Genomic DNA, 49,049 nt, shown 5'->3' on the forward strand with positions numbered 1-49,049 from the left:
TCCGGCGGCCGCAACCGCGTGCTGGAGGCGCAGCCGACCGCCGCGGACGCATGACATCGCCCTGACGCGACGTGAAGTCGCGCGGCGGCCGGCCAGGCCGGATGACCGCGCCGTGGACAGTCCTCCCGCGTTCGGCTAGCGTTACGTCTGCTGCACATGCGGCGCGGCGCCGGCCCGCGCAGGCCGCCGTGCGCGTTCCGGCCACCCCAGCTCCGACATGACCGCCCCGCTCCCTACCCGGCTGCCGCCGCTCCTGCGCAACGCGCTCCGCCCGCTGCTCGACCCGTACCGCCGCTACCGGCACGCGAAGCTGATCCATGCGGCACGCGTCTCGCTTGCGATTCTCGTGTCGATCGCGCTGTCCACCGGCCTGAACGTGCCGCACGGCGAATGGTCGACGATTACCGTGCTGATCGTCGTCGGCGGGCTGCAGCACCACGGCAACATCCGCAAGAAGGCGGCCGAGCGCGCGCTCGGCACGTCGATCGGCGCGCTCGCGGGGCTCGGGCTGATCCTGCTCTATTCGTTCTTGCACGCGCCGCTCGCGATCTACCTGCTGATGGCGCTCGCGTGCGGCTTCTGCGCGTATCACGCGATCGGCAAGGCCGGCTATATCGCGCTGCTGTCGGCAATCACGATGGTGATCGTCGCCGGGCACGGCGACAACGAGATCGTCGATGGCCTGTGGCGCGCGGTGAACGTGCTGACCGGCATCGCGATCGCGCTGGCGTTCTCGTTCGCGCTGCCGCTCTATGCGACCTACTCGTGGCGCTACAAGCTCGCCGACGCGCTGCGCGCGTGCGCGGCCGTGCATGCGCGGCTCGCGGGCGACCGCCACGTGAGCGACGACGCGCACCTGAAGGAAATGGCCGCGCTGAGCGCGCTGCTGGTGCAGTTGCGCTCGCTGATGCCGTCGGTGTCGAAGGAATGCGAGACGTCGATGACGCAGCTCGAGGCGATCCAGCGCAGCCTGCGCCTGTGCATCGGCTATCTGGAGATCCTGTCGAGCGCGGTGCCGGCCCGCGACGACGTCGCGGCGCGCGAATACATGCGCGTCGACATGAAGGCCGTGAACCGGCGCATCCGCGACACGCTGGTCGGCGCGAGCCGCGCGCTCAAGTTCGGCACGCCGAGCCGGCTCGCGCCGCGCCGCCGGCCGGCCGACCCGCCGCACGACGCACCGCCGCCGCAGCTGTCCGGCTACGTGTCGATCACGGCCAAACTGGCCGGGGAAGTCGACCAGTTGCGCGAGAAGCTGCTCGATACCGCGCAGTCGTGGAATATCTGAGGCTCGCGGGAATCCGGGCTTCGCGCACCAATTTTTCATTTGCCTTTCTTTGCAGCAAACCGGCATCCTGACGGGGACAGCCCCGCCCTTCGACCGATCCGGCCCCGGAAACACGGCGCTCGGCCGGGCGCGTCGATGCCTGTTTCTGCCGCGATTTCGCCCCGGCTTGCACGGTGTTCTCCGCCCGGTTAACCGCCCGTCAGGCCCGCCGCGACAGGCCCGACGACGGTTCCGCACCAAAATCAACCCTTGCCCCAACCTCCCGGACAGCCGATACTCGCATATTCCGCGAAATACGATCCCACCGGCTTCAATCCACGGTTATTCCTATGAGCACGATTCTCGAAAGCCTCCCGACCGGCCAGAAGGTCGGTATCGCCTTCTCCGGCGGCCTGGACACCAGCGCAGCGCTGCACTGGATGAAACTCAAGGGCGCCGTCCCGTACGCATACACGGCGAACCTCGGCCAGCCCGACGAAGACGATTACGACGCGATCCCGAAACGCGCGATCGAATACGGCGCAGCCGGCGCCCGCCTGATCGACTGCCGCGCGCAGCTCGTCGCCGAAGGCATCGCAGCGCTGCAAAGCGGCGCGTTCCACATCACGACGGCCGGCGTCACGTACTTCAATACCACGCCGATCGGCCGCGCCGTGACGGGCACGATGCTCGTCGCCGCGATGAAGGAAGACGGCGTCAACATCTGGGGCGACGGCAGCACGTACAAGGGCAACGACATCGAGCGCTTCTACCGCTACGGCCTGCTCGTGAACCCGGATCTGAAGATCTACAAGCCGTGGCTCGACCAGACGTTCATCGACGAGCTCGGCGGCCGTGCCGAAATGTCCGAATTCATGAACCAGGCCGGTTTCGCGTACAAGATGTCGGCCGAGAAGGCCTACTCGACCGATTCGAACCTGCTCGGCGCGACGCACGAAGCGAAGGATCTGGAAAGCCTCGAAAGCGGCATCAAGATCGTGAACCCGATCATGGGCGTCGCGTTCTGGCGCGACGACGTGAAGATCGCCGCAGAAGAAGTGACGGTGCGCTTCGAAGCCGGCCAGCCGGTCGCGCTGAATGGCGTCGAGTTCAGCGACCCGGTCGAGCTGCTGCTCGAAGCGAACCGCATCGGCGGCCGCCACGGCCTCGGCATGAGCGACCAGATCGAGAACCGCATCATCGAGGCGAAGAGCCGCGGCATCTATGAAGCCCCGGGCCTCGCGCTGCTGTACATCGCGTACGAGCGTCTCGTCACCGGCATCCACAACGAAGACACGATCGAGCAGTACCGCGAGAACGGCCGCCGCCTCGGTCGCCTGCTGTACCAGGGCCGCTGGTTCGACCCGCAGGCGATCATGCTGCGTGAAACCGCGCAGCGCTGGGTTGCGCGTGCGATCACCGGCGAAGTGAAGATCGAACTGCGCCGCGGCAACGACTACTCGATCCTGAGCACGAAGTCGCCGAACCTCACGTACCAGCCGGAACGCCTGTCGATGGAGAAGGTTGCCTCGACGTTCTCGCCGCGCGACCGAATCGGCCAGCTGACCATGCGCAACCTCGACATCACCGATACGCGCGACAAGCTGCGCGTGTATTCGCAAGTCGGCCTGCTGACGCCGGGTGAAACGTCGGCGCTGCCGCAGATCAAGGGCGACGACAAGTAAGTCGCTTCGCTCGACGCCGTGCCGCATCGTCGAATGCGGCACGGCCGGGCAGGCTGCGTGCGTTGTGCATCACCACGCGCGCAGTCTGCCGCTTCTTCTCTCCCCCGCCTTTCCGCCTTTCCGCCTTTCCGCCTTTCCGCCTTTCCGCCTTTCCGCCTTTCCGCCTTTCCGCCTTTCCCGCTTCCGCCAATCGCATCGCCCCGCGTGACGGACCAACGGTACTGCACGGCCGCGCCAGTCATGGCAAGCTGCGAGTCTTCCGATTCCCGCGCCGACTCATGACCGCCCTTACCGTCATCCACCTGAACGGCCCCATCAACAGCGGCAAGACGACGATCGGTCTCGCGCTCGCCCGCGTGCTGCCCGATGCGCGCTTCATCGACGGCGACGATCACGATGCGCCCGACGACGCACCGTTCGACGTGCAGTGGGCCATCGCGCTCGAACGTCTCGTCACGCAGATCGCCAACGCTCGCGAGCGTCATCTGGTCATCGCCTATCCGATCGGCGAAACCGAGTTCGAGCGGCTGCGCGCCGCCTGCGATGCGCGTGATGCGCGATTGTTCGTCGTGACGCTCGCGCCGCCCGAAGCGGTCGCCTCGTCGAATCGCGGCTCGCGTGCGCTGACGGACTGGGAGCGCCAACGTGTTGCCGACATGTATCGCGAAGGGTATGCGTCGCGTGCGTTCAGCGATTGCCTGATCGATACGTCGACCGCATCGGCGGGACGCGTGCGCGAACGACATTGCGCGACGCGTCGCGGCGACCGGCGCCTAGCGGTACGCGTGGCCGCGTGAAGCACGCCCCGCGTGCGTTGCACGACTGCCGTCGACGAACCCTTGTGCGGTCGAACACCGCCCAGCCACCGACCTTCAACCCGACGCCTTCCCCTGAACGGAGCCCCGATGTCGATTGACTACCTGATCTACGAAGACACGATTCGTCGACCCGACACGAAACCGGTATTCGACGCGATCGTCGCGCAGATCGAGGCCGGCACCGCGCGGGTTCGCAAGCTGAGCCGCGCTGAAGGCTTCAAGGTCGACGGACAGGGTGTGCTCGGCGAGGCCGTGCTCGAATATTTCCTGGCCCGCCAGAACGCCGAGGGCTTCGACGCCGATGCCGCGCAGGCCTTCACCGACAAGATGCGCAAGCTGCTCGGCTGGACGTCGATCAGCTACACGCTGACGTCGAGCTGGTACGAGCCGACCGTGCGCGATCCGTTTCTCCACGACGAAGCGGGCGGCGGCTGGCTCTCCGTGCAGCGTTGGGTCTTGAAACCGGACGCCGATCTCGCCCGCGTGAATCCGGCATGGCTGCGTTTCGCGTGCTGGATCGCGGTGGGCTTCATGAAGTACGGGATGAGCTTCGACTCGGTCAATGCGAACGCGATCTTCGACCAGGTGACCGCGCTCGGCTCCGACCTGCCCGCGCGCCTGAAGGCGCACGGCTCCGGCCAGTTGCCGGCCGATCTCGTGCGGCACCGGGACGATACGGTTTCCTGCGTCGCGAACGACGCATTCGGCACGATCAGGATCACGCTGAAGGACGATGCGGAAAACAGCTACCGCACGGCGCTGACGCTGCTGTGCCGGCTGCTCGAAGCGGATTTCCCGCGCTCGTACGCCATCGAGTTCCGCAGCCCGGCCAGCCAATACCTGCCGGTCAAGGGGCTGCCGAAGAAAGGCGTTCACGCGTTGTTCGCGAGTGCGGCCGGCCATCCTGCGCTGTGGCCGCTGATCGAGCACTATGCGCGATCGGCGATGCGCGAATACGAGTGGTACACCAACTTCGACGGCGAAGACGCGGCGATGCCCGGCACGTTCGCCGTGTTCGCGCTCGCGCTGGCCGACGATCGCTACCTGCCGCTCGCGCTCGACTATCTGCATCGGTGCGACGGCGAACACCAGTCGATCCAGGCGAAATTCCTGCACGCATACATCGCCGCGCACGGATTCACGCCGAACGCGATCGCGCTGCTGGTGGCGTGCGCGGACAACATCCAGCACCTCGAACCGATCAAGGCTTACGCGTCGGCGATCGCCAACCACGACAGCCTCGCCGCACTCGCCGATGCGCGCGGAGCGGCCTCGCAGCAAGCGCCTTCGGCGATCGGCCAGCTGAAGGCCAGCCTCGACGGCGATCGCCGCGTGTCTGAACATGTGTGGAAGGCGGTCGTGCATGCGATCTGGGGCGAAGCCGCGAACCGTCATCCCGACAAGCTGATTGCCGGCGCACCGGACGAACTCCGGGCGTTGTACGAGGCGGTGCTGGCATAGCGCGCCGTTCTGGCGATCTCATGGCGATAATCGCCAGAATATCGGCACTCGCTCATATGACTGGCGAGCCGCCACGCCGACCAATCGCCATCAAACCGAAGTCACGCAACCGCCTCGGACACGTCGACAACCCGCGTATCGAGCCGGTCCGGCCCGGGCCATCTCGCTGCGAGGCCCGTAACCAGCCCCGCCTGCCCGCGAGCGGCCGCATCGAACCGCTCCGCGATCCAGTCGTCGAACGCTGCCTGCATGCCGGCCCGCGCACACGAGTGTAGCCGCATCCGCGGAGCCCGCACGCAGTTGCCTCGTTCGACACGCTACACCAACGAAGCGCATCGTCAATGATGGTGCTGCACGCCCGACACGACCTGCCCGCGTGCCCCCTTGCGGCTCAGCATCAGCGTGACAACTGCCGACACCGCGAGCGTGCCCGCCACCACATAGAGCCCCGCGGCATACCCGCCCGTCACGTGCTTCAGCCAGCCGATCGCGAACGGCCCGACGAACCCGCCGAGATTGCCGATCGAGTTGATCATCGCGATGCCCGCTGCCGCGCCGGCGCCCGACAGGAATGCGCTCGGCATCGCCCACAGCGGCGCCTTCGCCGCGCTGATCCCGATGTTGACGACGACCAGCGCGAGCACGGTCAGCAGCGCGGTGCTCGCCTGCCCCGCGAACACGAAGCCGATGCATGCAAGCACGCACGGAATCACGACGTGCCACGTACGCTCGCCGGTACGATCCGAATGCCGCGCCCACCCGATCATCGCGACGACGGCCGCGATGCTCGGGATCCCGGTGAGCAAGCCCGTCTGCAGCGCCGTGAAGCCGAACTGCTTGACCATCAGCGGCGCCCACAGGCCGAGCGTGTACAGCCCCGCCGACGTACCGAAGTAGATCAGCGCAAGCGCCAGCACGCGTGGATCGCGCAGCGCCTGCCACGCGCCGGCCGTATGCCCGGCATGCGTGTGGCGCGCATCGGCTTCGGCTTTCAGCTTCGCGATCAGCCAGTCGCGCTCGTCCGCGCGCAGCCACGCGGCCTGCGACGGCGAATCGATCAGGCACTTGAGCACGACGAAGCCGAGCACGACCGCCGGCAGCGCTTCGATGACGTACAGCATCTGCCAGTCCGCGAGCCCGAACATCGGTGGCATCTGCATGATCGCGCCCGACAGCGGCGAACCGATTGCGGTCGAGATCGGCGCGGCCGCCATGAACCACGCGGCCGCCACCGCACGCTGCTTCGCGGGAAACCACAGGCTCAGGTACAGGATGATGCCGGGGAAGAATCCGGCTTCGGCCATGCCGAGCAGGAAGCGCAGCACGTAGAAGCTCGCCGGCCCGGCCGCGAATGCGGACACGGCCGACACGATGCCCCACGTGATCATCACGCGCGCGATCCAGATGCGCGCGCCGACGCGATGAAGAATCAGGTTGGACGGCACTTCGAACAGGAAGTAGCCGATGAAGAACAGGCCGCCGCCGAACCCGAACGCGGTCGGCGACAGGCCGATCGCCTTGTTCATCGTCATCGCGGCGAAGCCGACGTTGACGCGATCGAGAAAGCTGACGAAGTAAAGCAGCATCACGAACGGAATGATGCGCCACATCAGTTTCCGCGCGACGCGGGTTTCCAGATCCGCTTGCATGTGTCTCCTCCTTCGAGGTCGAGCCGTGCTCTGTCTGTGAATGCTCGCCGGCGCCACCGCGAAGCGGGCGGGCCGACGCCCGGCTCGCGTCGGATGCGCGAGTCTCGGGGCAGGAAAATCCGGGGGATGATGAACGGGCGACGGCCGGTTACCGGTTGCGCAAGCGCGCCGCCGCTAGCCGCTACGTCGCGGCCGGCATGCCCATTGCCGCCCTCGTCATCAGGCTGCGACCGCCGCGTTAGCGACGCGCTCGCAGACGGCCGCAGTCACCTGCGCAGTCGTCGCACTGCCGCCGAGATCGCGCGTGTGCAGCGACGGGTCGGCCGTCACCGCCTCGATCGCCTGCATCACGCGCGCGGCGGCTTCCGTTTCGCCAAGGTGCTCGAGCAGCATCGCGACCGACCAGAACGTGCCGACCGGATTCGCGAGCCCCTTGCCCATGATGTCGAACGCAGAACCGTGGATCGGTTCGAACATCGACGGATAGCGGCGCTCGGGATCGATGTTGCCGGTCGGCGCGATGCCGAGGCTGCCGGCGAGCGCGGCGGCGAGATCGCTGAGGATGTCCGCATGCAGGTTGGTCGCGACGATCGTGTCGAGCGACGCCGGCCGGTTGACCATGCGCGCGGTCGCCGCATCGACGAGTTCCTTGTCCCACGTCACGTCGGGGAATTCCTGCGCGACCTGCTTCGCGATCTCGTCCCACATCACCATCGCGTGCCGCTGCGCGTTGCTCTTCGTGATCACGGTCAACAGCTTGCGCGGACGCGACTGTGCGAGCCGGAACGCGAAACGCATGATGCGTTCGACGCCGGCGCGCGTGAGGATCGATACGTCGGTCGCAACCTCGATCGGATGGCCCTGGTGCACGCGGCCGCCGACGCCCGCGTATTCGCCTTCGGAATTCTCGCGGACGATCACCCAGTTCAGGTCGTCGGGCCCGCAGCGCTTCAGCGGCGCGTCGATGCCGGGCAGGATGCGCGTCGGGCGCACGTTCGCATACTGGTCGAAGCCCTGGCAGATCTTCAGGCGCAGCCCCCACAGCGTCACGTGATCGGGTACGTCGGGGTCGCCGGCCGAGCCGAACAGGATCGCGTCCTTGCCGCGCAATGCGTCGAGACCATCGGCCGGCATCATCGTGCCGTGCTGGCGGTAGTAATCGGCGCCCCAGTCGAAATCCTCGAACTCGAACCCAAAGCGGTCGCTGCCGCGGGCCAGCGCTTCCAGCACCTGCTTGCCGGCCGGCACCACTTCCTTGCCGATGCCGTCGCCGGGAATCGTTGCGATACGGTAGGTCTTCATGCGGACATCCTCGATTGATCGTAAGCGTGGATGCACTTTACCGAACCAGAAGTGCTGGAACCGGTGCTAAACTCAAAGCATCTTTAACTTTAATTCACGAATCCCGTCATGGCGGATACCGTCCAGCCGGCCGATCTCGGCTTCTTCTCGACGCTCGCCGCGTCGGGCAGCCTGAGCGCGGCCGCGCGCGAACTCGGGTTGACCGCGGCGGCCGTCAGCAAGCGGCTCACGCAGATGGAGCGGCGCGCGGGCGTGACGCTCGTGAACCGCACGACGCGGCGAATGATGCTGACGCCGGAAGGTGACGTGTATCTCGACTACGCGCGCCGGATCCTCGACCAGATGGACGAACTCGGCGAACTGCTCGGCAGCGCGAAGCAGCGCCCGAAGGGGCTGCTGCGCGTGAACGCGACGCTCGGTTTCGGGCGCAACCAAGTCGGCCCCGCGATCTCGCGCTTCGTCGCGCGTTATCCGGAGGTGTCGGTGCAACTGCAGTTGTCGGTGATGCCGCCGCCGCTCACCGACGACGCGTTCGACGTGTGCATCCGCTTCGGCGAGCCGCCCGATACGCGCGTCGTCGCGCGGCGGCTCGCGCCGAACCGCCGGCTGCTGTGCGCGGCGCCCGCGTATCTCGCCCAGCACGGCACCCCCGTCACGCCGCACGACCTGACGCGGCACAACTGCATCGGCATCCGGCAGGGGGACGAAGGTTACGGCGTCTGGCGCCTGACGAGCGGGCGCGGCACGGCACGCCACACGGAAGCCGTGCGGATCAACGGCAACCTGACGACGAACGACGGCGAGATCGCCGTGAAATGGGCGCTCGACGGGCACGGGATCCTGATGCGCGCGGAATGGGACCTGCGCGACTATCTCGCCGACGGCCGCCTGGTCGTCGTGCTGCCCGACCACGAGACGCCAAGCGCCGATATCTATGCGGTGTATGCGCAGCGGCACCAGATGTCCACGCGCATTCGGGCGTTCGTCGATTTTCTGGCGGGTGAGCTCGGGCGGTAATCGGGACGCAGGAAACGACGCACGTCGATTCGAGAGAGACAAACGTGCGGCTCGGTCAAAAGAGCCAATATTTCAGCTATTTCGTCAAAAAATCGCCAGAATATTGACACTTTCATATGAGCCGGCATCCCCTGGATTCACGCGCGGCCGGCGCCGTCCGCTCCGCCACGGCAACCCGGCAGGATCATCGATCTGCTTCCGCAATATCGTCGGTCAAGAGAGCGCACCCACGACGATTGCGAACCGTTGCCCGCGCCCGACTCGACACTTGCTGATCAAGCTGCGGCCATCTGGGCGTCCACCTGATCAACCCTGTCCGCGGCGCCCACCATCGGCCGCCACACTCGTGCGGTGAGCATGCCCGCCTGCTCACTCACCGCCGCATCGAACCGCTCCGCGATCCAGTCGACGAACGCGCGCACGCCGGGCGACACATGCGGGCGCTTCACGTAGACGGCCGACACCGCGATCGCGTCGGGATGCCACCGCGACAACACTTCCCGCAGTTGCCCCGCGTCGATCAGCGGCTGCGCGGCGACGCGCGGCGGCTGGATCAGCCCGAGGCCGTGCACGCCGCACGCCAGATACGCCTGCTCGTCGTCCACGCTGACGATCCCGTCGAGCCGCACCTTGCGCACCGCGCCATCGACGAGGCATTCGAGTTCGGCCGTGCGCTGTCCCGGAATGGACGACGCGCTGACCGCGCGATGCGCGGCCAGATCGTCGAGCGTGCGCGGCACGCCGTAGCGGTCGAGATAGGCGGGGCTCGCGCAGGTCACGCGCTCGAGCATGCCGAGCCGGCGCGCGACGAGCGACGAGTCGGGCAGTTCGCCGAGCCGCACGCTGCAATCGATCGCGTCGCCGGCGCGATCGGCCGCGCGGCCGGACACGCCCAACGTCAGCACCAGGTCGGGATACCGTGCATGAAACTCGCCGAGCGCCGGCAGCACGATCGCATCCGCGACCGCCGGCGGCAGCTCGACGCGCAGCGGCCCGCTCGGATGCAGCGCGGCGCCACGAATGCTGGCTTCAAGCTCGTCGACGTCCGCCGTGATGCGCACGCAGCGCCGGTAGTACGCGTCGCCTTCGGGCGTCGCCCGCAGCGCGCGCGTCGTACGCACCAGCAAAGGCATGCCGAGCGCCGTTTCGAGCTCCTGCACGGTCCGCGTCGCGGTGGCGCGCGAAATGCCGAGCGCCTGCGCGGCACGCGTAAAGCTGTTCATTTCGACGATGCGCGTGAAGATGCGCATCGCGCGGATCGGATTGTCCACCGGACACCCCTGCATGTTTGCCGCATGCCGCGGCGCGCGCTTGCGCACCGTGCATGCGTATCGAGGAACGCCGCGCCGCCGGCGCGGCAGACGGTTCAGCCGTTCGCCGCCGCGGCGCCGCGCGCCGGTTCGTCGAGCAGCCGCCGCGCCAGCGCGAGCGCATCGTCGCGGTTTTCGGTCGCGCTCAGCGGATAGCCCCATACCTTCTCGAATGCGCCCGAGAAGGCGTTGAGCGCCACGCGCCGCGACGCGTCCGGCTCGATCGCGATCATCGCGGGAATCCATTCGCGCGACTGCGCGCGGTTGGCCTTGCTCCACTTCGCGAGCTGCTTGCGCAACTCGTGATCGTCCGCGCCGCGATCGTCGCCGGACGGCGCATCGTCGGTCAGAAGCACGAACGGCTCGCGACGCGCCAGCAATGCGTCGAGTTCGGCGATCAGACGGGCGGGATCGGTGTGCGTCGAGCCGCTGTAACGCAACCAGACAAACGGGAATTCGGTCGTGATGATCTGCATGTTGACCTCCAGATGAGAACGATTCTCATTTTATGGATCGAGGCCCATCGCGTCATTTATCGTCCCGGCCAACCGCTTGCTCAATCCGGCCAATCGCGCACCAAGGGCGGCGCGACCTTCAACGTCAGCGTTGCCGGTCGGTCAGGAATTGCGTCGGCGACTTGCCGGTCGCCTTGCGGAACATCGTCACGAAGCTGCTCGCGCTCTCGTAGCCGAGGTCGATCGCGATCTGGTGTACGCGGCGGCCGGTCGTCAGCATCCGCAGCGACAGCGCGACGTGCAGCCGCCGGCGCCAGTCGCCGAGGCTCATCCCGAGCTCCTTCGCCGCGAGCCGCGTCAGGCTGCGCTCGCTGATGCCCGCGCGGCGCGCGAGTTCGGGCAGCGGCGACTTGTCGGCCGGATCGTCGAGCAGATGGTCGATCAGCTTGCGCAGCCGGCGATCGTCCGGCATCGGCAGGTACAGATCCTCGACCGGCGCCGCGACGAGTTCGTCGAGCAGCGTCGCCATCAGCCGCCCCTGCGGCCCGTCGACGTCGTACAGGTTCGGAAAGCTCGCCGCCTTCAGCAGCAGTTCGCGCAGCAGCGGCGACACCGACAGCGTGCAGCAGCGCGCCGGCAGGTCGAGCGCGGCGTCCGGTTCGACCAGCACCGCGTAGAACGTCGCGCCGGCCGAGCCGCGCGCCGCATGCGGAACATCGCCCGGAATCCACACCGTGCATTGCGGCGGCGCGCTCCACACGCCGCCGTCGATCTCGCAGTAGATGACGCCGCTCAGCGTGTAAAGGAGTTGCGCCTGCGGATGGCTGTGCCGCTCCAGCCGCCATTCGGGCTCGACGACCGAGCCGCCGAACACGACGAGCGGGCGCGGCACATGGAAGATGTCGTCATCCGCTGCGGGATCGGTGGTCGGTGGAAGCTTGCGCATGAAACGGTGGACGTTGGAGGAAGCCGGACGCGCTGCCCGCGCGTCCTGTCGTGCTTATACCAGAAAGGCGCCGGCGCGGCCCTGCCGTCGGGCGGGTGCCCGCGCTCCGTCAGCAGCCGCACGCCGAAGCGCATACAATGCCCCGATCCCCCCGCTGCGCCCACCTGCCGGAGCCGCCATGTTCGACCTGACCACGCTGACCACCTTCACGGCCGTCGTCCTGGGCCTGTTCCTGATTCCCGGCCCCGCCGTGCTGCTGGTGTTGAGCCGCACCGTGCAGGGCGGCCGCAAGACCGGCATCCTGACCGGCCTCGGCGTCGCGAGCGGCGACTTCGTGCATACGCTGTTCGCGGCCGTCGGCCTGTCGGCGCTGCTGATGACGTCGGCGCTCGCGTTCAACGTCGTGAAGGTGGTCGGCGCCGCCTACCTGATCTATCTCGGCGTGCGTGCGCTGCTGGAGAAGCCGTCCGATCCGTCGCTGCCGAGCGTAGCGCCCGTCACGCCGCTCAAGGCATACCTGCAGGCGATTCCCGCCGAAGTGCTGAATCCGAAGACCGCGCTGTTCTTCCTCGCGTTCATGCCGCAGTTCGTGCATCCGGAACGCGGCTCGACGTTCGTGCAGTTCGCGGTGCTCGGGTTGATCTTCGTCGTGCTCAGTTCGCTCTACACGACGCTGATCGCGTGCTCGATCCGCCCGCTCGGCCGCCTCGTGAAGCGGCTCACGTGGCTCACGCGCTGGCAGGGGAAGATCATCGGCTCGATCTTCATCGCGCTCGGGCTGCGCGTGGCCGTGCAGCAGCGCTGACACGCGCGGCCGCATGACGTCTCCGTGGCGCCTGCCGGCGAAGCCCTCTACACCGACCCGCGCCGCCAATCACCGCGAAACATCGGGCCTGGACAAGCACCAACGGCCGCAAAACAGCGAACGCCAGAACGCATGAGCGATCGGTCAGGACCGCCGACGATGGAGCGAGTCGATGAGCACGTCCATATCGAGAATTGCCGATAATCTCTTCCAGGCCGAGCACCTCATGCTCGCCAGCGAAGACCCGGACGCTGTCGTACGCGGCTGTGCCGAAGCGCTTCGCCCGCACCAGCTCGTTCTGAGGCGTCGGCATGGACGGATTGCCGCGCGTCTTCATCACCTGCCAATGGGGCCGTTATCGCTCAGCCGGTTACTTTACGGTGGCGATGTCACGATCGTGCCGGCCATGCCGGAAGAAGACACGTTCATCGTTTCGATCCCGCTGGGCGGGAAAGCCAGCTTCTCTTATGGTTCGTCGATGGCCCCCTTATCCAGGGGGTGCGGCACGATCGTCGGACCGTACCACGACTTCAAGCTTGATATCGGCGCGAGTTTTGACCAGCTCATGCTGCGTCTGGATCGACGGCGAGTCGAGTCGGTCTGCGCGAGCATGCTGGGGAAGACCACCTTCGAGCCCGTGCATTTCAATCTTTCACTAGTCGAGCTGCCCACGCCCTGGCTGACGCTCATTGAAACCGCCGTGGGCCTGACCGCACTCGACAACGCGCACGCTCACCCGCGGCTTTTCGTTCAGATCGAAGAGCTGTTGATCGAAACGCTCCTTCTGGCACAACCCCACAATTTCAGCGCGTCGATCAACGCGAATCAACAGCGGGCGCCTGCTGCACAAATCCGGCGGGCCATGACATACATGCTCGAGCGCCTTGGCGACCCCGTCAGACTCAGCGAAGTCGCCCGCGCATGCAACGTCAGCCTGCGCAGCATGCAACTGGGCTTCCAGCGAGATCTTGGCGTGACGCCAGCCCAGTGGCTGCGCACCCAGCGCCTCGAACGTGCGTACGAATCGCTTGCTTTTGCCGCACCGGGCGGCACGTCCGTGACGGATGTCGCGCTCCAGTGCGGCTTCACCCATCTCGGCGAGTTCTCGACGAGCTTCAAGCGTCGCTACGGAAAAAAACCCTCCGAAGTCCTGAACAAATAGGCGAGACCGGGCACCTGTTCCTGCCCTCCTCCTTCTGAACGCAGCTGCGTCCCGCGTTGCACGCCACCCATTCGGCCTGACCCCATGTCCTCACCTGCGCCTGCCCTGTGCCGCTCCCGGTTCAACGGGGCGATGCGTCCGGTCGCCTCCATCACGTTGCTGCGAATTGCGCGATTCCGATAGCAAGTCTTCGCGTTTCCGATAGTTCACGGATTTCCGGCCACCTACCCTGTCTTCAGAAATTGCGCACCTGGCTGTTTCGGCCAACCACCGCTGAAACGGCACCGCAATCCTCCTGAATCGTGGTGCGCTGAAGCAATCACATGCTTCGGCGCCATCACGAGCGAATTCAACGTGATGGGGACAAAGGCAATGAAACTCGATATCGAGACACTGGGAGACCACGGCGACCGGGTCGTGATGGTTCACGGCAGCCTGAACGACGGGCGCGCGGCCTTTTCGGAACAGCGTTCGCTGGCCGAGCGAGTCAGGCTGGTCATCGTGAATCGACGCGGATACGGCAACAATCCGCCGATCATCTGCGTCGATCCCGAAGCGGACGCCCTGGATATCGTCGAACTGCTGGAAGACGGCGCGCATCTGGTCGGCACATCGATGGGCGGCGTCATTTCAGCGCGTGCGGCGGCGCTCGCGCCGGATCGTGTTCGTTCACTCACACTCATCGAACCACCGGCATTCCCCAACGCAGCGGGCCATCCGGTCGTGGCCGAAGCATCGCTGGCGATGCAAAGGCACTGGGCCACCTCGTCGACGGCAACCGCCACCACCTTCCTCGACGGCTTTGCCGCCGCGCTGCAGATGCCGTTGCAACTGCCCTCGCCGCTTCCGCCGGGGCTTGCTGCGGCAACGACCAACCTGAAGACCGAGACACCGTGGGCAACCTACGTTCCGCTCGCGCAGCTCAAGCGCGCCCGGTTTCCGAAGCTGATCGTCTCGGGGCAGTGCAGCCCGGTGTTCGAAGCGATCTGCGACACGCTGGCTGCAGAGCTGAGTGCACAACGAGCAGTCTTCCCCGGCTCGACGCACGCAGTACAGCGGATCGGCAAACCTTTCAACGATGTGCTCGAACAGTTCTGGCAAAGCGCTGCGCGTGCACCCGCCTGAAGCCACCCCCAAGGAGAATCAACATGACGTTATCGGCAGAAACCAAACTTGAAGTCCAGGAAGCCGTCGCGCGTGCCTATCAGGCGCTCGACGGTCGCAACGCGCGTGCTTGGGCCGAGTCCTTCACCCAGGACGGCAAGTTCGAAGCGATCTATGGCGCGTTCCACGGGCGTGCGGAAATCGAAGCATTCATTCAGAGCCATATCGACAAGGGAGCGGAGAACGGCGCGATGCATACCGTGACCAACTTCGTTGTGGAAGGCAGCAACGATGCGCCGGTGATTCATGGATACGTCGTGAAGTTCGGCATGGATCGGCGCCCCGTCGAGATCCTCGGCTGCGCAAAGCTGATCGGCCGGATGACACGGCAAGCCGGACAGTGGAGGTTCGAGCACCTGACGTTGGCCATCACGCTTACGGCGCCTTCGCCCGCGATGCCGACCGAGTAGGCCGTCGCGCATGTCGGATGGGTTGCTCCACGCATGCCGCCTTGTGTCGGACATCGCTGGAGCAACAACGCGCCTCTGCCGGCATTCGCTCACGTCGGTACACGGCGGCGCAAGCCTCCCGGCAATGACGTTGGCCTGCTTTCGATAGCGTCAGGCGCAAGCGGTGCGCACGATCGCACAAGGGCGACGCGCTCGCGTTGCGGGTCAATCGTCTTCTCGATACACCGCGCCTTGGCTTCCTGCCATGACTGAAACCGACATTCGCGTAGACGTCGTCACCACGGGTGGAAATCGATAGGTATCGCTTCGTCGTAGCAAGGACTTCCGCAGCAGATCAATCGCTCAGGAAATCCACCTCATCATCATGATTAGGATTACGTATTCATATTCACGAACAAATTAACCCCATATCGACATAGCAAGTCGCAATGCTATTGCGAACCGAACAAAAGCAACAACAGGACAAGTGAGACAGGATGGAACAGCGTAAAGTCATTTCGCTAGCCGTGGCATTATCGGCCGGCGTCGCGAATGTCTGTGTCGCCAGCACCGGAATTTATACGACCGGCTATGGCACCCGTGAGCAAGGGATGGGCGGCGTCGGCATCGCGACCGGAGAGTCGGCGCTGGCACCGGCAGAGAACCCGGCCGGCATCGCGTTTTCCGGCGATCGGGTGGAGATCGGCGGCGGATTGTTCGCGATCCACGGCGGCGCACAAGTCAACGGAGCGACATACGACACGAGAACGGGCATCGTGCCGATGCCCGAATTCGGCTATGTCAAGTCGCTGTCTCCGTCGCTCGTGTTCGGGGTGGCATCCTGGGCATCGGGTGCATTGATGAGTTACCGAACACCCTACGGCGGCATCCCGGGAAATTCGAACACGTTTGCGCAGGGCGTCTTCGTACACGTCGCGCCCACCGTCGCGTATCGCTTCGGCGCGGCACGAAACCACGCGATTGCGTTGTCCGTGGTCGGCGCACTGTCGACCATCGACGTCGAAGGTGTCGAGGCGCAGACCGGGCTACCGAACCAGGGGCGCAACTGGACGCCGGGCTACGGCTTCAAGATCGGGTGGATGAGCCAGATCACGTCTCAGCTGTCGATGGGGGCGTTCTACTCATCGAAGATCCGCTACACGCCCTGGCACAAATACCGCGCGATCTTCCCTGACGGGGGCCGGTTCGCCGAACCGGAACAATACGGCATCGGCATCGCCTTCCGTCCGACGCCGAAGTGGCTGATCGGGTTCGACTGGATTCGCTTCAACTACGGCGGCACGCGTGTACTCGGCAATCCGGTCACCTTCTCCGCGCCGCTCGGTGCAGCGAACGGCCCGGGGTTCGGCCTGACCAATATCAACGCTTACCGCGTCGGCGTGCAATACGACGTGACTGACAAGCTCACGTTGCGGGGAGGCTTCGAGATCACGAACCAGCTCGTGACACCGGCGAATACGGCATTTACGTTCCTCGTTCCCATCACGCTCAAGCGCACCTACACGGTTGGCGCGACGTATCGGATGAACAAGCAGTCGGAGCTGTCATTCGCGTATGCCATCTCGCCGCGTGTGCAGGTGAATGGAACCGGTCTGAGTGCGGGGACCAACCCGTTTTTGCAAAACAATTACGTTGCGCTCACGTACACAAGGAAATTTTGACGGCAGACGATGCTGAAAAAACGAATGCATGAACATTGCACGGCGAGCGAGCCGTTGCATTGTTCATCGAGTGCGCGATGTGACCGGTGGAATCCGTGCGTGCGAACCAATCGACCAAGGACACTGCAGCGGACACGGGGGATGCCACGTGCCTCCGATCCTGCCAGCTGCGGCAGCGTAACCCGACGGCGCTTCGCCATCGGCCTGAATGCGCTGGTCAGATCGTTCCCAGGTCTGCCAGATACTGGTTCAAATTGAGCGTCGCCCGATCGCCATTGATCACGAGGCGGTCGACCAGCGAGCAAAGCACCTTGAATTCGGCCGATGTGACGCCCTCGAACAGTACGTTATTGATGTCCTGTTGCCGGCGAGCCAGCCCCCGAAGCAGCGCTGAACCGGCGGACGTGATCGTCAACAGCGTTCGCCGCCTGTCCTCCGGACGGCGCTGTTTGTCGACCAGCCCGTATTTCTTGAGCTTGTCGGTTTCGACCGTGACGTACCCGACACTGAGGTGCAACTGGTCCGCCAGACGATCTACCGTCACCGCGTCATCCGACGAAAGATGCGCAATCGAGATCAGCAACGAGTACTGGATGCCCGTCAGCCCAATCAATGACCCGAAACCGTCGCGCACCGACTGCAACCGCACCGCGAACGGCAACAGCCCGTTGACCAGGCACCGAAATGCCGCATCCGTCCCGTCAACCAGACACGCTCCGGTGGTGATGGACAGAATGCGCTCGTCGTTCAAGTTCGCCATGGCAGTCACTCCTTGATGGCACATCATTTAGCTTTGTTGAATAGGTATAGATCAAATCTTTTTTGATAACCAGTGTCATTTTTGGAGACTGCCAGGCCAAGCGATGTCTTCCGTCGTGCCTGCAGATCGCCCCATTCAAGCAAAGAGACGCCAACCGCTTGCGCGATCGTGTTGAACCGACGAGAAATCCGTCGGCAGAGCCACCGCGAACGAGACCGGCGCCACGATTCGTTGTGGCCACCGGGTCGCGCAAGCACGGTGCCCCGCGCAAAGGTCATCGCGACCTGCCGCGCGTGATGGTGTCTTCGCGGAGAACGCGTCAGCCCGCGACAGGCAGCGTATCCACCGCATACGCGTGCCGGATCGTGCGGCCCAGCACCGGATCCTCCAGCTCGACCTCGAACCGCTCGGCCGGCCGAATACCGCCGATCGCCGCAAGCGTGCCGCACAGCATCGCGGTGCCGTCGACGAAACGGCCGTCGTGACGTGCGAACTGCGCGAGCAGGTCGTCCGGTGCGCGCATCGCGGTCACCTTGCCTTCCTGGTACAGCACGCGCTCGCCGTCGATCGTCGCGTACGCGCGCAGCACGAGCTGATCCCAGTGCCCGGCCACGTCGTCGAACTTCCACAGCGTGTTCGCGCACGGCTTGCCGCACATCTGCTTCGACACCGTGATCCCGTAGGTCTCGACTTCACGATCGGTGTGGTCGGACGCGATGCCGACGAAAGTCTCGCCGCCGTCGCGCACCAGCACGAACTCGGCTTCGCCGCTGCTCTGCCCGCCCGATACCTGGATCGCGGGCGCCGGATCGAGACGATCGGCCGCGACGCGGTAAAACACCGGCGTCGTCGCCGGACGCTTGACGCCGAGTTCCTCCAGCTCGCGGATGTGCTTCTCCATGGCGACCGTGTCGCGGCCCGTCCAGCCTGCGATCACGAGCGTGTCGATCGCGATCGCGCGCTCGGTGCGGCCGTCGCGACCGTCGATCGCGAACGTGATGGTTTTCATCGAATACTCCTCGTGGCGGGCAGCGCACGCGGGATGCGCCGCCGCCCGCCGTATGTCATGGATCGGCCGCGCTTACGCCGGGTCGTAGTAGTGGATCTCGAGCAGCACGCAGCCGCCATTCGACTTGAACGGGCCGTGCCATGCGCCGGGCGGACGCACCGCGTACGTGTAGCCGTTGAACGGCGTGCCGCCGTTGCCGTGCTCGTCGTTGCCGACGGTCAGGTCGCCCTCGACGAGAAACACCTCTTCCCAGTAGTCGTGGACGAACGGCTTCTTCGTATGCAGTCCGGCCGGCAGGCGCAGCAGGCGCGTGCGGCTGCCGCGCTTGCGCTCGGTGTCGAGCGCGCCGGACAGGATCAGTTCCTGCGCACCGGACGCCGGGTCATAACCTTCCGGCAGCCGCCAGTCGCGCTGCATGTCCAGCGTATGGAATTCGTCGTGAAGCTTGTTGATGGCCATCTGTCTCTCCTGTTGCGATAGCGGGTAAGTCGGGCGCGATGCGACGCATCAGGCGGCGCGCGGCGTCGACAGTTCCTGGTTCAGCGAATAGCTGCCGAGCATCGAATCGACCAGATGCGACGCGCGCTGCCAGTCGTACGTGCGATACGCGTGCCCTTTCGTGACGAACGACGCGCCGGCATAGAACAGTTCGTACTGGTTGTGGCGCGACGCGAATTCGGAGCCGACCGCGTCCCACGCGAGCTTGAAGAACTTCACGCGCTCCTCGGACGAGCACACCGGCGACTTCTGCGTCTTCTCGATGATGCGCAGCAGGTCGGGGTTCTCGAAGTCGCGCACGCTGGACGGCAGCATGATCATTCCGCCGCCGGCGAGCTCGCGCAGCGTGTTGAGCACCTTCGAATAGAGCTGCTGCGTGACGACCTGCGAGCCGTACAGCATGTTGCGGTCGGGCACGTAGAAGCCGTTGACGACGGTGCCCTTCGCTTCCATCCCGTAGACCCACGCCTCGACCATCGACGCTTCGGCCGCGAGCTGGCCCAGCGTTTCGCGCACCTGCGGGAACGCATTCGTGCCGTTGACCTCGGAGATCTTCAGGCCGAGCCCGACGAGGAAGCGCAGCTTCGTCATCAGCCGCACCTGGCACTGGTAGTTCTGGTACACGTGCGCGGGCGTCGCGTGGAACTGTTTCGCGCACATCGCCGGGTTGCCGGCGACGAAGATCCGTTCCCACGGCACCTTCACGTCGTCGAAATACAGCACCGCGTCGTTTTCGTCGAAGCGGCTCGACAGCGGGTTGTCGAACACCGACGTCGCGTTTTCCTCGTACGACTTGCGCGACAGGATCTTCATGCCCTTTGCGTTCATCGGCACCGCGAACGACAGCGCGTACATCTCATCGCCTTCGCGCAGCGGCTGGATGCAGCTGCAGAACACTTCGTTCGCCATGATCCCGCTCGTCGCGAGCATCTTCGCGCCGCGCACCGTGATGCCTTCGGCATCCTGATCGACGATGCCGACCGCGAGGTACTTGTCCTCCTGCTCGTGCGCGGCCTTCGACTGGTTCGCCTGCGGATTCACGATCACGTAAGTCAGGAACAGGTCGTTGTCGCGTGCATAGCGGTAGTAGTCGCGCAGCGCGCCCGCGCGCGCCGGATCGTATTGCTCGAACACGTCGGCGCCCATGTACATACCGGAAAGGCAGGACGCGACGTGGTCAGGCGAGCGGCCCATGAAGCCGTAATGCAGCTCCGACCACGCTTCCATCGCGGCACGGCGTTCGACGAGTTCGTCGTAGGACGTCGGCAGTTGCCAGATCCGGCTGACGCGGTTGCCCGTGTCGGGTGACACTAACGTCATCTTCTCGACGTTCTCGTCGCGCGCCTGGTAGTCGTACAAGCTTGCGTAGCTGCGGATCGAATTGCGGAATGCCGCGTGCGCGGTCACGTCGCCGACCGGCTGGCCGTTCAGGTAGACCTGCCGCCCGTCGCGCAGCGACGCAATGTGCTGAGTCCCGTTCTTGATCATGATGTCCTCCTGGGTGGAATGAAGCGTGGATTGCATTCAGGCAGACGGCGCGTGCACGCCGTCGAGCGTGCGGTAACGGCCGCCGAAGAAGATCAGCGGGCGCCCTTCCGAGCGCGCGCAATGCCGCGTCACGCGGCCGACGAAGATCACGTGATCGCCGCCGTCGTACTGCGCATAGGGCTCGCATTCGAACGTCGCGAGCGCGTCGGGCAGCAGCACCGCGCCGTCGTCATCGGCCGCGTCGGCCCGCCAGCCCCACTTGTCGCCGTTCGCTTTCGCGAAGCAGTTCGACAGGTGCTGCTGCGTCTCGTCGAGCACGTTGACCGCATAGCCGCCCGCACCGGCCAGGTCGCCGAGGCTCAGGCTGCGACGGTCGACCGAGAACAGGATCAGCGGCGGATCCAGCGACACCGAATTGAATGACGCGACCGTGATGCCGATCGGCATCCCCTCTTTGCGCGGGGCGGTAATCACCGCGACGCCCGTCGCGAACATCGACAGCGCGGTGCGAAAGCGCCGCTGCGCGTCGGCACCCGCACCGGTTCCGGCATGGTTCTCGCTCATCTCGTCCTCCTTGGGTTGCATCGCCGGATTCCGCTGCGGAATCCGGCCCAACAAAGCACCGTGATTTAGCTTTGTTATTTAGCTTTTATTAAATGTAAACACAAAGGCGGGTTCAAGTTGTCGTAAACCCTGACCTTGAAAGCTTTGTTTAAAAGACAACCCTACTGGCGTGATGGATGTTGCGCGGCGCACGCGAATGTCCACGTACACTGCGGCTACCCTGTGCCGCGGGGCTTTCATGCCCCGCGGGAGACACCGCTTTCCGGAGCCGCTTCGATGCAATCCCGTCCGATCTACATGGACTACAGCGCGACGACGCCCGTCGATCCGCGCGTGGTCGACAAAATGGTGCCGTTCCTGCACGAGCAGTTCGGCAATCCGGCTTCACGCAGCCACAGCTACGGCTGGGATGCCGAGCAGGCCGTCGAGGAAGCGCGCGCGCACGTCGCGGCGCTGCTCGGCGCCGATCCGCGCGAAATCGTGTGGACCTCCGGCGCGACCGAGGGCAACAACCTCGCGATCAAGGGCGCCGCGCACTTCTACCAGGGCAAGGGCAAGCACCTCGTCACGGTGAAGACCGAGCACAAGGCCGTGCTCGATACGTGCCGCGAACTCGAACGCCAGGGCTTCGACGTCACGTATCTCGACGTCCGGGAAGACGGCCTGCTCGATCTCGATACGGTGCAGCAGGCGCTGCGCGCCGACACGATCCTGGTGTCGGTGATGCTCGCGAACAATGAAACGGGCGTGATCCAGCCCGTCGCCGAAATCGGTGCGCTGTGCCGCGCGCGCGGCATCGTGTTCCACTGCGATGCCGTGCAGGCGGCCGGCAAGATTCCGGTCGACGTGAATGCGTTGAACGTCGACCTGCTGACGGTGACCGCGCACAAGGTCTACGGCCCGAAGGGCATCGGCGCGCTGTACGTGCGCCGCAAGCCGCGCGTGCGGATCGAAGCGCAGATGCACGGCGGCGGCCATGAGCGCGGGATGCGCTCGGGCACGCTGCCGACGCACCAGATCGTCGGGATGGGCGAAGCGTTCCGGCTCGCGAAGAAGGAGATGGGGGAAGAAAGCCGCCGCGTCGGCGCATTGCGCGACAGGTTGCTGGCAGGCCTGTCGACGCTCGACGAGGTTTACGTGAACGGCGATCTCGCTCGCCGGATTCCGCACAACCTGAACGTCAGCTTCAATTTCGTCGAAGGCGAATCGCTGATCATGGGAATCAAGGGCGTCGCGGTATCGTCAGGCTCCGCGTGCACGTCGGCGTCGCTGGAACCGTCGTACGTGCTGCGCGCACTGGGCCGCAGCGACGAGCTCGCGCACAGCTCGATCCGCTTCACGCTCGGCCGCTTCACGACCGAAGCCGAAGTGGACAGCGTGATCGCTCAGGTGCGCGACACGGTCGGCAAGCTGCGTGCGCTGAGCCCGCTGTGGGATATGCATCTCGAAGGGGTCGACCTCAATACGATCGAGTGGGCCGCGCACTGAGCACGGCCGATGCGTCAGGCCGCCCGGCGATCGCGGGCCGGCCTGCGGCTCGCGCGCGTCAGCCTTTTTCCTGGCGCGCGATCAGGTGTGCGAGATCGAGCGTCGCGCGGTCGCCGTTGGTGACGAGGCGGTCGATCACCGAGCAGAGTGCCTTGAATTCGGTCTTCGTCACGCCTTCGAACAGCACGTTGTTGATGCGCTGCTGTGTATCGGCGAGGGCCTTCAGCAACTTCGAGCCGGCCGGCGTGACCGTGAGCCGCATCTTGCGCTTGTCGTCGGGATCCGAACGTTTATCGATCAGGCCGAGCTTCTTCAGCTTGCCGGTCTCGATCGTGACGAAGGCGCCGCTCAGGTGCAGGTGATCGGCGAGGCGGTTGACGGTCACGACGTCGTCGTGCGACAGATGCGCGACCGATACGAGCAGCGAATACTGGATGCCGGTGAGGCCCATCAGCGAACCGAAGCCGTCGCGCACCGACAGCAGGCGGGCCGCGAACGGCAGCAGCCCGTTGATCAGATGGCGAAATTCCGTGTCCGTGCCGTCGATCAGGCAGGCCGGGTTGGTAATGGTCAGAACGGACTCCTCTTGCTGCTTGGCCATGACTTCGACGCTCCGTACGGTCATGCGAATTTAGCTTTGAAACGAAATTATACGGCAAAGGCACATCCGCCCCCGGCCAAGGCCGGCCGGCGCATGCGGCCCGATTTCCCGATACAGGAGGCTCGTCCATGCCCTTCCCGCTTCATCCCGCAACGGTTCGCGCGCTGCTCGAATGCTATCTGCGCGCAAAGGACCTGAACCGGCCCGCGCTGATCGCCGACTGCTTCGCGGCCGATGCCGAGCTGAGCTTTTCGCTCGCGAACGACGATATCGATTTTCCGCCGCGCGTGACCGGCGCGGCCGCGATTGCACGCACGCTGGTGGAGGAATTCGGCGAGCGGTTCGAGCGCTGCCGGACGTATTACGTTTGCACGGAACCCGAAGTCGACTCGCACGGCGTCAGCGGGATGTCGTGGCTCGTCGTGATGCGGCAGAAGGACAACGGCGCGTTGCGAATCGGGCATGGCACATACCGCTGGCAGTTCGCGGGCAACGGCGAAAGCGAACATGCCACGCGGATTGCCGCGCTGCATATTCATATCGCACGAATGGATACGATCGACGATCCGCAGTCGGCGAAACTCGATGCGCTGCACGCGGCGTTCGGGTATCCGTGGCTGCCGGCGCACGCGTTCGCGCGCGGGCTCGCGGATGTCGCGGCGGCGCAACCGGAATGGGCATTCCTCGCGCCGTTCCGGCAGGCAGCCGCGGCCGGCTGAAGGACGGCCGGACGAGCCTCCGCATCACGGCGCGGCCGCTAACCGTCGCGCCCGGCCAGGAGCTGCGCGGCCGTCATCACGCGGGGATCGTCGCTCGTCAGATCCCCGCCGTAATAGGCGATCGTCGCGCGTTCGTCGAGCAATAGCGGAATCGCGACCCGCCCGCACAACGTCCGCTCGACCGCTTCGCCGAACGTGAATCCGCACAGATACACGCCGTCGACCACGCAGTTCGTCGCGAACACACGCCCCTGCGCATCGACATAAAACTCGACGTACCCGAGATCGTCCTCGGCGACGCCGATCATCGTCGTCCCGAGCGCCTGTTCCCACGCGGCAATCTGGCGATCCTGGTGTGCCAGCGGATGAAACGCGAGCCCCATCCGCGCGCAGGTTTCCCCGCGGCGATCGGCGCGATCCGTTCCCACGATCAACCCGTCGAACGCGCGCAGGATCGTGTCGCCCGGATGGTCGCCATCGTGCGACGACACCCGGCCCTCTGCATCGCCGCGCCAACCGGCCGCGACGAATAGCGGCCTGACAGTCGAAGGAATCTCGATCAACACAACGCTCCTGAAGTTTTCGCACACGATACGGCACACGTGAACGCCGGCCGCCGTTGAGGCATCACCCCTACCGGCCCTTCACCGCACCCCGTCGAGCGCCTGCCGCACGCCTTCCCACTCCAGCCCGAACCGCGCGAGATACTTGCGCAGCCGGTCCGCATCGTTCGGCTGCTTCTTGCTCTGCCGCGATACCGCGAACAACGTGCGCCCGGCTTCCGACAGGCTGGCCGACACGCGGCACACGTCGAGCACGCGTTCGAGCTGCGCGCGGTCGAACAGGTCGAGTTCCGCCGCACGCGCGCCGAACACCGCGTCGACGCAGGCATCGGACGCACCCGCGCCGCCCGGCGACGACCACGTGCGCGTCAGCCGTTCGACTTCCTGTTCGGCGAGCGCCTCGGTGATCCGCCCCGCATCGGCCAGCGTCGCCATCCGCGTGACCGATGCCGACAGCTCGCGGAAGTTGCCGGCCCACGCCGCGCGCGGCGACGCGGCGAACGCGAGATAGCGCCGCTTCGCCTCGACGTTGAACCGTACCTGCTCGCCCTGCTCGCGGCCGAAACGGTCGAGTTCGAATTCGAGGTTCGGTTCGATGTCCTCACGGCGCTCGGCCAGCCCCGGCAATTCGTATGTCCACAGGTTGATCCGCGCGTAGAGATCCTCGCGGAACGTGCCGGCGGCCACCATCTGCCGCAGGTCGCGGTGCGTGCCCGCGATCAGCTCGAAATCGCTGGTCGCCTCGACGTCCGCGCCGACCGGCAGGAAGCGCTTTTCCTCGATCGCCTTCAGCAGCATCGCCTGTTCGTCGAGCCCGAGTTCGCCGATCTCGTCGAGAAACAGCAGGCCGCCGTCCGCCGCGCGCAGCAGCCCGGCCCGCGCCGTCTGCGCGCCCGTGAACGCGCCCTTCACGTGACCGAACAGCGTCGACATCGCCGCGTCGCCGCGCAGCGTCGCGCAGTTGATCTCGATGAACGGCCCCGCGAGCCGATGGCGGCCGCGCTTCAGCTCGTACACGCGCTTCGCGAGAAACGACTTGCCGGCGCCCGTCGGCCCGACCAGCAGCATCGGCGCGCGCGAACGCACGGCCACGCGCTCCAGTTGCTCGATCAACGCATTGAAGCGTGCGTTGCGGGTCGCAATGCCAGCCTTCAGGAATGACACGGTTTCGTCGCGCTCGCGCGTGAAGCGCTGCGCGATCCGGTTGTAGCGCGACAGGTCGAGATCGATCACCGATATCGTGCCCGGCCCGCTCGGTCCCTCGTCGGTCTGCTTCGGCGGCCCCGTCTGCACGAGTCGCGCGGGCAGGTAGCGCGCTTCCGCCAGCAGGAACCAGCAGATCTGCGCGACGTGCGTGCCGGTCGTGATGTGGATCAGGTAATCCTCGTGTTCGAGGTCGAACGGATACGCACGCGCATAGTCGTGCAGCGTCGCATAGACCTCCTCGAAATCCCAGGGATCGTGGAGCGTGACCGGCGTGAGCCGCACGTCGGTCTGCGGCGACAGTCGCGCGAGATCGTCCCGCACCTGGTTGGCGAGACGCGTGTAGTCCAGCGAGTGCAGCAGTTCGAGCCGGTCGATCGGCAGCTCGGGCTGCTCGCACAGCGAAATCGTCGGCCGCCATTTGCGGTAACGGCGCGGCGCGCGGCCGCCCTGATCGAGCACGGTGCCGAGAAAGCCGATGGCGACAGTCTTTCGCATGTTTATCTCATAGGATAAGAAGCGATCTGATTGTATCGGATTTTCGCGGCGACACGATGCAAGAAGCATCGACACCCAACCCGCCATCACAAATAAATCCCCTTTATTTTCAAACGCTTAAAAAATATTCGAAACCAAAACGCACCCACTGGCACGCTCCTCGCTAAATAGAAAGCGCCGGATGTCCCGCTGGCCCGCGAGCCAGGGTTCAACAAGCCCTGCTGGTGCGCCGCCGCCGAACTTGGTTCGTTGCGGCAGCGCATGCCGCCATGGACAGATGAAGGCAAACGGGCGCGCGCCAGGATGCTTCGTCCGGGTTCGAATCCCGGGGCGCCCATTGTTCGGAAGCTCAGCCAGGTGGAGCAGCCGGCGAAAGCCGGCCGGTGGCGGGTTCGAATCCCGCTCGAACACTGTCCGTAACGACAGTCTGTTGATAGAAGCAGTACCCGCCGGTGCGGGCCGCAAGGCCCGCCGCGCGTCGGACCGGTTGCGGTTCCGCGCGATCGGCCGGACGGCCGCACGGCCCGCGCGAAGGCGCACGACGACGCGATGCAGGATGTGTCGCCGTGCCCTTCGACGCCGGGCCAGCGCGCCGCCCGCCCGGTTGCGTCGCCCCGCGATCCGCACGATGCGCGTCACCCGGCGGTCATTGAAGAAAAGGACAAGAATATGTGGATGCGACATGTCGTGAAAAAGAACGAACGCGCGCTGCTGATGAATGAGGGCGATTTCGTGAAGGTGCTGGAACCGGGCGTGTTCAAGGCCTTCGATCCGTTCAAGCGCCTGTCGGTGCAGACCGCGCGTCTCGACGCGCCGCTCGCCGACACGGCACTGGCCAATTACCTGCGTCACGACGCACCGGACGTGCTCGCCCGGCACTTCGTCGCGATGGATCTCGCCGACGATGAAGCCGGCCTGCGCTACGAAGACGACGTGCTCGTCGAGATCCTGGCGCCGGGCACGCGCCGGCTGTACTGGCGCGGCCTGGCCACGCACCGACTCGAACGCGTCGATCTCGCGCAGGACAGCATGCTGCCGGCCGCGCTCGTGAAGCGCATCGCGCAACCGGCACTGCGGGCGCGCGGTGTGGCGGGCCTGACGGGCGTGCTGCTGGCGCAGGTGCCGGCGTACCACGTCGGCGTGCTGAAGATCGACGGCAAGATCGAGCGGTTGCTGGACGCGGGCACTTCGGCGTTCTGGCGCTTCAACCGCGACGTCACGGTCGAACTCGTCGACCTGCGTTTGCAGGCGATCGAAGTCGGCGGACAGGAAATCCTGACGCGCGACAAGGTCGCGCTGCGGCTGAACCTGTCGGCGACGTGGTGCTATGCGGACGTGCTGCATGCGTTCGGCCAGCTGCAGAAGCCGGTCGAACACCTGTATCGCGAGCTGCAGTTCGCACTGCGATCGGCGGTCGGCACGCGTTCGCTCGACGAGCTGCTGGAGGACAAGCAGTCGATCGACGACGTCGTGATCGCACAGGTGCGTGATCGCCTCGGCCATTCGGGCGTGGAGGTGCGCAGCGTCGGCGTGAAGGATATCGTGCTGCCGGGCGACATGAAGACGATTCTTGCGCAGGTGGTCGAAGCGGAAAAGTCCGCGCAGGCGAACGTGATTCGCCGCCGCGAGGAAACCGCGGCCACGCGTTCGCTGCTGAACACCGCGAAGGTGATGGAAGAAAACCCGACCGCGCTGCGGCTCAAGGAGCTGGAAACGCTCGAGCGCGTCGCGGAACGGATCGACCGCATCTCGGTGTTCGGCGGTCTCGACCAGGTGCTGAACGGACTCGTCAGCATCAAGGGTGCGTAATGCATCAAACGGCGCGGCACACGTGTGCCGCGCCAGACGAACGAATGAATCAGGTGAAGCAAATGACTGACATGGATTACCAGGTAATGGAACTGGCCAACGGCAAGCCGGTGAAGATGTGGACGCAAGGCGTCGCCGTCGAAGACGAAGCGCGCGCGCAACTGCGCAACACCGCGCAGATGCCGTTCATCTTCAGCCACGTCGCGGTGATGCCGGACGTCCACCTCGGCAAGGGCTCGACGATCGGCAGCGTGATCCCGACGAAGGGCGCGATCATCCCGGCCGCGGTCGGCGTCGACATCGGCTGCGGGATGATGGCCGCGCGCACGACGCTGACGGCGTCCGACCTGCCGGATTCGCTCGCGGGTCTGCGCAGTGCGATCGAACGCGCGGTGCCGCACGGCCGCGCGCCGGGCCGCCGCGATCCGGGCGCATGGGGCGACCGCACGCCGGCCGCCGTGACCGAATCGTGGAAGTCGCTGCAACCGGGCTTCCAGCGGATCGTCGACAAGTATCCGAAGCTGGAAAAGACGAACCACTACGCGCATCTCGGCACGCTCGGCACCGGCAACCACTTCATCGAAGTGTGCGTCGACGAAGCGGACCACGTGTGGTTCATGCTGCACAGCGGCTCGCGCGGCGTCGGCAACGCGATCGGCAGCCTGTTCATCGAACTCGCGCAGGCCGACATGCGGCAGCACATCGCGAACCTGCCGGATCGCAACCTCGCGTATTTCACCGAGGGCAGCCGGCACTTCGACGATTACGTCGAAGCGGTCGGCTGGGCGCAGGACTACGCGCGCCGCAACCGGCAGGCCATGATGGATGCGGTGATCGGCGCGGCGCGCGGCGTGATCGCGAAGCCGTTCTCGGTCGACGAACACGCGGTGAACTGCCACCACAACTACGTGCAGCGCGAACGCCACTTCGGCGAAGACGTGCTCGTGACGCGCAAGGGCGCGGTGTCCGCGCAGAAGGGGCAGCTCGGGATCATTCCGGGTTCGATGGGCGCGAAGAGCTTCATCGTGCGCGGGCTCGGCAACCCGGACAGCTTCTGCTCGTGCAGCCACGGCGCAGGCCGGACGATGAGCCGTACCGAAGCGAAGCGCCGCTTCACGGTCGACGACCAGGTCAAGGCAACCCAGGGCGTCGAATGCCGGAAGGACGCGGGCGTCGTCGACGAAATCCCGATGGCCTACAAGGACATCGACGCGGTGATGGCGGCCCAGCGCAGCCTCGTCGAAGTGGTGCACACGCTGCGCCAGGTGGTGTGCGTGAAAGGATAGCGCGGTGCGCGGCCGATGGCCGGCGGCCGCGCACAACGAAAGGGAAACGACAATAATGAAAACGGAAAAATTGACGACCGTGCGCAGCGCGCATCCGGTCGACCCGGCCGTGCGGGCGCGCGTGATGGCGGAGCTCGCGGAAGTCGAGCGACGCCACGACGTGAGCGTGCTGTTCGCGTGCGAATCGGGCAGCCGCGGCTGGGGCTTCGCATCGCCCGACAGCGATTACGACGTGCGCTTCGTGTATGCGCACCGACGCGACTGGTACCTGAGCGTCGAACCGCAACGCGACGTGATCGAGCGGCCGCTCGACGACGAGCTCGACGTCAGCGGCTGGGAACTGCGCAAGGCGCTGCAACTGCTGCGCCGCTCGAACCCGACGCTGCTCGAATGGCTCGACTCGCCCGTCGTGTATCGCGAAGACGCACGCTGGGCGCCGCGGCTCAGGTCGCTGGCGTCGGCGTTCTTCTCGCCGGTGCGCGGGCGTCATCACTACCTCGCGATGGCGAAGAAGAACTTTCGCGGCTATCTGCAAGGCGACACGGTGCGTTACAAGAAGTACCTGTACGTGCTGCGGCCGCTGCTCGCGGTACGCTGGATCGACTCGGGGCTCGGGATGCCGCCGATGCGCTTCGTGGATCTCGTCGACGGCACCGTGCATGAGCCGGCGGTGCGCGCGGAGCTCGACGCGTTGCTCGCGCTGAAGATGAGCGCGAACGAAAGCGAATACGGGCCGCGCCGGCCGGCGATCCACGCGCTCGTCGAGACGATGCTCGCCGATGCCGAACACGATCGCGAATACAAGCGGCCGTGGGGCGACGTGGCGATGCTCGACGCGTTCCTGCGCGACGTGGTCGACGGTCGATGAAAAGCGAACGGCGCGATACCTGCGGGGATCGCGCCGTTTTTTTGCACCCTTACTTGTCCGACCCATACCGGGCAGCAATGTCCGTGCCCGCACACTACGCGTCGTCGTCGCGATCGCAACGCATTGCGGCGGTATACTCGATGCCGTTCGGTCACGCGCGCCGCCGCATGCGCCGCAGCCCTCGACCTGCCCCGCTTGCTGACGATGCGCTTGCAGTCCGACGTCTTCCGCCCGCCCATCCACAGCCGATCCGAACCGTCATGTCGCACCGCCTTTCGCTCGCCATCGCCGCCCTCCTCGCCGTTTCCCCGATCGTTGCCCAGGCTCGCCCGCTCGCGCGGCCGCCGGTCGAGCGCAACTTCAAGAACTGGTCGGTCGTCTGCGACAACAGCAACCGTTGCATTGCCGAAAGCCACACGGACGATATCGACGACGCACGCACGCGCGTCATCCTGCGCGTGACGCGCGATGCCGGCCCGGACGCACAAGCCTCGCTCGACCTCTACGCGACGGTGCCGCTGGACCTGCGCACCGCACGCGTCGACGGCCGGCCGTTCGATGCGGCGCCCGCACAATGGCAGCCGTCCGGCGACAAGAACGACGCGCCCTCGTTCTGGACGCGTGCCCGGATGCGGACCAGCGATCCGGCCACGGTGGCCGCCTGGCTCGCCGCGTCGCGCAACGGGCAACTGCTGAGCTTCGGCGATCCCGCGTCGGAACATACCGCCCGCACACCGTTGTCGGGATTGAGCGCCGCGCTGCTGCTGATCGACGACACGCAGGGCCGCGTCGGCACGGTCACGGCGCTGCTGCACCCCGGCACCCGGCCCGCGTCGTCGGTGCCGGCCGCACCGGCACTACCGCCCGCCGTCGTGCCGGCGCCGCTGCCGGGCGGCGCCGTGTCGGCCGCCGAGCAGGGCCCGCTCGTCGACGCGGTGCTCGCGAAATTCGGCAGCGACGTGAAGCAATGTGCGGCCGACGTCGAAGACGAAATGTCCGCCAGCGATCGCAGGAAGGCGTCGTTCGCCTATGCGATCTCCGCCGACGAGGCGCTCGTCTCGATTCCGTGCCAGACCAGCAGCCAGTATAACCACACCGACCTGTGGTACCGCGTGCGACGGACGGCACCGTTCACGCCGACGGCGATGAATTTCGGCGAGAACGCGAATGCCGGGCTCGATTCGGCGTCATTCGCGAACGAACTGACCGACGCCGGCTACGCCACGATCGGCGCGATGCTGTCGAGCAAGGTCAAGCTGCGCAGTGCCGGCGATTGCGGCTCGACCGCCACGTGGATCTTCGACGGCCGGCACTTCATGCTCAGCGATATCGCCACGCACGGCACCTGCAACGGCCTGTTCGACGATCAGTGGCCACGCCTGTATCGACGGGCCGACGCGGCAGCCAGCCCGCGCTGACGCACCCCGTTACGCGCCGACGATCGAGATCGAGAACCCGTCCCAGCCCTTCTGCCCGACCGTCTGCACGGCCGTGGTCGTGACGTTCGGGGCGGCCACGAGACGCGCGAACCCGTCGCGCACGCCGACCACGTCGGGCTCGCGATTGTCCGGATCGGCCACGCGCCCGGCGCGCACGACATTGTCGACGACGATCACCGTGCCGGGCCGCGACAGCTTCAGCGCCGCGTCGAGATAGACCGGGTTGTTGTCCTTGTCGGCATCGATGAAGATGAAATCGAACGGCGCTCCACCCGCGTCGACGAGCCGCGCGAGGCTGTCCTTCGCGCTGCCCACCACCACCGTCACGGCCTCCGCGAACCCGGCACGCGCGATGTTCTGCGTCGCGACCTTCGCGTGTTCGGGATTCAGTTCGAGCGTCACGAGCGTGCCGCCCGGCGGCAACGCGCGCGCGAGCCAGATCGTGCTGTAGCCGCCGAGCGTGCCGACTTCGAGGATCCGGCGCGCGCCGCGGATCGTCGCGAGCACTTGCAGCAGCTTGCCCTGGTTCGGCGCGACGTTGATCGCGGGCAGCCCGGCCGCGTCGCTCGCCGCCAGCGCGGCGTCGAGCGCGTCGTCGGACGGCACGAGCGTCGCGGAGAAATACGCATCCACCTGGTTCCAATGATCCTGATTCATCGCGCACCCCTTGTTTGCGGAACAGGCATTTTATGCGGCACCCGGCCATAAGCAACAAACCATTCGTTCTAAGAGCCGTCGCGCGCGTGCTCCTATAATCGCTCGACCACCACAACAACACACGGAGCACCCATGACCGATCAGGCCTCTTCGAACTGGCGTCTCGAAACCATCGCCGTGCACGGCGGTTATCGTCCCGACCCGACCACGCGCGCGGTCGCCGTACCGATCTACCAGACCGTTGCGTACGCATTCGACGACACGCAGCACGGCGCCGACCTGTTCGACCTGAAGGTGCAGGGCAACATCTACACGCGGATCATGAATCCGACGACGGACGTGCTCGAGCAGCGGATCGCCGCACTCGAGGGCGGCATCGGCGCGCTCGCGCTCGCCTCGGGGCAATCGGCCGTCACGTATGCGATCCAGACGATCGCGGAAGCCGGCGACAACATCGTGTCCGCGAGTTCGCTGTACGGCGGCACCTACAACCTGTTCGCGCATACGCTGCCGCAATACGGGATCACCACGCGCTTCGCCGATCCGCGCGACCCCGCGTCGTTCGAACCGCTGATCGACGCGCGCACGAAGGCGATCTTCGCGGAATCGGTCGGCAATCCGCTCGGCAACGTCACCGACATCGCCGCGCTCGCGGAAGTCGCGCATCGCCACGGGATCCCGCTGATCGTCGACAACACGGTGCCGTCGCCGTACCTGCTGCGCCCGTTCGAGCACGGCGCGGATATCGTCGTCCACTCGCTGACGAAGTATCTCGGCGGGCACGGCACGAGCCTCGGCGGCGCGATCGTCGATTCGGGCAAGTTCCCGTGGGCCGAGCATGCGGACCGCTTCAAGCGGCTGAACCAGCCCGACGTCAGCTATCACGGCGTCGTCTATACGGAAGCGTTCGGGCCGGCCGCCTATATCGGCCGCGCGCGCGTGGTGCCGCTGCGCAACATGGGCGCGGCGATCTCGCCGTTCAATGCGTTCCAGATCCTGCAAGGCATCGAAACATTGGCGCTGCGCGTCGAGCGGATCACCGACAACGCGCTGAAAATCGCGCAGCATCTCGCACGCCACGAAAACGTCGAGTGGGTGAACTACGCGGGCCTGCCCGATCATCCCGACCATGCGCTCGTCGCGCGTTACCTGTCGGGCCGCGCGCCGGGCATCCTGACGTTCGGCGTGAAGGGCGGTCGCGACGGCGGTGCGAAGTTCCAGGACGCGCTGAAACTGTTCACGCGGCTCGTCAACATCGGCGACACGAAATCGCTCGCGACGCACCCGGCATCGACGACGCACCGGCAACTGTCGCCGGCCGAACTCGCGAAGGCCGGCGTGAAGGAAGAAACGGTACGGCTGTCGATCGGCATCGAGCATATCGACGACCTGCTCGCCGATCTCGACCAGGCGCTCGCGCAGCTTTGACCGGCACCGGCGCGCCGGCTTGCCGGTGCGCCCGGCATCGAATGGGTTGACCTTGAAGCGGCTTCAAGGTGTTCAATCCCCGGTTGAAGCCGGGGCACCGCCCGGCGTGTACGAACCGCATCAGGCAGCCGAGTAGCCAGACGCCGGCCCTGCTGCGGTACGCCAACCGTCAGAGAGGCCTCATGACACCGACCGCGAAGCTCGCGCTGCTCACGTTACCGCCCGTGCTGGCGGCCTGTTTCGGGGCCCTCGCAGCGGCATGGCGCGCCCCCGGCCCGAAAACGTCGAGCGTCATCCAGCATTTCACCGGCGGCATCGTGTTCTCGGCCGCCGCACTCGAACTGTTGCCGCAGGATCGCGCGCATGCGCTGTTTCCGGTCGTCGTCGGCTTCGTGCTCGGCATCGCGCTGATGCTCGCGATCCGTGCGCTGTCGGGCACGATCGAGACGCGCTTCGAGGCAGCGCAGTTGCCCGTGAGCCTGATCATCGTCACCGCGATCGATCTCGTCGTCGACGGCCTCGTGCTCGGCATCGCGTTCTCCGCGAGCGACGAAAGCGGCATCATCCTGACCGTCGCGCTGACGCTCGAGGTGCTGTTCCTCGCACTGTCGGTCAGCGCGGCGCTCGCGGCCGCCGGCGTCGGCCGCATGCTGTCGATCGTCGTACCGGTCGGGCTCGCGGCGCTATTGAGCATCGCGGCCGTGGCCGGTAACGCGGCGTTCGCCGGGCTTCCGGCCAATCTCTACGCGGCGCTGCTCGGGCTGGGCACCGTCGCGCTGCTGTACCTCGTCACCGAAGAACTGCTGGTCGAAGCGCACGAGGTCCCCGAAACACCGTTCGCGACAGCCGCGTTCTTCATCGGCTTCATCGTGTTCTTCCTGATCGAAGGATCGGTGAAGGCCGGATAAGCCGCGCACAGCCGCGCACCGGCTACCACGTCGTCGCGCCGGTCGGATACGGTTCGACGATGCGCGTGCCGTTGACGGGCGTCACGCCTTCGTTGCGCAGCGCGGCCCACAGGTCGATCGCATGCTCGCGCGACTTGCGGCTGCCGTCGTCGGTCAGCACGTTCAGCGCGATCACTTCGTCGCGTGTCGTCAGTTGCAGCTGCTCCTTCAGCTTGCGCGACTGATGCGACGCGCTGCGGATTTCGCCGAGCAGGATTCGCCTCTCCGCGACGGCCGATCCGCCGCCGGCATCGGCCGGCACGAACGTCAGCCGGCCGTCGTCGACCTCGCATTGACCGCGCGTGAACGTCGCGCTCCACTCGCCGGCCGGCACGGCCGCAAACTCGCAGCGCATCCGTTCGTTCGTGCGCCGGCCGACATCATGCGCCGACGCGTGCGACAGCGCACGTTCCGGCCAGCCGGCCGCCATCGCGGCCGTCGACATCAGGCACGCCGCGAGCACGATTCCTTTCGCAACATTGCGCATGGCACGCTCCTCTTCTCGTGGGGTGTGGCCGACGGGCACCGCACCGGTCAGCCGCGAATGAACGATCAACGCACCGCAAACCGGTTGTCGTGCGCATCGACCAGCGGCGCCGTCTCGCCGCGATGCACCGTCGCGCGATGGATTTCCTGGTTGCGCGCGACGGCGGCCGGGCTCGCCGGGTAGTCGTGATTCGGGCTCGGGATCACGCCGTCGTGACGCGCCCGCACCAGTTCCTGAAGGACTTCCTGCCGGGTCTTCTGCGGTGCGGCCATCGCTTGCGAGAGCGCCGCCATCGACAGTGCGGCGGCGGCGACGACGATCATCGGTCGCGGAATGTTCATGTCGTTTGCTCCTTGATGTAGATCCGAGACAGGAGCCTTCACTTTGATCCGGCGGCGGTGCGGAATCGTGATTGCCGCATGACCGTTTCGTCACCACCGAGACATCTTCTGCATCGCACTGCGAATGAACATTCTTCACGCGTTTCTGCGCTCGTGACGCGGCGATGACATTTTTCTCATTTGTCCCTCACCTTCACGATTCAACCGCTTTCCAGAATCGGCAACGCGATCGCGATATTTCCCGCCCGCCGGACAAGCACGCGGCGCCGGAATTGAGCGATGCACAAAACGATCATCTTGAACTCCAGGGGCACACCATGAAAACTCCAGTTCGGCTCGCCATGATGTCGGGTGCGCTGCTCGCGGCCACTCACGCGGCACATGCGTCGGAAGTCACGCTATACGGCCTGTTCGATACGTCGCTGACTTATGTATGGAACGCGAACGCGCAGGGCAAGAATCTCGTCGGCCTCGGCAATGGCAACCTGCTCGGCAATCGCTTCGGCGTGAAGGGCGCGGAAGACTTGGGCGGCGGGCTGAAGGCGATCTTCACGCTGGAAAACGGCTTCAATCCGAATACCGGCGCGCTCGGGCAAGGCAACCGGATGTTCGGCCGGCAGGCATTCGTCGGCCTGGAAAGCGCGCGCTGGGGCACGCTGACGCTCGGCCGCCAGTACGACGCGCTCGCGGATGTCGCATGGCCGGTCACCGGCGACTTCTACTTCGGCAGCGTCTACGCGACACCCGGCGACGTCGACAACTACGACACGTCGTCGCGCACCGACAACGCGGTGAAATACACGTCGCCGATGATCAACGGATTCCAGTTCGTCGGCATGTACGCACTCGGCGGCGTGGCCGGCAAGAGCGGCGCCGGGCAAACCTGGTCGGCCGGCCTGTCGTACAGCAACGGGCCGGTCGACGTGGCTGGCGGCTATTACTGCGCGGCCAATCGTTCGTCGCTCGCCAACGGCATCCGCACCGGCTGGAACGGCACCTCCGACGGCACGTTCGACGGTTCGCTGGTCAACGGCGGCTACATCTCGGCGAAATCGATCGGCATCGCGCGCGGCGCGTTGCGCTACAGCTTCGCGCCGTTCGCGGTCGGCATCGACTACAGCAATGCGCTGTACAAGGCCGATGCGATGTCCGCGTTTCGCAGCACGCAGAAGTACGACACCGCGCGCGGTTTCTTCAACTACCAGGCAACGCCCAGCCTGCTCGTCGGCGTCGGCTACAGCTACACGCGCGCCCGCGGCGATACGAGCGCGACCTACCATCAGGTGTCGGCCGGCGCCGATTACGTGCTGTCGAAGCGCACCGATCTCTACGCGGTCGGGGCATGGCAACGCGCGAACGGCGAGCAACGCACGCTCGACGGCGGCACGCAAACGGCGCAGGCGTCGATCGGTTCCTATGGCTATGGCGGCACGCGCACGCAGGGCATCGTCAATCTCGGGCTGCGCCACCGGTTCTGAGCGCGGCGGCGATACGCGCGCCACGTGACGAAAATTTCATGTTCCAATCAGGTTCGCGAAGCGTCGTATCGCTACGATCGAAGACGTGACGGGCAGCGCCCGTTCCAGACCACGCAAGCGGGTCGCTGCCGCACGGCACGTCACGCGTTAGGCCCGGACACGTCGAGTGCCGGGCTTCTTTTTTGGTTGCACCCCGATGATCAGGGCGTTGAATTGCGCTGTGGAAACAGGCAGTTATGCGTTTTCACATACAGGTTCGGATTGCCGCAGCGATGCCCGGCATAGTCGATCTGCTCGCCAGGCATGAGGTCGGCCGGCACCGGCTTCTTTGCGGCGGCCGGTGCGGTCTGCGCGGTTGGCGTGGTGCCGGAACGTGTCGATGCGCAGCCGGCGAACAACGGGACGATCAGGACTGCGATCAAGGCTAGGCGAATGGCGGGACGATGCACTTTTCGGTCCGGAAGGAAAGTCTGAACAAGGCCGCCCGCTTTCGATACCGATGTCGCGAACGGCGTGAATGCCGTCGGCCACGTCGACCATCGGCAGACTTCATGTTCCGCTTCCCGCACATCGCACCCATGACGCGAACATGACGCTTGCGTCATGTCGGTCGCATCCTGTCGACGCATCTCCGCATCACGCAATCTGACACATTTTTCATCTCGCGATCACGATCACGCACGGCTGCTTTCGCATACTGGGTCCACGGTTCGCCACCCGGCGGCCCCGATCAAGGAGAGCACTCGATGAAAACCGCAAAACTCGCAGCACTGTTCGTCACCGCCACGCTGTCGCTCGGCATGGCCACGCAGGCCGCATTCGCGCAGACGCAAACGCAGGGCAAGACCCGCACGCAGGTCGTCAATGAACTGAAGCAGGCGCAGCACGACGGCGTCGTGCCGGTGAGCAAGACGCAGTACCCGCCGACCGGCGACCTCGTCGCGCGCAACAAGGAGCTTCACGGGATTTCGGTGCATGGCGGCGAGAGGAAGCCGCAGACCGACAACCACGACAACCTGACTGCGCAGCAATGACGCTCGGGTACGCGACCGCAGGCAGCGCGCCGCGCGCGGCCGCCTCATGGCGAACGCGCGGGCGGGTCCGCCCGCGGTGTCAGGTACTGATGGCCGCCGGCCGTTTCAGCTCGGCCGGCCGTCGCGGAAAGCGCAGCCAGAACGTCGTGCGCCGGCCCGGGTCGCTGTCGACGCCGCATTCGCCGCCGTGGTTGTCCATGATCGACCGGACGATCGCAAGGCCAAGCCCCGTCCCCGACGCCGAATTGTGCCGCGACGGATCGACGCGATAGAAGCGCTCGAAGATCCGCCCGACATGCTCCGCGGCGATGCCGGGCCCCGTATCCGACACGGCGATCGTCGTCGCGCCGCCCTGGTCCACACAGTCGATCGTCACGACGCTGCCGCGCGGCGCGTACCTCAGCGCGTTGGACAGCAGATTGCTCAGTGCGCGCTGGTACAGCGTCAGATCGGCATCGACCCACGCGTGGCCGTCGACCTTCACCTGCACGCCCGCATCCTCGGCCAGTGGCTCGTAGTAGCCGGCGACACGGCCGGCCTCCTCCGCCGCATCCAGCCGCCGCACGTCGATCGACGTGCCGGCCTGTTCCGAGCGCGCCAGAAACAGCATGTCCTCGATCATCCGCGACAGCCGCTGGTATTCGTCGATGCTCGACTCGATCACGTTCCGGTATTCGTCTGCACTGCGCGGCTGCGACAGCACGACCTGCGCAGCCGCCTGCAGGTTCGTGAGCGGCGTGCGCATGTCGTGCGCGAGATTCGACGAGAACTGGCTCAGCCGCGTGAACGATTCGTTCAGCCGCTCGAGCATGCCGTTGAACGCATGCTCGAGCTCCTTCAGCTCGCCGGCCGTGTCGAGCGCCGGCAGCGGATGGGCGAGCCGGCTCGTCGACATCTGCTCGGCACGCGCCGCGAACCGCCGCAGCGGGCTCAGCCCGAGCGCCGCGATGCCGTACGCGATCGCCGCCGCAAGCACCACGCCGAACACCTCGATCACGACGATCGTATAGGCGTGCGTGCGCAGCAACAGCACGTCGGCGCTGCGGTCGTACTGCACCACGACGCGCACCACGGGACCCCCTGCGCCCCCACCGGCCAGCGGCACATTCGTCACCAGATACTGGTGCCGCGCGCCGGGTGGCGCGACGCCGACCGGCACGCGCCCCGCATCCAGCGACATCAGCGGCCCATACGGGCGGAAACCGGGCGTGCCGACCAGCCGCGTACCCGTGGCATCGTAGATCGAGAGATCCATGTTCGGATGGCCGTGCAGCTGGTCGATCCAGATATCGGTGTTGCGCGCGACGTCGGCCGTCGAACGGGCTTCGGCCAGGTGCGCACCCAGCGCGGCGGAAATCCCGGCCATCTGCTCGGCCGCCGTCGTTTCGACGCGATTGCTCAGCGCCTCGTACAGCGCGACGCCGCTCGACGCGAGGATCACCGACGTCGACAGGATGATCAGCGCGGTCAGGCGTCCGCGCAGCGTGCGCGGCAGCAGGCGCGCGATCATGTCGTGCTGCCGCCGCGCGCCTCGAGCACGTAGCCCATCCCGCGCACGGTGTGGATCAGCTTCGGGTCGTACGCGTCGTCGATCTTCGAGCGCAGGCGCCGGATCGCCGAATCGACGACGTTCGTGTCGCTGTTGAAGTTCATGTCCCACACCTGCGACGCGATCGTCGCGCGCGGCAGGATCTCGCCCTCGCGACGCATCAGCAGCCACAGCAGCGCGAATTCCTTCGCGGTCAGCAGGATCGTGTCGCCCTGCCGCGTGGCCTTGCGGCGCGTCAGGTCGAGCTCGAGGTCGGCCACGCGCAGCGTGTTCGAATCGCGCGGCTGGCCGCGCCGCAGGATCGACTTGATGCGCGCGGTCAGCTCGACGAAGTCGAACGGCTTCGCGAGGTAGTCGTCGGCGCCGAGTTCGAGCCCCTTCACGCGATCGCCGACGTCGTCGCGCGCGGTCAGGAACAGCACGGGCGTCGACTTGCTGCGCCGCAGGTTCTGCAGCAGCGTCCAGCCGTCCTGCCCGGGCAGCATCACGTCGAGCACGAGCAGGTCGTACTCCTCCGTCTCGGCCTGGTGCTGGCCCGTGATGCCGTCCTCGACCCAGTCGACGACATAGCCGGCCTCCGTCAGCCCCTTGCGCAGGTACGCGCCCGTCTTCGGTTCATCTTCGACAATCAGAATTCGCATCACGCATTACCCTTGAAGAAACCCAGACGGCGCAGCACGCCCGAGCCGAAGCCGCCGCGCAACGCCTCGCGCCACGACACCGCATGGCTCACGCGGTACAGCACGGGCAGCACCAGCAGCGTCAGCGCCGTGGACGACAGGATACCGCCGATCACGACCGTCGCGAGCGGGCGCTGCACCTCGGCGCCGGTGCCGGTCGCGAACGCCATCGGCAGGAAGCCGAGCGACGCGACGAGCGCGGTCATCAGCACCGGCCGCAGCCGCGTGAGCGCGCCGTCGCGCACGGCGGCCTCGAGCGGCATCCCTTCGTCGCGCAGGTTGCGGATGAACGAGATCATCACGAGCCCGTTGAGCACGGCCACGCCCGACAGCGCGATGAAGCCGACCGCCGCCGTGATCGACAGCGGAATCCCGCGCAGCCACAGCGACACCACGCCGCCGCTCAGCGCGAACGGAATGCCGGTGAACACGAGCAGCCCGTCCTTCACATTGTTGAACATCACGAACAGCAGCACGAACACCATGAACAGCGCGAGCGGCACGACCAGCTTCAGGCGCTCGCTCGCGCTTTGCAGCTGTTCGAACTGCCCGCCCCACGACACCCAGTAGCCGGCCGGTACGCGCACGTCCTGCTGCAATTGCTCGCGCGCATCGGCGACGAACGAGCCGACGTCGCGGCCGCGCACGTTCGCGCTGACGACCACCCGCCGCTTGCCGTCCTCGCGGCTGATCTGGTTCGGGCCCGGCGCGACGTCGATCGTCGCGAGCTCCGCGAGCGGCACATACGGCGCCGCCGCGAGCGGTGCGCTGGCACCGGCCGCCGGCGCGGGCAGCGCGATCGGCAGCCGCTTGATCGCCTCGATGTCCGAGCGCAGCTCGTCGGGCAACCGCACGACGATGTCGAAGCGGCGATCGCCCTGGAACAGCGTGCCGGCCTTCTGCCCGCCGACGGCCGCGGCCACCGAGTCCTGCAGGTCGGCCACGCTCACGCCGTAGCGCGCGAGCTTGTCGCGATCGAGGTTGACGGTCAGCACCGGCAGGCCGGTGGTCTGCTCGACCTTCACTTCGGACGCGCCCGGCACCTTCTGCAACGCGGCCGCGATCTGCTCGCCGGTCTGGTTCAACAAGGCCATGTCGTCGCCGAAGATCTTCACGGCGACGTCGCTGCGCACACCCGAGATCAGTTCGTTGAAGCGCAGCTGGATCGGCTGCGAGAACTCATAGGCGTTGCCCGGCAGCTCGGCGAGCGCTGCCTCGATCTCGCGCACGAGCTGGTCGCGCGGCTTCTTCGGGTCGGGCCACTGGTTGGCGGGCTTCAGCATGATGTAGCCGTCCGACAGGTTCGGCGGCATCGGGTCGGCCGCGATCTCGGCCGTACCGGTGCGCGCGAACACGCGGTCGATCTCGGGGAAGCGCGCCTTCAGCGTCTTCTCGATCGACTTCTGCATCTCGACCGACTGCGACAGGCTCGTGCCGGGAATCCGCAGCGCGGACACGGCCAGGTCGCCTTCGTTGAGGCTCGGGATGAACTCGCTGCCGAGCCGCGTAGCAAGCCCGAGCGTGACGAGCACGATCGCGCCCGCGCCGATCATCACGCGCGCCGGGCGCGTCATGAACGCGGCGAGCACCGGCTCGTACGCGCGCCGCGCCCAGCCCATCAGCCGGTTCTCCTTCTCCTCGACGCGCTCGCCGATGAACAGCGCGACAGCCGCCGGAATGAACGTGACGGTCAGTACCATCGCGGCCGCGAGCGCCATCACGACGGTAATCGCCATCGGGTGGAACATCTTGCCTTCGACGCCCGTCAGCGCAAAGATCGGCAGGTACACGACCATGATGATCAGTTGCCCGAAGATCAGCGCGCGGCGCGCTTCCTGCGACGCGCCGAACACCTCGGCGAAACGCTCGTCGCGCGTGAGCGGCCGGCCGGCAGCGGCCTGCGCATGCGCGAGCCGCCTCACGCAGTTCTCGACGATCACCACCGCGCCGTCGACGATGATCCCGAAGTCGAGCGCGCCGAGACTCATCAGGTTCGCGCTCACTTTCGCGTTGACCATCCCGGTGAAGGTCATCAGCATCGACAGCGGGATCACGAGCGCGGTGATCAGCGCGGCGCGCATGTTGCCGAGGAACAGGAACAGCACGGCAATCACGAGGATCGCGCCTTCGAGCAGGTTCTTCTTCACCGTCGCGACGGCCTTCTCGACGAGCACCGTGCGGTCATACACGGGAATCGCCTTCACGCCCGACGGCAGCGTGCGGTTCACGTCGTCCATCTTCGCGGCGACGGCCTTCGCGACCGTGCGGCTGTTCTCGCCCATCAGCATGAAGACCGTGCCGAGCACGACCTCCTCGCCGTCCGACGTCGCCGCGCCGGTGCGCAGCTCGCGACCGATGTCGACCAGCCCGACGTCCTTCATCCGCACCGGCACGCCACCGACGTTGGTCAGCACGATGTTGGCAATGTCGTCGACGGTGCGCGCCTGGCCCGGCACGCGCACGAGATACTGTTCGCCGCGCTTCTCGATATAGCCGGCGCCGACGTTGTCGTTGTTGCGTTCGAGCGCGCGCACGACGTCGGCGAGCGTCAGCCCGTACGACATCAGCTTCGCCGGGTTCGGCGCGACGCGGTATTCCTTCACGTAGCCGCCGATCGAGTTCACCTCGGTCACGCCGCGCACGTTGCGGAGCTGCGGCCTGACGATCCAGTCCTGCAGCTCGCGCAGGTCGGCCGCGGTATAGCGCGTGCCGTCGGGCTTGCGCGCGGCCGCGTCGGCCTCGACGGTCCACAGGTAGATCTCGCCGAGGCCCGTAGAAGTCGGCCCCATCGCGGGCGCGATGCCGGCCGGCAGCTTGTCCTTCGCCTCCTGGATGCGCTCGTTGACGAGCTGCCGCGCGAAATAGATGTCGGTGCCGTCCTTGAAGATCACGGTGACCTGCGACAGCCCGTAGCGCGAGATCGAACGCGTCTGTTCGAGGCCCGGCAGGCCGGCCATCACGGTTTCGACCGGATAGGTGATGCGCTGCTCGGCTTCGAGCGGCGAATAGCCGGGCGCGGACGTGTTGATCTGGACCTGCACGTTGGTGATGTCGGGCACCGCGTCGATCGGCAGCTTCTGGTAGCTGAACACGCCCAGCGCGGCCACGGCCGCGATCGCCAGCATCACGAGCCAGCGGTGCGCAATCGCAAAGCGGATCAGGCGTTCAAACATGACGGGATTCCTTGAAACGGGGCACGGTCACCGTCGACGGACGGGCCGCCCGGCCGGTCACGCGGCGGGCCGGAAAGCGGGCCGCATAGCGGGCCGCGAGTCGTGCAACGGCACACACGTAGCGCTCATTCATGTTCCGCACTCCCCTTGCCGAGTTCGGCCTTCAGCACGAAGCTGTTCGACGCCGCGTATTCCTGGCCCGGCTTGAGCCCCTTCAACACCTCGGTCGCCCGTTCGTCGCGCCGCCCCGTCTCGACGGCCTGGGCGACGAAACCCTTCGGCGAGCGCACGAAGACGGACGGTGCGCCGTCGACGTCCTGCAGCGCGTCGCTTGCGACCGCGAGCGGCACGCCCTGCTTGCCCGCGTCGACCGATACGTTCACGAACATCCCGGGCCGCCACACGCCGTCCGGGTTCGGCAGCACGACACGCGCCGGCGCGGTGCGCGTCTGTTCGCCGAGCAGCGAACCCACGTACGCGATCGGGCCACTCGAACGCGATTCGAACGCGGTCGCGACGACCGTCGCGTCGCGGCCGACCCGCACGTCGTTCAACCGCTGCGCCGGCACGGCCATCTCGGCCCACACCGTCGACAGATCGGAGATCACGAACATGCTGGCATCGGCGGCGATCGCTTCGCCCGGCGTCGCGTGCTTCTCGACGATCGTGCCGGCGAACGGCGCGCGCAGTTCGTAGCGGTTCAGCGCACCCGCGCCGACCGGCGCGTTCAGCGCCGCGAGCTTCTGCCGCGCGTTCTGCACGGCGATCTCGGCTTCACGCAATTGCACCTGCGCCTGCTGGTAGTCCTGCTCGGCCGAGATGCGCTCCTGCCACAGCGTGCGTTCGCGCTCGTAGGTCGCGCGTGCGCCCGACAGCCGGCGCTCGGCCGTCAGCAGCTCGCTGCGCCGGTCGGCAAGATCGGTGCTCGCGATCACGGCCAGCACCTGCCCCTTCGCGACGTTCTGTCCGAGCGACACCGACACCTGCTCGACGATGCCGGCCACGCGCGGCACCACGTGCGCGGTGCGATCCTCGTTGAACTTGATCTCGCCCGGCAACTGGAACGGTGTCGCGATCTGCGCGGGGCCGGCCTTCGCGAGCGCGATCTTCGAGGTCGCCAGCTGCGCATCGGTCAGCGCGATCGCGCCGTCGGCGCGGGCGAACGGGAACGACGCGGCTTCGTTGCCCGCCTTCACGTCGATCGTCGCGTCGAACACGTGCGGCTTGCCGATCGACTGCGCGGACACGAACTTCTGGCCGGCCGCGTCGAAACGCAAGGGTTCGTGCGTGCGGTCGTAGCGGACCAGCGTGCCGGACACGGTCACGCCCTTGTCGGCCGGCTTGCCATCGACGAACGGATAGACGATGAGGCGCGCATCGCCGGGTTTCTCCGTCATCACGATTTCGACGGACAGCTTGCCGCGCTTGAGCACGACACCGCCGCGCTCGCCGGCGGCTTCGACGGACGAAGCGGCTTCGGCAGCCGCCGACGCGGACGCGCCGTTGCCGCCGCCGTTGCGCGTGACGCCGAGTGCGCCGATGACGATTCCGGCACTGCCGAGCACGACCGCCGCGATGATCAGGATTCTGCTGCGTGACATGGTGATCCTTCAGGTAAAAGAGGCGTCCGTTGCGCTATTGCGCGACCGGTGCAAGCGGTGAGAGCGGCGTACCGACGAGCCGGCCGATGTCGGCGCGGGCCGTATGGGCATCGGCGAGCGCACGCACGTATTGCGACTGGCCCTGGAACAGCGTGCGCTGCGCGTCGAGCACGTCGAGGAAGCTGAACTTCCCGAGCTCGTAGCCGCGCGACATCGCGTCGAGCGCAAGGCGCGCGGCCGGCAGGATGTCGGCCTTCAGGCGCTGCGCTTCCTGCGCGGCGGCTTCGAAATTCGTGTACGCCTGCGTGAGGTCCAGCCGCAGGCGCGTGCGTTCGCGATCGAGATCGGCATTTGCGCGCTCGGCCTTGTGTGTCGCTTCGAGCAATGCGCCCTTGTTCGTGTTGAACAGCGGGATCGGGATCGACACACCGACCACGGCCTGGTTGTCCGGCACGCCGCCCGTGGTCACGCGCTTCACGCCTGCACTGATCGTCACGTCCGGCATGCGCCGCGCGCGTTCGAGCGACACGGCCGCGTTCGAGCGCAGCATCTCGGCGCGCGCGATCCGCGCGAGCGGCGCATCGTCGAGCTGCGCGGTCAGCGCGGACAGCGGCTCGACCGGCGGCACGGCTTCGAGGTCGCCCTGCACCGCAAGCCGGCCGTCGCGCGCTTCGCCCATCACCGCGTTCAGCTTCTCGCGCGCGACCTCGACACGGCCGCGCGCGGTCACGACTTCGATCTGCACGCCGGCCGCCGCCACGTGCGCCTTGGTCGCCTCGACCGGCGACACCTTGCCGGCCTGCGCACGGCGGTTCGCGAGATCCGCGGAACGCGCGGCGATCGCGGCCGATTCCTCGGTCACCTGAAGCTGGCGCTGCGCGGCGAGCAGCCCGTAGAACGCGGCGGTCACGTCGGCGCGCACGACGGCGCCCTGCTCGTCGAGCGACGCATTGGCCGATTCCCGGCCGTACGACGCGACGTCGAGCCGCGCGCTGCGCTTGCCGCCAAGCTCGATCGTCTGGTTGATCAGCGCGGTCGACGTGCGTTCGGCGCGACGGAAGCCTTCCTGCAGGAACGACACTTCGGGATTGGGGCGCGCACCGGCCTGCAGCAGCGCGCCGGCCGATGCATCGACATCCGCGCGCGCGCCGCGCAGCGCCGGATTGTTCCGGGCCGCGACCGACAGCGCATCGGCAAGCGTCAACGAGGGGGAAGGAAGGGTGTCGGGTGGCGGTGCGCCGATCGGCGCGGCGCTGCCGGAGGCAGCCGGCGCCGGCCCCGGCGACAGCGACGGCTGCGCATGAGCCGTCGCGGCCATCGCGAAGACGACGGCCACGGCGAGGTTGAGCTTGAGCATGTTCGGTTCTGCGGTAACGGTTCGCGACCGATGCTACGGTCCGGCCGCAGTGCGAACATGAGGCGAAGATGATATTTCCGTCATCTTGGGTGCGCCGTACTCGCCGAGCCAGCGTGCACATCTGCCCTGGTGGCCAACTGTACGCGACGTCCAAGCGCCGCGCGCCGATCCGACGATGCCCTCAAAATTCATCGGACTCGTCGCATCGCTCCCGACAATTCGATCCGATCAAGTCAAAATCACAAACGTGACTTGCATTCCGAATTTTCGAACCAGTTCTATGGACATCTTTACTTGAACAGACGACTGTTCAAGGTTCCGGGAACACGAACGTAACGATGCTGGCCCATGCCCCAATGATGCGGACACACTCACCGGATTCGTGATCTACGGCGAAGATTTATTTGCAGAGTAAGGAGCCGGCATCAGCATGAAAATTTTTATCTCGGCACTAATCGCACCCATCGCAACATCGTTCTTTTTTTCCACATATGCTGCAGCAGAGTGCCAGGGATCACAAAATCTGCCGTCACAGCAATTTTTCGTGGCCTTCTCACTTGACAGTCACGAAGTCTCCAAATCCGAACGGATGCGAATTGGACGGTGGGTCTCAGCAATGAACGCCAAGTATCCAATTCAAAACTGGATCGACATCATTGGCAGTGCATCAAGAAATGAAACTGGCCCCGATCAACTTGCAACGAAACGTGCTTCCGCGACGGCGAAGGTGGTCATAGACGATGGCCTGATAAACGCGCCACTTCAGATAAAAACGCAAATTTATCCAGCCAATAGCACAACCGAGTCAACGTCGGACACCCGTGAGGTCACCGTTCAAGTGAGCCCCGGCTGCCTCGACAACTGCTGTACGGGCCATTGACATGAACGCCGCCGCGCTTGCGTTGAACCCCACACGTCCAGCGCATCCGTGCGACGGCCCATCGAATCTATCCGGGCGAAATTTCGATGTTCGAATCGATAATGATTCGAGCGAAATAGCAGCTATCCGGGTGTTCTCATGAATCAACCCGCCCCTTGCCTCACCCGCCGACGCTGCACGAGCCAATCAAGCAATTGCCGCCCGTCGCGTTCGCCGAACCAGCGCGCGTGCCCGATCAGATAGCCGTCGTACGCGATGTCGACGATGGCTGGCGCATCGATGATGCAGCCGAAATAAGCGACTTCCGACAGCGCGAACTCCGTATGCACGATCGGCAGCAGCGCGACCAGCGCCGCATAGGCTTCGTCGCCCAGCGGTTCGAGCGATTCATACCCGTCGAGCAGCGCGCCGATCTGCGCGTACTCGACGCGGCGCGCATCAGCCGGCGCCATCCAGTCGACCGTATTGCGCTCGATCGCGAGCGCGAGATCCATCACCGCGCAGGTGCGATCCGACAGCCCGAAATCGAGCACGGTCCGCACCTGCGCGCCGGGCCCCGCCTCGGTCCACAACAGGTTCGACGCGTGCCAGTCACCGTGCGTCCACAGCGGCGGCAACGCAGGCAGCAGCGGCACGAGGCGCGCGTGATACGGGCCGATCGCGTCGGCCACATCACCGCGCCAGTCGCGCGCGCCGAGCGCGCGCACGAGCAGCGGCTGCGCGTCGACCCAGCGTTCGAGCGCGCCCGCCAGATCGGGGGACGACAGCACACGAAAGCTCGACAGCAGCGTGCGCACGGGCCGCGCTGGCGCATCGTAGCCGGCCGACGCGCGATGCAGTTCGGCCAGTGCGCGTCCGGCCGCGTACGCGTGCGACGGATGCGTGAACGGCTGCCACGACATCACGCCGCGATACGGGTCGACGCCGGGCGCCCGCACGTGTACCTCGTAGGTCCAGTCGCCTGACGCGAACGCGGTCGCACCGTCGCGATCCGCGAGAATGTCCACCACGGGCATCCCGCGTTCGCGCAGATGCGCGATGAAGCGATGCTCTTCCTCGAGCCCTGCGACATCGCGCAGGCTCACGTGATGGCGCTTGACGAACAGCCCGCGCCCGTCCGTCATCTGCACCAGGACGGCCGCCGCGAACTGCCGCGGGCTGTGCCACGTCAACCGCGCCGGCTCGCCGGCGCCGTCGATGCGTGCGAGCACCGCCGCCACTTCGTCGTGCGTCATCAGCGGCCAGTCGCGTTCGGCCTGCTCGCCGTCGACACCGAATTGCGGCGGCGCGACGTCACGCGACAGGGATCCGTCCGGCTCGAGTGGGAATGACATGAACGACGTTGCTCCGTGGTTGATTCAGATCGGCGCGTGGCTCAGCGCGCACCGCCGCCCGTTGCCAGCGCACCGCCGGCCGCCGCGCGCCCCTGTCGGTCCACGACCACGCCCGCCACCATCCGCACACGCCCCGCGCCCGCCCCGCCACGCCCCCCCCCCCCCCCCCCCCCCCCCCCCCCCCCCCCCCCCCCCCCC

Annotated in this window: 42 protein-coding genes, 1 tRNA gene and 2 pseudogenes; 22 read left to right on the plus strand and 23 right to left on the minus strand. The window is 66.3% G+C overall.

From position 1 onward, the window contains the following. Positions 1-217: 217 nt before the first annotated feature. The 4 genes and pseudogenes from G3N61_RS20020 to G3N61_RS20035 all read left to right on the plus strand — a co-directional run bounded on the left by G3N61_RS20020 (position 218) and on the right by G3N61_RS20035 (position 5,231). The gene (locus G3N61_RS20020; protein ID WP_205823397.1) at positions 218-1,288 is read left to right on the plus strand and encodes an FUSC family protein; all 1,071 of its coding nucleotides are present in this window, start codon (positions 218-220) and stop codon (positions 1,286-1,288) included. 329 nt (positions 1,289-1,617) lie between these two features. Then, positions 1,618-2,952, plus strand: coding sequence for an argininosuccinate synthase (argG, locus tag G3N61_RS20025; protein ID WP_011355992.1), 1,335 nt, complete (start codon positions 1,618-1,620; stop codon positions 2,950-2,952). A gap of 278 nt (positions 2,953-3,230) precedes the next feature. Next, positions 3,231-3,729, plus strand: a pseudogene (locus G3N61_RS20030) (shikimate kinase). A 128-nt stretch (positions 3,730-3,857) separates the two neighbouring features. Further along, positions 3,858-5,231 (plus strand): DUF6138 family protein, encoded by a 1,374-nt coding sequence (locus tag G3N61_RS20035; RefSeq protein ID WP_205823398.1) that lies wholly within the window; start codon positions 3,858-3,860, stop codon positions 5,229-5,231. Between the two features lie 338 nt (positions 5,232-5,569). Here G3N61_RS20035 and G3N61_RS20040 read toward each other — a convergent pair whose 3' ends face one another. Further along, a complete protein-coding gene (locus G3N61_RS20040; RefSeq protein WP_205823399.1) occupies positions 5,570-6,880 on the minus strand; it encodes an MFS transporter in 1,311 nt (436 codons plus the stop codon). A gap of 219 nt (positions 6,881-7,099) precedes the next feature. Beyond that, entirely contained in the window at positions 7,100-8,182 is a 1,083-nt protein-coding gene (locus tag G3N61_RS20045; RefSeq protein ID WP_089453507.1) for a tartrate dehydrogenase, read from the minus strand. Positions 8,183-8,290: 108 nt separating this feature from the next. Between G3N61_RS20045 and G3N61_RS20050 the strand changes: the two genes are divergently transcribed. After that, on the plus strand, positions 8,291-9,199 hold the full coding sequence (locus G3N61_RS20050) for a LysR substrate-binding domain-containing protein (protein WP_089453508.1): 909 nt from the start codon (positions 8,291-8,293) through the stop codon (positions 9,197-9,199). A gap of 275 nt (positions 9,200-9,474) precedes the next feature. Here the strand turns inward: G3N61_RS20050 and G3N61_RS20055 are convergent, their stop codons facing one another. The 3 genes from G3N61_RS20055 to G3N61_RS20065 form a co-directional block, all read right to left on the minus strand. Next, a complete protein-coding gene (locus G3N61_RS20055) occupies positions 9,475-10,470 on the minus strand; it encodes a LysR family transcriptional regulator (RefSeq protein WP_089453575.1) in 996 nt (331 codons plus the stop codon). Between the two features lie 95 nt (positions 10,471-10,565). Beyond that, positions 10,566-10,985, minus strand: a complete 420-nt coding sequence (locus tag G3N61_RS20060; protein ID WP_089453509.1) for an ATP--cob(I)alamin adenosyltransferase — start codon at positions 10,983-10,985, stop codon at positions 10,566-10,568. A gap of 124 nt (positions 10,986-11,109) precedes the next feature. Next, positions 11,110-11,910, minus strand: coding sequence for a helix-turn-helix transcriptional regulator (locus tag G3N61_RS20065; RefSeq protein WP_089453510.1), 801 nt, complete (start codon positions 11,908-11,910; stop codon positions 11,110-11,112). Positions 11,911-12,088: 178 nt separating this feature from the next. On the opposite strand from G3N61_RS20065, the gene G3N61_RS20070 reads away from it, so the two are divergent. From G3N61_RS20070 to G3N61_RS20090, 5 genes are all read left to right on the plus strand, one after another. Further along, entirely contained in the window at positions 12,089-12,715 is a 627-nt protein-coding gene (locus tag G3N61_RS20070; protein ID WP_043178086.1) for a LysE family translocator, read from the plus strand. Positions 12,716-12,887: 172 nt separating this feature from the next. Continuing rightward, a complete protein-coding gene (locus G3N61_RS20075; RefSeq protein WP_205823400.1) occupies positions 12,888-13,877 on the plus strand; it encodes an AraC family transcriptional regulator in 990 nt (329 codons plus the stop codon). A gap of 372 nt (positions 13,878-14,249) precedes the next feature. Next, a complete protein-coding gene (locus G3N61_RS20080) occupies positions 14,250-15,002 on the plus strand; it encodes an alpha/beta hydrolase (RefSeq protein WP_205823401.1) in 753 nt (250 codons plus the stop codon). 23 nt (positions 15,003-15,025) lie between these two features. Continuing rightward, positions 15,026-15,451 carry a nuclear transport factor 2 family protein gene (locus G3N61_RS20085; RefSeq protein WP_205823402.1) on the plus strand — a complete coding sequence of 142 codons (426 nt, stop codon included), beginning with the start codon at positions 15,026-15,028 and terminating at the stop codon, positions 15,449-15,451. A gap of 476 nt (positions 15,452-15,927) precedes the next feature. Then, positions 15,928-17,112, plus strand: coding sequence for an outer membrane protein transport protein (locus tag G3N61_RS20090; RefSeq protein ID WP_205823403.1), 1,185 nt, complete (start codon positions 15,928-15,930; stop codon positions 17,110-17,112). Positions 17,113-17,329: 217 nt separating this feature from the next. Here G3N61_RS20090 and G3N61_RS20095 read toward each other — a convergent pair whose 3' ends face one another. The 5 genes from G3N61_RS20095 to G3N61_RS20115 all read right to left on the minus strand — a co-directional run bounded on the left by G3N61_RS20095 (position 17,330) and on the right by G3N61_RS20115 (position 21,452). Continuing rightward, a complete protein-coding gene (locus G3N61_RS20095; protein ID WP_205823404.1) occupies positions 17,330-17,872 on the minus strand; it encodes a MarR family winged helix-turn-helix transcriptional regulator in 543 nt (180 codons plus the stop codon). 319 nt (positions 17,873-18,191) lie between these two features. Continuing rightward, positions 18,192-18,881 (minus strand): DUF2848 domain-containing protein, encoded by a 690-nt coding sequence (locus tag G3N61_RS20100; protein ID WP_174958266.1) that lies wholly within the window; start codon positions 18,879-18,881, stop codon positions 18,192-18,194. A gap of 72 nt (positions 18,882-18,953) precedes the next feature. After that, complete coding sequence (locus tag G3N61_RS20105; RefSeq protein WP_089453518.1) at positions 18,954-19,340, minus strand: cupin; 387 nt, start codon at positions 19,338-19,340, stop codon at positions 18,954-18,956. A 48-nt stretch (positions 19,341-19,388) separates the two neighbouring features. Further along, complete coding sequence (locus G3N61_RS20110; RefSeq protein WP_089453519.1) at positions 19,389-20,867, minus strand: 4-hydroxyphenylacetate 3-hydroxylase N-terminal domain-containing protein; 1,479 nt, start codon at positions 20,865-20,867, stop codon at positions 19,389-19,391. Between the two features lie 36 nt (positions 20,868-20,903). Then, entirely contained in the window at positions 20,904-21,452 is a 549-nt protein-coding gene (locus tag G3N61_RS20115) for a flavin reductase family protein (protein ID WP_205823405.1), read from the minus strand. A 255-nt stretch (positions 21,453-21,707) separates the two neighbouring features. Here G3N61_RS20115 and G3N61_RS20120 point away from each other — a divergent pair, with 255 nt between their 5' ends. Next, positions 21,708-22,919 (plus strand): IscS subfamily cysteine desulfurase, encoded by a 1,212-nt coding sequence (locus G3N61_RS20120; protein ID WP_043178106.1) that lies wholly within the window; start codon positions 21,708-21,710, stop codon positions 22,917-22,919. Positions 22,920-22,977: 58 nt separating this feature from the next. Here the strand turns inward: G3N61_RS20120 and G3N61_RS20125 are convergent, their stop codons facing one another. Further along, positions 22,978-23,520: a MarR family winged helix-turn-helix transcriptional regulator gene (locus G3N61_RS20125; protein ID WP_043178107.1), complete on the minus strand. Its 543-nt coding sequence runs from the start codon at positions 23,518-23,520 to the stop codon at positions 22,978-22,980. Positions 23,521-23,648: 128 nt separating this feature from the next. Between G3N61_RS20125 and G3N61_RS20130 the strand changes: the two genes are divergently transcribed. Then, the gene (locus tag G3N61_RS20130) at positions 23,649-24,239 is read left to right on the plus strand and encodes a nuclear transport factor 2 family protein (protein WP_205823406.1); all 591 of its coding nucleotides are present in this window, start codon (positions 23,649-23,651) and stop codon (positions 24,237-24,239) included. A 38-nt stretch (positions 24,240-24,277) separates the two neighbouring features. Here G3N61_RS20130 and G3N61_RS20135 read toward each other — a convergent pair whose 3' ends face one another. Continuing rightward, on the minus strand, positions 24,278-24,805 hold the full coding sequence (locus G3N61_RS20135) for an SUKH-3 domain-containing protein (RefSeq protein ID WP_346778580.1): 528 nt from the start codon (positions 24,803-24,805) through the stop codon (positions 24,278-24,280). Positions 24,806-24,883: 78 nt separating this feature from the next. Next, a complete protein-coding gene (rtcR, locus tag G3N61_RS20140; RefSeq protein WP_205823408.1) occupies positions 24,884-26,503 on the minus strand; it encodes an RNA repair transcriptional activator RtcR in 1,620 nt (539 codons plus the stop codon). Between the two features lie 338 nt (positions 26,504-26,841). Here rtcR and G3N61_RS20145 point away from each other — a divergent pair. The 5 genes from G3N61_RS20145 to G3N61_RS20165 all read left to right on the plus strand — a co-directional run bounded on the left by G3N61_RS20145 (position 26,842) and on the right by G3N61_RS20165 (position 31,884). After that, positions 26,842-26,914 (plus strand) — tRNA-Phe (locus tag G3N61_RS20145). Between the two features lie 258 nt (positions 26,915-27,172). After that, entirely contained in the window at positions 27,173-28,312 is a 1,140-nt protein-coding gene (locus G3N61_RS20150; RefSeq protein ID WP_089453576.1) for a slipin family protein, read from the plus strand. 62 nt (positions 28,313-28,374) lie between these two features. Then, a complete protein-coding gene (locus tag G3N61_RS20155; RefSeq protein ID WP_043179171.1) occupies positions 28,375-29,598 on the plus strand; it encodes an RtcB family protein in 1,224 nt (407 codons plus the stop codon). 55 nt (positions 29,599-29,653) lie between these two features. Next, entirely contained in the window at positions 29,654-30,466 is an 813-nt protein-coding gene (locus tag G3N61_RS20160) for a nucleotidyltransferase domain-containing protein (protein ID WP_174916075.1), read from the plus strand. Between the two features lie 260 nt (positions 30,467-30,726). Further along, the gene (locus tag G3N61_RS20165; RefSeq protein ID WP_241017829.1) at positions 30,727-31,884 is read left to right on the plus strand and encodes a DUF1176 domain-containing protein; all 1,158 of its coding nucleotides are present in this window, start codon (positions 30,727-30,729) and stop codon (positions 31,882-31,884) included. 9 nt (positions 31,885-31,893) lie between these two features. On the opposite strand, the gene G3N61_RS20170 is transcribed toward G3N61_RS20165, so the two are convergent. Further along, a complete protein-coding gene (locus G3N61_RS20170) occupies positions 31,894-32,562 on the minus strand; it encodes an O-methyltransferase (RefSeq protein WP_089453526.1) in 669 nt (222 codons plus the stop codon). Between the two features lie 132 nt (positions 32,563-32,694). On the opposite strand from G3N61_RS20170, the gene G3N61_RS20175 reads away from it, so the two are divergent. Beyond that, the gene (locus tag G3N61_RS20175; protein ID WP_089453527.1) at positions 32,695-33,990 is read left to right on the plus strand and encodes an aminotransferase class I/II-fold pyridoxal phosphate-dependent enzyme; all 1,296 of its coding nucleotides are present in this window, start codon (positions 32,695-32,697) and stop codon (positions 33,988-33,990) included. A 182-nt stretch (positions 33,991-34,172) separates the two neighbouring features. Next, positions 34,173-34,898, plus strand: a complete 726-nt coding sequence (locus G3N61_RS20180) for a hypothetical protein (RefSeq protein WP_089453528.1) — start codon at positions 34,173-34,175, stop codon at positions 34,896-34,898. Between the two features lie 22 nt (positions 34,899-34,920). Here the strand turns inward: G3N61_RS20180 and G3N61_RS20185 are convergent, their stop codons facing one another. Next, positions 34,921-35,424 (minus strand): hypothetical protein, encoded by a 504-nt coding sequence (locus G3N61_RS20185; protein WP_089453529.1) that lies wholly within the window; start codon positions 35,422-35,424, stop codon positions 34,921-34,923. A 65-nt stretch (positions 35,425-35,489) separates the two neighbouring features. Next, the gene (locus tag G3N61_RS20190) at positions 35,490-35,765 is read right to left on the minus strand and encodes a DUF4148 domain-containing protein (protein ID WP_043178124.1); all 276 of its coding nucleotides are present in this window, start codon (positions 35,763-35,765) and stop codon (positions 35,490-35,492) included. Positions 35,766-36,082: 317 nt separating this feature from the next. On the opposite strand from G3N61_RS20190, the gene G3N61_RS20195 reads away from it, so the two are divergent. Then, positions 36,083-37,243: a porin gene (locus G3N61_RS20195; RefSeq protein ID WP_205823410.1), complete on the plus strand. Its 1,161-nt coding sequence runs from the start codon at positions 36,083-36,085 to the stop codon at positions 37,241-37,243. A 200-nt stretch (positions 37,244-37,443) separates the two neighbouring features. On the opposite strand, the gene G3N61_RS20200 is transcribed toward G3N61_RS20195, so the two are convergent. Beyond that, the gene (locus G3N61_RS20200) at positions 37,444-37,848 is read right to left on the minus strand and encodes a hypothetical protein (protein ID WP_241017830.1); all 405 of its coding nucleotides are present in this window, start codon (positions 37,846-37,848) and stop codon (positions 37,444-37,446) included. A gap of 141 nt (positions 37,849-37,989) precedes the next feature. Here G3N61_RS20200 and G3N61_RS20205 point away from each other — a divergent pair, with 141 nt between their 5' ends. Continuing rightward, the gene (locus G3N61_RS20205) at positions 37,990-38,277 is read left to right on the plus strand and encodes a DUF4148 domain-containing protein (RefSeq protein WP_205823411.1); all 288 of its coding nucleotides are present in this window, start codon (positions 37,990-37,992) and stop codon (positions 38,275-38,277) included. Positions 38,278-38,356: 79 nt separating this feature from the next. Here the strand turns inward: G3N61_RS20205 and G3N61_RS20210 are convergent, their stop codons facing one another. From G3N61_RS20210 to G3N61_RS20230, 5 genes and pseudogenes are all read right to left on the minus strand, one after another. Continuing rightward, entirely contained in the window at positions 38,357-39,787 is a 1,431-nt protein-coding gene (locus G3N61_RS20210) for a heavy metal sensor histidine kinase (RefSeq protein WP_205823412.1), read from the minus strand. Further along, complete coding sequence (gene irlR / locus G3N61_RS20215) at positions 39,784-40,467, minus strand: heavy metal response regulator transcription factor IrlR (RefSeq protein ID WP_089453534.1); 684 nt, start codon at positions 40,465-40,467, stop codon at positions 39,784-39,786. Before irlR ends, G3N61_RS20210 begins: the two co-directional genes overlap by 4 nt. 80 nt (positions 40,468-40,547) lie before the next feature. Further along, a pseudogene (locus tag G3N61_RS20220) lies at positions 40,548-43,679 on the minus strand (CusA/CzcA family heavy metal efflux RND transporter); the annotation flags it as partial. Positions 43,680-43,804: 125 nt separating this feature from the next. Then, entirely contained in the window at positions 43,805-45,280 is a 1,476-nt protein-coding gene (locus G3N61_RS20225; RefSeq protein ID WP_089453536.1) for an efflux RND transporter periplasmic adaptor subunit, read from the minus strand. A gap of 34 nt (positions 45,281-45,314) precedes the next feature. Further along, the gene (locus G3N61_RS20230; RefSeq protein WP_205823414.1) at positions 45,315-46,637 is read right to left on the minus strand and encodes a TolC family protein; all 1,323 of its coding nucleotides are present in this window, start codon (positions 46,635-46,637) and stop codon (positions 45,315-45,317) included. A gap of 430 nt (positions 46,638-47,067) precedes the next feature. Between G3N61_RS20230 and G3N61_RS20235 the strand changes: the two genes are divergently transcribed. After that, positions 47,068-47,517, plus strand: a complete 450-nt coding sequence (locus tag G3N61_RS20235; protein WP_205823415.1) for a hypothetical protein — start codon at positions 47,068-47,070, stop codon at positions 47,515-47,517. A gap of 143 nt (positions 47,518-47,660) precedes the next feature. Here G3N61_RS20235 and G3N61_RS20240 read toward each other — a convergent pair whose 3' ends face one another. Next, entirely contained in the window at positions 47,661-48,851 is a 1,191-nt protein-coding gene (locus tag G3N61_RS20240; protein ID WP_089453539.1) for a phosphotransferase, read from the minus strand. Positions 48,852-49,049 lie beyond the last annotated feature (198 nt).

Origin of the sequence: Burkholderia sp. Ac-20349, from assembly GCF_017104865.1 — a bacterium.
Classification (GTDB): Bacteria; Pseudomonadota; Gammaproteobacteria; order Burkholderiales; family Burkholderiaceae; genus Burkholderia; species Burkholderia aenigmatica.

What these genes read in the sequence shown, in the direction of transcription:
- G3N61_RS20045 (WP_089453507.1), bottom strand. Translation starts at nt 8,182, where the DNA reads ATGAAGACCTACCGTATCGCAACGATTCCCGGCGACGGCATCGGCAAG.
- G3N61_RS20230 (WP_205823414.1), bottom strand. Translation starts at nt 46,637, where the DNA reads ATGCTCAAGCTCAACCTCGCCGTGGCCGTCGTCTTCGCGATGGCCGCG.
- G3N61_RS20210 (WP_205823412.1), bottom strand. Translation starts at nt 39,787, where the DNA reads ATGATCGCGCGCCTGCTGCCGCGCACGCTGCGCGGACGCCTGACCGCG.
- G3N61_RS20235 (WP_205823415.1), top strand. Translation starts at nt 47,068, where the DNA reads ATGAAAATTTTTATCTCGGCACTAATCGCACCCATCGCAACATCGTTC.
- irlR (WP_089453534.1), bottom strand. Translation starts at nt 40,467, where the DNA reads ATGCGAATTCTGATTGTCGAAGATGAACCGAAGACGGGCGCGTACCTG.
- G3N61_RS20180 (WP_089453528.1), top strand. Translation starts at nt 34,173, where the DNA reads ATGACACCGACCGCGAAGCTCGCGCTGCTCACGTTACCGCCCGTGCTG.
- G3N61_RS20205 (WP_205823411.1), top strand. Translation starts at nt 37,990, where the DNA reads ATGAAAACCGCAAAACTCGCAGCACTGTTCGTCACCGCCACGCTGTCG.
- G3N61_RS20080 (WP_205823401.1), top strand. Translation starts at nt 14,250, where the DNA reads ATGAAACTCGATATCGAGACACTGGGAGACCACGGCGACCGGGTCGTG.
- G3N61_RS20195 (WP_205823410.1), top strand. Translation starts at nt 36,083, where the DNA reads ATGAAAACTCCAGTTCGGCTCGCCATGATGTCGGGTGCGCTGCTCGCG.
- G3N61_RS20240 (WP_089453539.1), bottom strand. Translation starts at nt 48,851, where the DNA reads ATGTCATTCCCACTCGAGCCGGACGGATCCCTGTCGCGTGACGTCGCG.
- argG (WP_011355992.1), top strand. Translation starts at nt 1,618, where the DNA reads ATGAGCACGATTCTCGAAAGCCTCCCGACCGGCCAGAAGGTCGGTATC.
- G3N61_RS20035 (WP_205823398.1), top strand. Translation starts at nt 3,858, where the DNA reads ATGTCGATTGACTACCTGATCTACGAAGACACGATTCGTCGACCCGAC.
- G3N61_RS20120 (WP_043178106.1), top strand. Translation starts at nt 21,708, where the DNA reads ATGCAATCCCGTCCGATCTACATGGACTACAGCGCGACGACGCCCGTC.
- G3N61_RS20075 (WP_205823400.1), top strand. Translation starts at nt 12,888, where the DNA reads ATGAGCACGTCCATATCGAGAATTGCCGATAATCTCTTCCAGGCCGAG.
- G3N61_RS20040 (WP_205823399.1), bottom strand. Translation starts at nt 6,880, where the DNA reads ATGCAAGCGGATCTGGAAACCCGCGTCGCGCGGAAACTGATGTGGCGC.
- G3N61_RS20115 (WP_205823405.1), bottom strand. Translation starts at nt 21,452, where the DNA reads ATGCAACCCAAGGAGGACGAGATGAGCGAGAACCATGCCGGAACCGGT.
- G3N61_RS20090 (WP_205823403.1), top strand. Translation starts at nt 15,928, where the DNA reads ATGGAACAGCGTAAAGTCATTTCGCTAGCCGTGGCATTATCGGCCGGC.
- G3N61_RS20105 (WP_089453518.1), bottom strand. Translation starts at nt 19,340, where the DNA reads ATGGCCATCAACAAGCTTCACGACGAATTCCATACGCTGGACATGCAG.
- G3N61_RS20060 (WP_089453509.1), bottom strand. Translation starts at nt 10,985, where the DNA reads ATGCAGATCATCACGACCGAATTCCCGTTTGTCTGGTTGCGTTACAGC.
- G3N61_RS20070 (WP_043178086.1), top strand. Translation starts at nt 12,089, where the DNA reads ATGTTCGACCTGACCACGCTGACCACCTTCACGGCCGTCGTCCTGGGC.
- G3N61_RS20200 (WP_241017830.1), bottom strand. Translation starts at nt 37,848, where the DNA reads ATGACGCAAGCGTCATGTTCGCGTCATGGGTGCGATGTGCGGGAAGCG.
- G3N61_RS20125 (WP_043178107.1), bottom strand. Translation starts at nt 23,520, where the DNA reads ATGGCCAAGCAGCAAGAGGAGTCCGTTCTGACCATTACCAACCCGGCC.
- G3N61_RS20050 (WP_089453508.1), top strand. Translation starts at nt 8,291, where the DNA reads ATGGCGGATACCGTCCAGCCGGCCGATCTCGGCTTCTTCTCGACGCTC.
- G3N61_RS20185 (WP_089453529.1), bottom strand. Translation starts at nt 35,424, where the DNA reads ATGCGCAATGTTGCGAAAGGAATCGTGCTCGCGGCGTGCCTGATGTCG.
- rtcR (WP_205823408.1), bottom strand. Translation starts at nt 26,503, where the DNA reads ATGCGAAAGACTGTCGCCATCGGCTTTCTCGGCACCGTGCTCGATCAG.
- G3N61_RS20020 (WP_205823397.1), top strand. Translation starts at nt 218, where the DNA reads ATGACCGCCCCGCTCCCTACCCGGCTGCCGCCGCTCCTGCGCAACGCG.
- G3N61_RS20110 (WP_089453519.1), bottom strand. Translation starts at nt 20,867, where the DNA reads ATGATCAAGAACGGGACTCAGCACATTGCGTCGCTGCGCGACGGGCGG.
- G3N61_RS20065 (WP_089453510.1), bottom strand. Translation starts at nt 11,910, where the DNA reads ATGCGCAAGCTTCCACCGACCACCGATCCCGCAGCGGATGACGACATC.
- G3N61_RS20190 (WP_043178124.1), bottom strand. Translation starts at nt 35,765, where the DNA reads ATGAACATTCCGCGACCGATGATCGTCGTCGCCGCCGCCGCACTGTCG.
- G3N61_RS20150 (WP_089453576.1), top strand. Translation starts at nt 27,173, where the DNA reads ATGTGGATGCGACATGTCGTGAAAAAGAACGAACGCGCGCTGCTGATG.
- G3N61_RS20100 (WP_174958266.1), bottom strand. Translation starts at nt 18,881, where the DNA reads ATGAAAACCATCACGTTCGCGATCGACGGTCGCGACGGCCGCACCGAG.
- G3N61_RS20155 (WP_043179171.1), top strand. Translation starts at nt 28,375, where the DNA reads ATGACTGACATGGATTACCAGGTAATGGAACTGGCCAACGGCAAGCCG.
- G3N61_RS20175 (WP_089453527.1), top strand. Translation starts at nt 32,695, where the DNA reads ATGACCGATCAGGCCTCTTCGAACTGGCGTCTCGAAACCATCGCCGTG.
- G3N61_RS20160 (WP_174916075.1), top strand. Translation starts at nt 29,654, where the DNA reads ATGAAAACGGAAAAATTGACGACCGTGCGCAGCGCGCATCCGGTCGAC.
- G3N61_RS20225 (WP_089453536.1), bottom strand. Translation starts at nt 45,280, where the DNA reads ATGTCACGCAGCAGAATCCTGATCATCGCGGCGGTCGTGCTCGGCAGT.
- G3N61_RS20170 (WP_089453526.1), bottom strand. Translation starts at nt 32,562, where the DNA reads ATGAATCAGGATCATTGGAACCAGGTGGATGCGTATTTCTCCGCGACG.
- G3N61_RS20165 (WP_241017829.1), top strand. Translation starts at nt 30,727, where the DNA reads ATGTCGCACCGCCTTTCGCTCGCCATCGCCGCCCTCCTCGCCGTTTCC.
- G3N61_RS20130 (WP_205823406.1), top strand. Translation starts at nt 23,649, where the DNA reads ATGCCCTTCCCGCTTCATCCCGCAACGGTTCGCGCGCTGCTCGAATGC.
- G3N61_RS20085 (WP_205823402.1), top strand. Translation starts at nt 15,026, where the DNA reads ATGACGTTATCGGCAGAAACCAAACTTGAAGTCCAGGAAGCCGTCGCG.
- G3N61_RS20095 (WP_205823404.1), bottom strand. Translation starts at nt 17,872, where the DNA reads ATGGCGAACTTGAACGACGAGCGCATTCTGTCCATCACCACCGGAGCG.